A 54870-nucleotide genomic window follows, 5' to 3' on the forward strand; every position below is an offset into this window, starting at 1 on the left:
GTGCTGGTCAGCCAGTTCGGCGTCCCGTCGGCGACGGGACCCATGTCCCGGGCGACGAGGCCGAGGGCGACGCCCAGCACGAGGGCGAGGAGGACCTGCGCCGCGAACGGGACGCGGCGGAGACGAGCGAGCACGGGGGTGCCTTTCCGGGAACGGCGCGGAGGGACGACGGAGCGCGGGCGCTCAGGAGTCGGCCGTCATCCGCCCGAAGTCGAGCGCACGCCGCCGGGTCAGGCCCCAGAGGTTCTCCACATGGGAGGCAAGGCGGCGCGCGGCGTGTTGCATCCCGCTGTGCGGAGGATCACCGCGCCGACGGGCGGCGGTGGGGTCAGCGGCGGGCGTCCCGAGCGGGGACGGCGTAGTCGCCGAAGGCCGGGTCTGCCGTGAGCACGGTGAGCGCCTCCGCCTGGGCCTGGGCGATCAGCAGCCGGTCGAACGGGTCCCGGTGGTGCCAGGGCAGCGACTCCAGCCGCCGGAGGTGCTCGTCCTCGATGCCGAGACGGCGGACCCCGGACTCCGCCAGCACTGCGGGCAGTCCGGGCAGCGCAGCGAGCTTGCCGACCGAGACCTTGATCGCGATCTCCCACAGCGAGGCCGCGGAGACGACCAGCTCGGCAGCGGCCTCCACCTCATGGCGCGCCTGGGCCCCCAACCTGGGGTCGCCGGCCAGCAGCCAGAGCAGCGCGTTCGTGTCCAGCAGCAGGCGCACGGGTCAGCCGTCGAGGTGCCGGTCGAAGGCCGCGGTGATCTCGGCGTCGGCCGTGTCGTAGTCCGGCGAGAACACGACCTGCCCGGCGAGGCGACCGAAGAGTGCCCGCCTCGCCGACGGCGCCACGGGGACCAACCGGAACTCCGTGACGCCGCCCCCGCGCCGCGTGATGATGACCTCCTCGCCGCGCTCGGCGGCGTCCAGCAGCTTCGACAGGTTCGTCTTGGCCTGGTGGACGTTGGCGACGGTCATCTAGCTAGATTAGCCCCGCAGCTGTCAGTCGGCCCAGACCGGGCGCCGCTTCTCCAGGAACGCCGACATGCCCTCGACCGCCCCGGGGAGCTGGCTGGCGGCGGCCATCACCTCGACCGCGGTCGTGTAGGCGTCCCGCTCGGGCCGGCCCAGCTGGGCGTGCATCGTCTGCTTGCCCCACGCCTTGCTCGCCCGGGAACCGCGGGTCGCCCGGGCCATGAGGTCGGCGACGGCGGCGTCCAGCTCGGCGTCGGGCACCACCCGGTTGACCAGGCCCCAGTCCAGCGCGGTCGCCGCGTCGATGACGTCCCCGGTCAGCGCGAGCTCCATGGCGCGCTTGCGGCCGACGTCGCGGGCGATGGCCACCATCGGCGTGTGGCAGAACCAGCCGCCCTTGCCGCCGGGGGCGGCGAAGCCGGCCGACTCGGCGGCGACGGCCAGGTCGCAGGATGCCACCAGCTGGCAGCCGGCCGCGGTGGCCAGGGCGTGCACGCGGGCCAGCACCACCTGCGGGACGTCGTGCAGGGCCTGCATCAGCTCGGTGCACAGCTGCAGCAGGCTGCGCACCTCGGGAACCGGCCGGCCGGCGACGTCGGCGAAGTCGTGGCCGGCGCTGAACACCGGCCCCTCCGCGGCGATCACCAGGCCGGCCGCGTCGCTCTCCCCCACCTCCGTCACGGCGGCCAGCAGCTGGGTCAGGTGGTCGCGGGAGAGCGCGTTGCGCTTCGCCGGCCGGCACATCGTGAGGGTGACGACGTCGCCGTCGCGTTCGACCCGGGGTGCGCCCTCTGCAGTCATGCAGCGACCACACCACGGGGAGGCCGGTGCGGGCAACGGGCTGGCAGGCTCGGGGCGTGGAACCCGAGCCGGTCACCGGCACCGCGCCCCGGCCGGCCGGGCGCACCGTGTTCACGCAGGGCTGGCGCGACGTCGCCTTCCTGCACTGGGCGGTGGACCCGGCCCTGGTCGCCCCACTGCTCCCGGCGGACACCCGGCCCGACGTGCTGGACGGCGCCACGTACGTCGGGTTGATCCCCTTCCGGATGCGCCGGATCGGTCTGCTCGGCGCGCCCGGCCTGCCGTGGGCCGGGTCCTTCGCCGAGACCAACGTCCGGCTGTACTCGGTCGACGACCGGGGACGGCGCGGTGTGGTGTTCCGGTCGCTGGACGCCGACCGGGTGCTGCCCGTGCTCGCGGCCCGCTGGGTCGCCGGGCTGCCCTACTGCTGGGCGCGGATGCGCGTGCGCCGCGACGGCGACCTGGTCACCTACACCTCCCGGCGGCGCTGGCCCGGTCCACGCGGAACGGGCGGGCGGATCGTCGTCCGGGTGGGCGCCCGGCTGGCGGACCCCGGGCCCCTGGCCGGCTTCCTCACCGGCCGCTGGGGGCTGCACCAGACGGCGTCCGGCCGGCTGGCCTACTGGCCCAACGAGCACCGGGCCTGGCCGCTGCACGCCGCCGAGCTCGTCACGTGCGAGGAGGACCTGCTGGCGGCCGGCGGCCTGCCCACCGTCCGCGGCGCACCCGACAGCGTGCTGTTCTCCCCGGGCGTCGACGTCCGCTTCGGCCCCCGCCTGCGGTGATCCGGGCAGGGCATGATCGCGGCATGGACCCCGTGCGCTTCGGACTGGTCGGGTACGGCTTCGGCGGCCGGTACTTCCACGCCCCCCTGCTGGCCGCCGCACCGGAGGTCGACCTCCTCGGCGTGGTGACGACGTCGGCCGAGAGGCGGGCGCAGGTGACCGCCGAGCACCCCGGCCTGCGCACGTTCGGCTCGCTCGAGGAGCTGGCCGACGCCGGCGCCGAGGCGGTGGCGATCTCCACCCCGGCGGACACGCACACCCCGCTGACCGAGCAGGCACTCCGCCTGGACCTCGCGGTGGTCTGCGACAAGCCCTTCGCGCTGGACGCCCCGGCCGCCGAGGGGACGGTGCAGCTGGCCGCGGCCCGCCGGCTGCCGCTGGCGCCGTACCAGAACCGCCGCTGGGACTCCGACTTCCGCACCGTCCGCGCGCTGGTCGACGCCGGCCGGCTCGGCACGGTGACCCGGTTCGAGTCGCGCTTCGAGCGGTTCGAGCCCGAGCCCGGCCCGCCGGCCGCGGGCGGCGGCACCCTGCTGGACTTCGGCAGCCACCTGGTCGACCAGGCCCTCGTGCTGCTCGGCCCGGTGACGGGCGTCTACGCCGAGTGGCGGCTGCGCGAGAACGGCCTGGACGACGACGTCTTCGTCGCGCTCAGCCACGCCGGCGGCGCCTCCTCGCACCTGTGGGGCAGCTGGAGCCAGGGCGCGCCCGGCGACCGCTTCCGGGTGAGCGGCACGGAGGGCGCCTACGTCGTCGGCGGGCCGATGGACGGGCAGGAGGCCGCGCTGCTGGCCGGGCAGACGCCGGCCACGCTGGGCGAGCGCTGGGGCGCCGAGCCCGGGGAGCGCTGGGGGCGGCTGCGCCGCGGCGACGACGGCATCGTGGTGCCCACCGAGCGCGGCCGCTGGGACACCTTCCACCCGGCCTTCGCCGCCGCCGTCCGCGGGGAGGGGCCGGTGCCGGTCGACCCGCGGGACGCCGTCGCCACCGCCACGGTGCTCGACGCCGCCCGCCGCAGCGCCACCGAGGGCGTCGTCGTCGCGCTGTAGCGCCTGGCCTCCTACCGGTCGTCGAGACCGTTGGCCTCGCGGACCACGTCGACGATCTGGCCCATGATCTCGGTCAGCCCGAAGTCCTTGGGTGTGAAGACCCGCGCCACGCCCTGTTCCCGCAGCCGACGGGCGTCGCCGTCGGGGACGATCCCGCCGACGACCACGGGGACGTCGTCGAGGCCGGCCTCCCGCAGCCCGCGCAGCACCGCCGGCACCACCTGCAGGTGCGAGCCGGAGAGCACCGACAGGCCGACGACGTGCACGTCCTCCTCGACCGCGGCGCTCACGATCTGCGCCGGGGTCAGCCGGATGCCCTGGTAGACCACCTCGAAGCCGGCGTCGCGCGCGCGGACGGCGATCTGCTCGGCACCGTTGGAGTGCCCGTCGAGGCCGGGCTTGCCGACCAGGAAACGCAGCCGCCCGCCGAGCTCCGCACCGGTGGCGCGGACCCGCTCCCGGACGTCGGCCAGCGTCCGGTCGGCCTCGCCGCCCCCGGCGGCCGCGGCGACCCCGGTGGGCGCCCGGTACTCACCGAACACCTCGCGCAGCACGCCGGCCCACTCCCCCGTCGTCACGCCGGCGCGGGCGCAGTCGAGGGTGGCCTCCATGAGGTTCTCCTCGGTGGCGGCGACCGCGCGCAGCCGCTCGAGCGCCTTCCGCACCGGCTCCGGGTCGCGCTCGGCGCGCCACGTCCGCACCGACGCGCACGCCGCGGCCTCCACCGCCGGGTCGACGACCTGGATCGCCGCGTCGAGGTCGGCCAGCAGCGGGTTGGGCTCGGTGGCCTCGAACCGGTTCACGCCGACGACGACGTCGTCCCCGTTCTCCATCCGGCGGCGCCGTTCGGCGAGCGAGGCGACCAGCTGACCCTTCATGTAGCCGGACTCGACGGCGGCGACCGCGCCGCCCATCTCCTGCACCCGGGCGATCTCCCCACGGGCACCCTCGACCAGCTCGGCGACCTTCCGCTCCACCACGACCGACCCGTTGAACAGGTCGTCGTACTCCAGCAGGTCGGTCTCGTAGGCCAGCACCTGCTGCAGCCGCAGCGACCACTGCTGGTCCCACGGCCGGGGCAGGCCCAGCGCCTCGTTCCACGCCGGCAGCTGCACGGCGCGGGCGCGGGCGTCGCGGGACAGCGTCACCGCGAGCATCTCCAGCACGATCCGCTGGACGTTGTTCTCCGGCTGCGCCTCGGTGAGGCCCAGCGAGTTGACCTGCACGCCGTAGCGGAACCGGCGGTGCTCGGGGCGCTGGACACCGTAGCGCTCGCGGGTCAGCTCGTCCCACAGCTGCGTGAACGCGCGCATCTTGCACATCTCCTCGACGAAGCGGACGCCCGCGTTGACGAAGAAGGAGATGCGCGCGACCACCTCACCGAAGCGCTCCGGCGGCACCTGGCCGGAGTCGCGCACCGAGTCCAGGACGGCGATCGCGGTGCTCATCGCGTAGGCGATCTCCTGCACCGGCGTCGCCCCGGCCTCCTGCAGGTGGTAGCTGCAGATGTTGATCGGGTTCCACCTCGGCATCGCCGTCACCGTGTAGGCGACCATGTCGGTGATCAGCCGCATCGAGGGCCCGGGCGGGAAGACGTACGTCCCCCGCGACAGGTACTCCTTGATGATGTCGTTCTGCGTGGTCCCGGCGAGCTCGCGCAGGACTTCGTCCGGAGCGGAGCCCTGCGCCTCTGCTTGCTCGATGGCGACCGCCTGGTAGAGCGCCAGCAGCCACATCGCGGTGGCGTTGATCGTCATCGACGTGTTCATCTCGTCGAGCGGGATGCCGTCGAACAACGCCCGGACGTCGCCGATGTGGGTCACCGGCACGCCGACCTTGCCGACCTCACCGACCGACAGCTCGTCGTCGGGGTCGTAGCCGGTCTGCGTCGGCAGGTCGAACGCCACGGACAGCCCGGTCTGCCCCTTGGCGAGGTTGCGCCGGTACAGCGCGTTGGACTCGGCCGGCGACGAGTGGCCGGCGTAGGTGCGCATGACCCAGGGGCGGTCGCGCTCCCTCGACGTGTGCGGGGACGGCATGACCGCGGAGTGTAGGGGTGTTACCGGCCAGTAGCGAGGACACCTCCAGGTGTCCCCCGGTGGCACACTCGCAGGCGCGGAGAGGAGGGCCGGGATGGCACCCGTGGCCGGTACGCACTACTTGGCGGGCCCGGTGATCGCGTTCGCCGTGATCGCCGGGCTGGCGCTGTTCCTGCGGTGGGCGTTCCGCGGTGAGCCGCGCCGTCGCCCCCCGGTGGACGACGGTCTGCTCACCCGCGTCGCCACGCTGTCCGGCCGGGAGTCGGCCCTGGCGCTGCGCGCGGTGCTCTCCGACGCGGGGATCCGTTCCACGGTGCGCGCCACCGGCGCCCACCGCGCGGAGGTGCTGGTCTTCCCCGAGGACGTCGACCGCGCCCGGGTCCTGGCCGCGTCGTTCCCCGCCGGCTGAGGGAGGACCCTCGTGTCCCCCGCCGCTCGGAGGAGGACCCCGTCCCCCTCCACCCCTCGCGAGCTCGGGCCGAGTCTCCGGACGCGGCCTGCGAACCCCCGTACGAGGGCCGTCAGCCGGACCGCTCGGGTGGGTCCGGGACGTCGTCCGCGCCGCACCGGCTGACCAGCCACGGCTGCAGGTCGTCGAAGCCGCGGACCGAGCGGCGCTGGAGCGGCTCGATGCGGTAACCGGGGTGCTGCCGCAGTCGGGCGGCCAGCTCCCGGTCGACGAGCACACTCCCGGCGCGGGCCACCGTGGTCAGCCGGCTGGCCAGGTTCACCACCGACGAGTACACGTCCCCGAGCCGGGTGAGCACCCGGCCGTGCGCCAGGCCGACCCGCAGCGGCGGCCGGTCCACGGCCCCCCACCGCTCGGGCAGCGACAGCCCGATCTCGGCCGCGGCGGCCGGGTCCGCGGCGGTGAAGAGCACCCCGTCGCCGACGGTCTTCACCACCCGACCGCCGCCGCGCGCGACCACCTCGGCAGCGGTCGCCTCGAAGTCCTCCACCATGACGGCCAGTTCCGCGCCGCTCATGCCGCGGGTGCGGGTGGTGTAGCCGACGAGGTCGGCGAAGCCGACGGCCAGCTCGCGTTCCTCGCCACCGGCCGGTGCGGCCGGCGCCCGCTCGACCGCGGCGGCCAGGTGGCGGCGCCACACGTGGTCCTGCACCTCGCGCAGCAGCGACAGCAGCGCGGCGGCCGCAGGCGGCACGTCCGCGGGCGGACTGCCCGGCCCCTCGGGTCCCCCGTGCTGATCGCGGGCGACGGCGGCGGTGAGCAGGGCGGTCTGCCAGTCGGCCAGCCGCGCCAACGGCTGCGCCAGCGCACGGGCGAACGACGCCTCGGTGCCCGGGGCGACGAACCCGGCGTCGACCAGGTCGGCCAGGGCGTGCAGTGCGGCGACGTCGCCGTCGGTGAACACCGCGTCGGCCTCGGCGGCCTCGGCGAAACCCAGGGCGTGCCACAGCCGCCGGAAGCCGTCCGGCGGCATGCCGGACAGCTGAGTCACCTGCGCCCGGGTGTACTGCTGACGGCCACCGAGCAGCAGCCGGTCGAGCTCGGCGGCGGTCAGGGTACGACGCGTCCTGTCCTCGTCGTGCACCTCCACGAGTGTGCGGCACACCCCTGGGGTCGTGCTGGACTCAGCCGGGCCGCTCGACCCGCTCGATGTGCGCGCCCAGGCCGCGCAGCTGGTCGACGAAATCGGGGTAGCCGCGGTCGACGTGGTGCACGTCCTGCACCTCGGTGACGCCGTCGGAGACCAAACCGGCCAGGACCAGGCCCGCGCCGGCCCGGATGTCGGTGGCCAGCACCGGCGCGCTGGAGAGCCGCTCCCGGCCCCGGACGACGGCGTGGTGCCCGTCGATGCGCACCGAGGCACCGAGCCGGACCAGCTCGTTGACGAACATGAAACGGCCCTCGAACACGTTCTCGGTGATCAGCGCCGTCCCCGTGGAGACCGCCGCCAGCGCCACCGCCATCGGCTGCAGGTCGGTCGGGAACCCCGGGTAGGGCAGCGTGACGACGTCCACGCAGCGGGGGCGGCCGTCCATCGCCACCCGCAACCCGTCGGGCAGCGGCTCCACGTGCGCCCCGGCGTCGCTGAGCTTGGCGAGTGCGACGGTGAGGTGGTCGGCGACGGCGCGCTCGATGACGACGTCCCCGCGGGTCATCACCGCGCCGATCGCCCAGGTGCCGGCGACGATCCGGTCGGGCACCGTCGTGCAGGTGACCGGCTTGAGGACCGGCACCCCCTCGACGGTGATCGTCGACGTGCCGGCGCCCTCGATCTGGGCCCCCATCGCGGCGAGCATCGCGCAGAGGTCGACGATCTCCGGCTCCCGCGCGGCGTTGTCGATGACCGTCGTACCCTCGGCCAGCACCGCGGCCATGACCAGGTTCTCGGTGGCACCGACCGAGGGGAAGTCCAACCAGATGCTGGTGCCCCGGAGGCGCGGGGCGGCGGCGACCAGGAAGCCGTGCTCGCTGTGGATGGTGGCGCCGAGCCGCTCCAGGCCGGAGATGTGCATGTCCAGCCCGCGCGAGCCGATCGCGTCGCCGCCGGGCAGCGCCACCCTGGCCGAGCCGCACCGGGCGACGAGCGGGCCGAGCACGCTGATCGAGGCCCGCATCCGGCGGACCAGGTCGTAGTCGGTCTCCGTGGCGGGCTCGTCGGGGACGTCGACGACCAGCCGGCCGCCACCGCCGTGCGGGTGCCGCTCGTAGCTCACCTCGCACCCGAGCCGGCGCAGCACCTCGCTCATGATGGCCACGTCGAGGATGTCCGGGACCTCGTCGATGGTGGTCCGCCCGGCCGCCAGCAGCGCGGCCGCCATGAGCTTCAGCGCGCTGTTCTTGGCGCCGGTGACCCGCACTCGCCCGGTCAGGGCCGTGCCGCCGGTGACCTCGAAGCACTCCACCGGTCCACCCTACGGTGGCCCCGCTGCAGGGTCCCGCCGCCGGCCCCGTCCCGAGGCTCGCCCCGAGCCTGCGAGGGGGGAGGAGGACGGGGTCCTCGTCCGGTGGGGGGCAGCGGGGTCCTTCTTCTAGGCTCGCGGTCATGACCGTCCGGCTGACCCGCATCTACACGAAGACCGGTGACGCCGGTCAGACGCACCTCGGGGACATGAGCCGGGTGGCCAAGACCGATCCGCGCCTGGTGGCCTACGCCGACGTCGACGAGGCCAACAGCGTGCTCGGCGTCGCCCTGGCCCTCGGGTCGCCGCCGCCCGAGCTCACCGAGCTGCTGCGCACCGTGCAGAACGACCTCTTCGACGTCGGGGCCGACCTCTCGACGCCGATCGCCCCGGATCCGCAGTACCCGCCACTGCGGGTGACCACCGCCTACACCGAGCGGCTGGAGGCGGCCTGCGACCGCTACAACGAGGCGCTGCCCACGCTGGCCAGCTTCATCCTCCCCGGCGGCACCGCGCTGGCCGCGCTGCTGCACCAGGCCCGGGTCGTCACCCGACGGGCCGAGCGCAGCGTGTGGGCACTGCTGGAGGCCGACGGCGAGCGCAGCAACGCCGAGACCGCTCGCTACCTCAACCGGCTCTCGGACCTGCTGTTCATCCTCGCCCGCACCGCGAACCCGGACGGCGACGTGCTGTGGGAGCCCGGCGCACACAGCGGCGCGCACGCCCAGCGCGCGGCCCGCGAGTAGCAGGACCCCCTCCTCCCCACTCCTCGCAGGCCCGGAGCGGTGCCAGGGAGGGGGCCGCTCAGCGCACCGGCGGCGCGGACTCCACCCAGGACAGGAAGCCGGTCACCGTCGAGGTGTCCATGGCCAGCTCCCGGGGGCCGGCCGCGGTGCTGCACGAGAGGACGACGACGTCCTCGGGCAGGGCGAGGTCCCCGGCATCTGCGCGGCGCCGTGCCTGCACCCGGAACTCCGCCCGGCAGAGCCGCTGCTGCGGGCGCACCGACAGCGACAGCGCCCGGTACCAGAGCAGCGAGTCACCGCCGTACCAGGCGACACCCACCGACCAGCGGGACGAACCCGTCGGGCGCAGCCACATGGTGACCGCGCCGAGCCCGGAGAGCAGGAAGCGGCGGCGCAGCAGGAAGGCGACGACCAGCCCGACGAGGACCACCGCGACGGCCAGGACGAGCAGTTCGGTCGTCATCCGGGGCGCCGGGGGTCAGGCGGGACGCCAGCAGGGGCTCAGGCGTCCTGGCCCGCGGCGCGCAGTCGCGACTGGGCGCGCCGGGCGGCGGCCAGGGCGTCGGGCTCGTCGCCGGTCTCCTCGGCGCGGCGCAGGGCCTCGCGAGCCCGCTCCACGTCGATCTCGGAAGAGATCTCGGCGGTCTCGGCGAGGATCGAGACACCGCGGTCGGTGACCGAGAGGAAGCCCCCGTGGGCCGCCACCACCATGTCCTCGCCCTCGGCGGTGCGGACGGTCACGATGCCGCCCTCGGCGAGCTGGCCCAGCAGCGGAGCGTGCCCCGGCAGCACACCGAGCTCGCCCTCCGTGGTGCGCGCGATGACCATGCTGGCCTCTCCGGACCAGATCATCCGCTCGACGGCCACCAACTCGACATGCAGGGTCGCCACGACACTCCTCGGGGTCCACCGACCGGCGGTTCGGCTCGCCGGGTCCAGGCTGGACACGACGACGGGTCGCGCCCACTCTATCGGCCGCATCCGCGCCGCTCGGCGGCCCGTCCGCGAGGCCCCCCTCGGGCATCGCCCCGAGCGTGCGAGGGATGCAGAGAGCGGCCGCCTCGTCCGGGTCGCGCCCCGAGCCGGTCAGGGTCGGGAGGACGGGGTCCTCGCTCAGGCGCAGCGGCGGTACAGCAGGGTCCAGCGTCCGACGCGCACCCAGGGACGGCGGACGGTCGAGGCCGGCGCCCAGCTCTCGGTGTGGAACTGCCGGCCGCCGACGTAGGGCACCGCAGCAGACGGAGGCCAGCTCCAGTCGGCGTCGTCCGCCCTGATCCCGGTGATGCCGTCCACGTCGTCTCTCCCGCTCGTCGCCCAGCCGGTCCGGGCGTCCCCGCACGAGATCGGCATGGCATGGCTCGCCCTTGAGGCGACCCGCACCACACCACCCGGCCGGTGTCGCCCGGCCGGGGTTACCCATACCGGGCCCGAACACACGGAACGGCCGGGTCCCGTTCGGGACCCGGCCGTTCCGCGGCGGTGCTGGTCTCGCTGAGCCAGGTGACGTCCTGGAACGGCCACCCTCAGGGCCCCGCGCCGAGAGTGCGCGGCGTGGGAGGAGGATGGTCCTCTCTCAGGCGCGCTTCAGCTTGTCGGCGTTGCGCTCGAGGTCCTCGAGGCCACCGCACATGAAGAAGGCCTGCTCCGGCACGTTGTCGTAGTCGCCGTCGGTGATCGCCTTGAACGCCTGGAGCGTCTCGGACACCGGGACGAACGAGCCCGGCTGCCCGGTGAAGGCCTCGGCCACGAACATGTTCTGCGAGAGGAAGCGCTCGACGCGCCGGGCCCGGTTGACCGTGACCTTGTCCTCCTCGGAGAGCTCGTCGATGCCGAGGATGGCGATGATGTCCTGCAGCTCCTGGTAGCGCTGCAGCACCTGCTTCACCGTCTGGGCGGTGGCGTAGTGCTCCTGCCCGACGTACTGCGGGTCGAGGATCCGGCTGGTGGAGTCCAGCGGGTCCACGGCCGGGTAGATGCCCTTCTCCGAGATGGGCCGGGAGAGCACCGTCGTCGCGTCGAGGTGGGCGAAGGTGGTGTGGGGTGCGGGGTCGGTGATGTCGTCGGCGGGCACGTAGATCGCCTGCAGCGAGGTGATGGAGTGACCCCGCGTCGAGGTGATGCGCTCCTGCAGCTCGCCCATCTCGTCGGCGAGGGTCGGCTGGTAGCCCACGGCGGAGGGCATGCGGCCCAGCAGCGTGGAGACCTCGGACCCGGCCTGGGTGAACCGGAAGATGTTGTCGATGAAGAGCAGCACGTCCTGGTTCTGCTCGTCGCGGAAGTACTCCGCCATGGTCAGCGCCGACAGCGCGACGCGCAGGCGGGTGCCCGGCGGCTCGTCCATCTGGCCGAAGACCAGCGCGGTGGACTCGATGACGCCGGACTCGGTCATCTCGGTGATGAGGTCGTTGCCCTCACGGGTGCGCTCGCCGACACCGGCGAACACCGAGACGCCACCGAACTCCTGGGCGACGCGGCGGATCATCTCCTGGATGAGCACCGTCTTGCCCACCCCGGCGCCACCGAACAGGCCGATCTTCCCACCGGCCACGTAGGGGGTCAGCAGGTCGATGACCTTGATGCCGGTCTCCAGCATCTCGGTGCGGCCCTCGAGCTGGTCGAACCGCGGCGCGTGCCGGTGGATCCCCCAGCGCAGCGCGTCGGCGCCGTGGCCGGGGGTGTCCAGGCACTGGCCGAGGGCGTTCCAGACGTGGCCCTTGGTGACGTCGCCGACAGGTACGGAGATCGCGGAGCCGGTGTCGCGGACCTCGGCGCCCCGGACGAGACCGTCGGTCGGCTGCATCGAGATGGTGCGGACCACGTTGTCGCCCAGGTGCTGGGCGACCTCGAGGGTCAGCGTCTTGCCCAGGTCGGCGAGGGTGACCTCCACCTCCAGGGCGTTGAACAGGTCGGGCATCGCGTCGCGCGGGAACTCGACGTCGACGACCGGCCCGGTGACCCGGACGACGCGGCCGGTCGTCTGGGTGGTCGGACGGTCCTCGGTGACGGTCATCTGTACTGCTCTCCTGCCCTCGGGCTTGCCTTGGTCCGCGTCTTCGGTGTCCCTGCCGCTGGAGCGACCGGGGTGGGGTCAGTCGTCGGCGCCCGCGGACACCAGCGCGTCCGCACCGCCGACGATCTCACTGATCTCCTGGGTGATCTCGGCCTGGCGGGCCTGGTTCGCCTGCCGCGAGAGGTTCTTGGCCAGCTCCTCGGCGTTGTCCGAGGCCGACTTCATCGCCCGCCGCCGGGACGCCGACTCCGACGCCGCCGACTCCAGCATCGCCGCGAAGATCCGCGTCGTGACGTACTTCGGCAGCAGGGCGTCGAGGAGGGCGTCGGGCGAGGGCTCGAACTCGTAGGACGTCGGGACGCCGGAGTCGCCGGTGGTGACGCCGCTCTCCCGGTCCTCCCGCTCGTAGTCGAACTCCTCGACCTCCTCGACCTCCAGCGGGGCCATCCGCTTGGCGACCGGGATCTGCGCGAGCAGCGACCGGAACTCGGTGTACACGATGTGCAGCTCGTCCACACCGAGGACGCCGTCGGCACCGGCACCGGTCTCGTCGTCGTCCATGCCGGCGGTGAAGGTCGCGATGAGCGCCTCGCCGACGCGCTGGGCGTCGGCGTACCCCGGCTGCTCGGAGAAGCCCGTGAAAGTCTCGGCCACCGGGCGGTCGCGGAAGGAGTAGTAGGTCTCCCCCTTCCGGCCCACCACGTACAGGACCGGCTCCTTGCCCTCCTGGCGGAGCAGCGAGAGCAGCTCCTCGGTGCGGCGCAGCACATTGACGTTGTACGAGCCGGCGAACCCGCGGTCGGAAGTGATCACGAGGACCGCCGCCCGGCGCGCGTCCTGCCGCTCGGTCAGCAGCGGGTGGTCCAGCGAGGCCGAGGAGGCCAGCGCCGACAGCACCCGGGTGATCTCCCGGGCGTAGGGCTTGGAGGCCTCCACCCGGGCCTGGGCCCGCACGATGCGGGCACCGGCGATCAGCTCCTGCGCCGAGAAGATCTTCTTCGTCGACTTCGTGGAGCGGATGCGGCGCCGCAGCGCGCGGAGGTTGCTGGCCACGGTCAGGCGCTCCGCTTGACCTGGACGCGCTCCTGGCCGCGCTCGGACGCGTCCATCGCCTCGGCCTCGTCCTCGTTGATCCGCAGCGTGCCGCCCTCGGCGGTCTGGAACTGGCCGTAGAAGTCCTCGACCGCCCGCTCCAGGCCGGAGACGGCGTCGTCGCCGAGTGCGCGGCTCTGCCGGATCCCGTCGAAGACGCCGCCGTGGTTGCGGGCGACGTGGTCGAGGAACTCGGACTCGAAGCGGCGGACCTCGGGCACCGGGACCTTGTCCAGCTTGCCGGTGGTGCCCAGCCAGATGGAGACGACCTCGCGCTCCACCGGGTAGGGCTGGTACTGGCCCTGCTTGAGCAGCTCCACCAGCCGCTGGCCGCGCTCGAGCGTCGCGCGGCTGGAGGCGTCGAGGTCGGAGGAGAACGAGGCGAAGGCCTCGAGCTCGCGGTACTGCGCGAGGTCCAGCCGCAGCCGTCCGGCGACGGACTTCATCGCCTTGATTTGGGCCGAGCCGCCGACGCGGGACACCGAGATGCCGACGTTGATCGCCGGGCGGACACCGGAGTTGAACAGACCCGTCTCGAGGAAGATCTGCCCGTCGGTGATCGAGATGACGTTGGTCGGGATGTAGGCCGACACGTCGTTGCCCTTGGTCTCGACCAGCGGCAGGCCGGTCATCGAGCCGGCGCCCAGCTCGTCGGAGAGCTTCGCGCAGCGCTCCAGCAGGCGGGAGTGGAGGTAGAAGACATCGCCGGGGTAGGCCTCGCGGCCCGGCGGACGGCGCAGCAGCAGGGAGACCGCGCGGTAGGCCTCGGCCTGCTTGGACAGGTCGTCGAAGACGATCAGGACGTGCTTGCCCTCGTACATCCAGTGCTGGCCGATGGCCGAGCCGGTGTAGGGGGCGATGTACTTGAAGCCCGCGGCCTCCGAGGCGGGGGCGGCGACGATCGTCGTGTACTCCATCGCGCCGGCCTCCTCGAGGGAGGCGCGGATCGCGGCGATCGTCGAGCCCTTCTGGCCGACGGCGACGTAGATGCAGCGCACCTGCTGGCTCGGGTCACCAGTGGCCCAGGCCTGCTTCTGGTTGATGATCGTGTCGGTGACGATCGCGGTCTTGCCGGTCTGCCGGTCACCGATGACCAGCTGGCGCTGGCCGCGGCCGATCGGCGTCATGGCGTCGATGGCCTTGATCCCGGTCTGCATCGGCTCGTGCACCGACTGCCGCTGCACCACGGTCGGGGCCTGCAGCTCCAGCGCCCGGCGGCCGGTGGTGGTGATCGGGCCGGCACCGTCGATCGGGTTGCCCAGCGGGTCGACCACGCGGCCGAGGTAGCCGTCACCGACCGGCACGGACAGGACCTCGCCGGTCCGGCGGACCTGCTGGCCCTCCTCGATGCCGGAGTAGTCGCCGAGGACGACGACGCCGACCTCGCGGACGTCGAGGTTCAGCGCCAGGCCGCGGACGCCGCTCTCGAACTCGAGCAGCTCGTTGGTCATGACCGAGGGCAGGCCCTCGACGCGGGCGATGCCGTCGCCGGCCTCGGTGACGACCCCGACCTCTTCCCGCGACACGTCGGGCGAGTACTCGGTGACGTAGTTCTGGATGGCACTGCGGATCTCGTCAGCGGAGATCGTCAGCTCGGCCATGGCGTGGTGTCCTCTTCCCTGCTGGGTGGTGTCTGGGTGGGGGGGCCGGGTCGCGGTCAGCCGACGAGCCGTCGGCCGGCGGCCTCGAGGCGGTGCGCGACGCTGCCGTCGATGACCTCGTCACCGACGCGGATGACCAGGCCACCGAGCACGCTGGGGTCGACGACCACCTGCAGGCCGATCGGCCGGTTGTAGAGCCGCCCCAGGAGCTCGGCGAGCCGGCGCTCCTGCGCATCGGTCAGCGGCACGGCGGTCGTCACGCGCGCCACCGACTGCCCGCGGCGGCTCGAGGCCGCCTCGGAGAGTCGCTCGACGGCGTTCTGCGCGTTGCCGACTGATCGCCCGGTGAGGTGGTTGCGCAGCAGCATCGCCGTGATCGGGCTGACCCGGCCGGAGAGCAGCCGGTCGAGCAGCTCCGCCTTGCCGGCGGCCGGAGCGGTGCGGTCGCTGAGGATCCGGGACAGTCCCGCATCTCCCGCGACGATACGCCCGAACCGGAACAGCTCGTCCTCGACGCCGTCGAGCTCACCGCGGGCCTCCGCGGCGTCCAGCGCGGCGTCGGTGGCCAGGGTCTCGGTCGCCTCCACGAGGTCCAGCGGACGCGACCAGCGCTGCCGGGCCGCGGTCTCGACCAGGTCGAGCGTGGCCCCCGAGACCCGGCCGGACAGCAGTTGCCGTGCGACGCCGGCCCGGTCGGCCGGGGTGGCCGACGGGTCCGACAGCGCCCGGCGCAGCGTGACCTGCCCGTCGAAGAGGTGCGCGACGGCGAACAGCTCGTCGGCCAGGGCCACGAGCTCCTCGTCGGTCGCTGCCCGTTCCTGGCCGGTCAGCCGGTCCCGCGCCCGCTCGAGCAGGCCGGAGGCCGGCCGGGTGAGCTCGGTCAGGCGCTCCCGCACCTCGCGGAGCGCCGCGCGGCTGGAGGCATCCATCAGCGGTCGCCCTGCACGTACACCGAGCTGCCGGTGGCGCCCCGGCCGTCCGGCGAGGCGCCGGCGGCCATGCCGTCGAGCTGGTCGAGGAAGCGGTCGACCGTGCCGGTGCGGCGCGCCTGGTCCTCGAGGGACTCGCCGACCACGCGGCCGGCGAGGTCGACGGCGAGCCGGCCGATCTGGCCGCGCAGTTCGTTGACGACCTGCTGGCGCGAGCTGGCCAGCTGCTCCTCACCGCGGGCGACGATCCGCGCGGACTCCTCCTGGGCCTGGGCGCGCAGCTCCTCGAGGATCTGCTGGCCCTCGGCGCGGGCCTGGTCGCGGATCTGAGCGGCCTCGGTGCGGGCCTCGGCCAGCTGCGCCTGGTAGCGCTCCAGCGCGGCCTTGGCCTCGGCCTGCATCGCTTCAGCCCGCTCGATCCCGCCCTCGATCGCCTCGCGGCGGGCCCGGAAGACCTGCTCGAAGCGCGGCGCGACGAACTTGGCCACCACGAAGAAGAGGATCCCGAAGGCGATCAACCCGATGATGATCTCGCCGATCGGCGGGATCAGCGGGTTCGGGCTCTCCGCCGCGAGGTTTGTCATGGTCTCACTGTCCCTGTCTGGAGTGGGTGACCGTGCCCGCTGGGCCGATCAGGTGCCGAAGACGAAGGGGACGACGAAGCCGATGAGGGCGAGCGCCTCGGAGAGGGCGAAGCCGAGGAACGCGTAGGTGCGGGTCAGCCCGGCCGACTCGGGCTGCCGGGCGGTCGCCTGGATGTAGGCGGCCCAGACGATGCCCACACCGATGCCCGGGCCGATTGCGGCGAGGCCGTAACCGACCGACCCGATGCTGCCGGTCAGCTCTGCCAGAACGTCGATAGCGTCCGATGCCATTGCTACGGATTCCTCCTGTGTCGGTCGCCCGGGGTGTTCCCGGGCGGCTGGCTTGGGGTCGTACGGATGGTGCGGTCAGTGGGCGGGCTCGACGGAACCGTTGAGGTACGTGCCCATCAGCACGGTGAAGACGTAGGCCTGCAGGAAGATGACCAGCAGCTCGAAGAAGGTCATCACGATGGCCATCAGGGCGGAGACCGGGGCGAAGATGACCGAGTAGTTCCCGACGTTGAAGAGGTAGACCGCGCCGAGCGCGAACACCACCAGGAGCATGTGGCCGGCGAACATGTTGGCGAAGAGCCGTACGGCCAGCGTGAACGGCCGGACCACGAAGGTCTGCAGGATCTCGATCGGCGTCACCAGGATGTACATGAACTTGGGGACGCCCGGGAGGAAGAGGATGTCCTTGAAGTAGCGGCCGGCGCCCTGCTCCCTGATCCCGACCCAGATGTAGATGACCCAGCAGATGGCGGCCAGGACCAGGGGGAAGGCGAACCTGGACATCGGCGAGATCTGGGCGAACGGGATGATCGCCATGAGGTTGTTCGCCAGGATGAAGAAGAACAGCGACACCAGGAACGGGGCGAACGGCAGGCCCTTGGGGCCGATGACGTCGCGGGCGATGCCGTCACGGACGAGGGAGTAGCCCGCCTCCCCCACGTACTGGAGCTTGCCCGGGACGATCTGCGGCTTGCGGACCGCGGCCACGAGGAAGGCGATCATCGCGATGGTCGCCACCCACAGGATCACGGTGATGCGGGTGATCTCGAAGTCGACGCCGAGGAGGGAGAACTGCGCGAGCGGCTCCGGGTAGAACTCCTCGATACCAGGCGCCACGAAGCCGCCGCCGGGGTCGCTCTCGACAGCGAGCACGCCGCCGAGTGCATGGGCGCTGGAGGTCACCGTTGTCCCTTCTGCGTCCTGGGCTGACTCCGTCGGCCGCCCGAGGTCGTGCCGGTGCGCGGCCCTCCCGCTGGCGGGGGGACCACGCCGTACCTGACGACCACCACGTAGATGGCGGCCGCCACGCCGAGGATGATGCCGACCGGTGCGAACAGCCGTGTGTCCAGCCACTGGTCGAGCAGCCACCCGGCCCCGCCCCACACGGCCATCCCGGAGATCATGGTCCCGATCACCGCCCATCCGGTGTCGGCACCACCGCCCTGTCGGGCTGGGCTGGCAGCTCGGGGCCGAGAGTCCTCACGCTGGGGTTCGTCCTCGGCCATCGGCCGGGAACACTATCAGCCGCGTGTCGCCGGTCCTCCCCGCGGCCGGGCACTTCCCCCGGTCGGGGGCGGTGGGGGTGGGGTCACGTAGTACAGCGGGCGGGTCCAGACCCACCGCAGCTGTACCCCGCTCCACAGCAGCGCTCCGACGACGACGGCCCAAGCCAGCGTGCGACGGTCGAGCCACCCGTTCTCCGGGAGCGCGTTGAGTACTGCGAAGAGCAGGAGCGCCTTCACGAAGAATGCACCCAGCGCCGCGGGGAGGGTGAAGCTGTCGTCGATCCGGCCGGCCCAGGCCACGACCACACCGGACACGACGAAGAACGCGGTCACGACGACCGCGCCGACGAGTACACCGATGGCGTCGTCCCACCCGGCCAGCAGACCGGTGACCGAGGCGGCCACCGCGGCGACACCAGCGGTGACCACGGCACCGACCCGGAGGAACGACAGGTCCCAAGGGGCCTCGGGACGACTCGGGCCGGTGCTCACGGGACTCCCTGGGGTGACGGCGACGGCTTGCCGGCCGGGTCGGCCGGCCGGCCCTGGACGGAGGGCGCGGTGGCGCGCAGCGTCCGCGCGGTGGGGTGGTCGGCCCGGCTGCGCTGACGCTGGGCCTCGAGCTCCGCGGCACGGGCCTCGCGGGCGGCCCGCCGGGCGCGCGGGCTGAGGACGACGACGACGCCGAGGACGAGCAGCACCGCGATGCCGACGAGCAGCTCCACCCGACCCCCGGTGATGGACAGCCCCACCGCCCCGAAGGAGAGCAGCGCGGCCCAGAAGTACATGACCAGCACCGCGCGCCGGTGCGAGTGCCCGATGGCCAGCAGCCGGTGGTGCAGGTGCATCTTGTCCGGAGAGAACGGCGAGCGGCCGCGCAGGCTGCGGCGGACGACGGCCATGACCAGGTCGATGAACGGGATGGAGAGCACCGCGATCGGCACCAGCAGCGGCAGGGCCAGCGGCAGCAGGGTGGCCGCGGAGTCGAACGTCTGCGGGTCGGCCTGCCCGGTCGCCGAGACCGCGGCCGCGGAGAGCATCAGGCCGACGAGCATCGAGCCGGAGTCGCCCATGAAGATGCGGGCCGGGCTGAAGTTGTGCGGCAGGAAGCCCAGGCAGGCGCCGGCCAGGACCGCGGTGATCAGCGTCGGGGCGCTCGCGATGTCGTCGTAGCCCTCGACCCCGAGGTGGTAGCTGTAGGCGAAGAAGGCCAGCGCGGCGATCGCGGAGACACCCGCGGCCAGGCCGTCGAGGCCGTCGATGAAGTTCAGCGCGTTGACCGTGAGCACGGTCAGCAGCAGGGTCAGCGGAACGCCGATGTCGGGTCCGAGCGAGAGCGTCCCGATGTCGGCGACCGGCAGGAAGACGAAGGCCAGCTGGACGCCGAGCAGGACCATGACACCGGCCGCGGCGATCTGGCCGGTGAGCTTGGTGAGCGCGTCCAGGCCCCACTTGTCGTCGAGCACCCCGAGTGCGCAGATGAGCCCACCGGCGGCCAGGACGGCGGCGGTCTGGGAGTCGTCGAAGGTGCGCTGCAGCGCGGGCAGCCGGGTGGCGACCAGCACCGCCGCGGCGACCCCCAGGTACATCGCGACGCCGCCCCCGCGGGGGGTGGGGATGACGTGCACGTCCCGTTCGCGCGGCGCCGCCATCATCCGCAGCCGGACCGCCGCCAGCCGCACCACCGGGGTGGCCAGGTAGGTGACCAGCCCCGCGGTGAGCAGGACGACGGCGTACTCGCGCATGGGTCAGGCGGCGCCGGGGCCGGTCACGGGCGAGTGCGTCCGGCCGGAGGCGGTGCCCCAGGAGCGGGTGCTCATCGCGGCGGATCTCCCGGGGATCGACGACGGACTGGAGTCCCACGGTATCGCTCCGGCGCCCCACCCATCGTCAGCCGCTGAGCGCCGGCCGCCTAGTCGACGATCTCGGGGACGACCTCTCGCAACCGGTCGACCGGGACGGCACCGACCCGCAGCACCCGCGGCGCCGGCACGGTGCAGTCGACGATCGTGCTCGCGGCGGACCCGGTGCGCGGTCCGCCGTCCAGGACGACGGCCGCGTGCACCCCGAGCTGGGCGACGGCCTCGTCGGCGGTGGTGGCGGCCGGGCGGCCGGAACGGTTGGCGCTGGAGACCGCGAGCGGGCCGGTGCGCCGCAGCAGGTCGCGGGCGACCTCGTCGTCGGGCAGCCGGACGGCGACGGTGCCCTCGGCGTCCCCGAGGTCCCAGGCCAGGGACGACGCGTGCTCGAGCACCAGGGTCAGCCCGCCGGGCCAGAACGCCTCGGCCAGCCGCGTCGCGACCGGCGGGACCACGTCGACCAGCCCGACCAGCGTGGAGGCCTCACCGATGAGCACCGGGACCGGCATCGTGCGGCCGCGGTTCTTCGCGGCCAGCAGCGCGGCGACCGCCGGCGGGGTGAAGGCGTCGGCAGCGACGCCGTACACGGTGTCGGTGGGCATCAGCACCAGCTCGCCCCTGCCGATCGCCGCCGCCGCGGCGTCCAGCCCGGCGGCGCGGGCGTCGGGGTCGGAGCAGTCGTAGGTCGCCGGGGTCGAAGACGGAGCCACGGAGGGCGAGTCTGTCATCCCCCGCTCCGGTGCGCGGTCGTGTACCGAGGACGGCCGGCCAGGTCGGGGTGGTCCTCGACGTCGGTCCAGCCGCCGGAGGCCCGCACCAGCGCGGGCAGCGCGCTCCCCTGCTGGTCGGCGTGCTCGATGCCCAGCCCGCCACCGGGCCGGAGCAGCCTGGCGGCGGTGCGCAGCAGCCCGCGGACGACGTCGAGTCCGTCGGGGCCGCCCCACAGCGCGAGCGGCGGGTCGTGGTCGGCCACCTCACGCGGCACCATGGCGTCGTCGGGCACGTAGGGCGGGTTGGAGACGACGAGGTCGACCGCGCCGTCGAGCTCCCGCAGGAGGCCCGGGTCGGTCATGTCGCCCGACAGCACCTCGACGGGGGTGTCCCCCGCCGCGGCGCGGGTGGCGGCGTTGTGCCGGGTCCACTCGATCGCGCCGGGATCGCGCTCGACGGCGGTGATCCGCGCGCCGGGGTGCTCGTGCGCGATCGACAGCGCGATGGCGCCCGAACCGCTGCCGAGGTCGACGACGACCGGCTCGGCGACCCCGGCCAGCCGCGCCAGCGCCCACTCGACGAGCTGCTCGGTCTCCGGCCGCGGCACGAAGACGCCCGGACCGACGGCGAGCTCGAGGGAACGGAACGGGGCGCGGCCGGTGAGGTGCTGCAGCGGCACCCGGTCGGCGCGCTGCCCGGCGAGGGTCGCGAACCGGGCGACCGCGTCGTCCGGCACCTCGGCGAGGGTGAGCAGGCCGGCGCGCGAGACGCCGAGGACGTGGGCGAGCAGCAGCTCGGCGTCCACCCGTGGCGACTCGACCCCGGCGGCGGCGAGCCGCCGCGCGGCGTCGGTGAGCAGCAACCGGGTGTTCAGGAGCCGGCCGCCAGCAGCTCGGCGGCGTGCGCGCGGGTGAGCGCGTCGATGACCGGGTCGAGCTCGCCGTCGAGCACCTGGTCGAGGTTGTGCGCCTTGAAGCCGACCCGGTGGTCGGAGATCCGGCTCTCCGGGAAGTTGTAGGTGCGCACCCGCTCGCTGCGGTCGACGGTGCGGACCTGGCTGCGACGCTGGTCGCTGGCGGCCGCGGCGGCCTCCTCGCGGGCGGCGGCCAGCAGCCGGGAGCGCAGCACGCGCAGTGCCGACTCCCGGTTCTGCAGCTGGCTCTTCTCGTTCTGCGAGCTGACGACGATGCCGGTCGGCAGGTGGGTGATCCGGACGGCGGAGTCGGTGGTGTTCACGCTCTGCCCGCCGGGGCCCGAGGAGCGGAAGACGTCGATGCGCAGGTCGTTCGGGTCGACGGTGACGTCGACCTCCTCCGCCTCGGGCAGCACCAGGACGCCGACGGCGGAGGTGTGGATGCGGCCCTGTGACTCGGTGACCGGCACCCGCTGGACCCGGTGCACGCCGCCCTCGAACTTCAGCCGCGACCAGATGCCCTCGTCGGTGCGGGACTTGATCGCGATCGAGACGTCCTTGTAGCCGCCCAGGTCGGCGGGGACGGCGTCGAGCACCTCGGTGGCCCAGCCGCGGCGCTCGGCGTAGCGCAGGTACATGCGCAGCAGGTCGCCGGCGAACAGCGCCGACTCCGCGCCGCCCTCCCCCGCCTTGATCTCGAGGATGACGTCCTTGTCGTCGTCGGGGTCCTTGGGCAGCAACAGCTCGCGCAGCCGCTCCTCCAGTTCGGGCACCCGCTGCTCGAGCGCCGCGGCCTCGGCGGCGAAGGAGGCGTCCTCGTCGGCGAGCTCGCGGGCGGCGGTGAGGTCGTCGCGGACGGCGTCCAGCGCGCGCTTGGTCTGCACCAGGGGGGCCAGCTGCGCGTAGCGGCGGCCCAGCCGGCGGGCACGGGCGGCGTCGGCGTGGACGGCCGGGTCGGCGAGCTCGGTCTCCAGCGCGGCGTGCTCGGCCAGCAGCCCGCTCAGCCGCTCAGGCGTGGCGTCGGTGCTGCTCATGCGGGCGGCCTCTCGAACAGCGGCGCTCTCCGCGGAGAACGCCGGGATGGGCTGGACACGACGACGGCGCCCGCCCCACACGAGGTGGGACGGGCGCCGTCGGGGGGGCTACTGGCCGGCGCCGGCGTTGCGCTTGCCGAACCGCTTCTCGAAGCGGGCCACGCGGCCGCCGGTGTCCAGGATCCGCTGCTTGCCCGTGTAGAAGGGGTGGCAGGCGGAGCAGGTCTCGACGGTCAGCGTGCCGCCGGGCGCCGTGCTGCGGGTGGTGAAGGTGTTCCCGCAACCACAGGTCACCGTGGTGGTGTGGTAGTCGGGGTGGATGCCGGGCTTCATGTCGCCTCTTCCGGGAGTCTGTGCCGTTCGGGTGGTCGAACGCCGGCGGCCGGTCGGTCATTCCGGCCGGGCAGCGGGGCTCGGTCGCTCAGTATCCCTGCCAGGTGCGGGGCTGGAACGGCCTGGTGGGTTGCTGGAACGGCCCCGGTGCAGGGTCCCGCGCCGAGCCTGCGAGGCGTGGGGGGCACCGGGGTCCTTCAGTCGTTACCGGGACCGAGCGTCGTCTTCTGGATCTGCATGAGGAACTCGATGTTGTTGCGCGTCTTGCGCAGCTTGTCGAGCAGCAGCTCCAGCGCCTGCTGCGGCTCGAGCGCGGCGAGCACCCGGCGCAGCTTGATGACGATGGCCAGCTCGTCGGGCGACATGAGGATCTCCTCCTTGCGCGTGCCCGACGCGTTGACGTCGACGGCCGGGAAGACCCGCTTGTCCGCCAGGCGGCGGTCCAGCTTGATCTCCGCGTTACCGGTGCCCTTGAACTCCTCGAAGATGACCGTGTCCATCGTCGAGCCGGTCTCGACCAGCGCCGAGGCGATGATGGTCAGCGAGCCGCCGTTCTCGATGTTGCGGGCGGCACCGAGGAAGCGCTTGGGCGGGTAGAGCGCGGTGGAGTCGACACCGCCGGAGAGGATGCGGCCGCTGGCGGGGGCCGCCAGGTTGTAGGCGCGGCCCAGGCGGGTGATCGAGTCCAGCAGGACGACGACGTCGTGGCCCATCTCGACCAGTCGCTTGGCCCGCTCGATGGACAGCTCGGCGACCGTGGTGTGGTCCGACGGCGGCCGGTCGAAGGTCGAGGCGATGACCTCGCCCTTCACCGAACGCTGCATGTCGGTGACCTCCTCGGGCCGCTCGTCGACGAGGACGACCATGAGGTGGCACTCGGGGTTGTTCGTCGTGATCGCGTTGGCGATCGACTGCAGCACCATCGTCTTGCCGGCCTTGGGAGGCGACACGATGAGGGCGCGCTGCCCCTTGCCGATCGGCATGACCAGGTCGATGACCCGGGTCGTCAGCTGGTGCGACTCGGTCTCCAGCCGCAGCCGCTCCTGCGGGTAGAGCGGGGTCAGCTTGGTGAACTCCGGACGCTGCCGGGCCTGCTCGGGTTCCAGGCCGTTGACGGTGTCCAGCCGGACGAGCGCGTTGTACTTGTCCTTGCGCTCGCCCTCGCGGGGCTGGCGGACGGCGCCGGTGATCGCGTCACCGCGGCGCAGGCCGTAACGGCGCACCTGGGACAAGGAGACGTAGACGTCGTTCGGGCCGGTCAGGTAGCCCGAGGTGCGGACGAACGCGTAGTTGTCGAGCACGTCGAGGATGCCGGCGACCGGCAGCAGGACGTCGTCCTCGCTGACGGTCGGCTCGTTCTGGTCGAACCGCTCGCGGTTGTTGTTGCCGCGGCGGTTGCGGTCCCGGTAGCGGCGACCCCGGCGGCCACGACCGCCCTCGAAGTCGTCGTCGTCCTCGTCGGTGCGGTTGTCGTTCCCGCGGTCGGTGCGTTCGGTGCGGTTGTCGTTCCGGTTGTCCGGCCGGCCGCCGCGCTCGCCCCGGTCGGGACCGCGGTTGCCGTCCCGCTCGCTCCGGTTGCCATCGCGCTCGCTCCGGTTGCCGCGCTCGGCGCGGTCGCCGCCGTCCCGGTTGCCCTCACGCTCACGGGCGTCGCCACGGTTGGCGCCGTCGCGCTCGCCGCGGTTGCGCCCACGGTCGCGGTTGCGCTGCGGACGGTCGCCCTCGGTGCGCTCGCCGTCGGTCTGCTCGGGAGCCGTACCGGCTGCGGAGGCGGGGGCCTCGGCGCGCGGCTCGGCTGCCGCAGCGGAGCTCTCGACCGCCGGAGCGGAGCCCTCGACCGCCGGAGCGGAGCCCTCGACCGCCGGAGCGGAACCCTCGGCTGTCGGGGCGCCGGCAGGCCGGCTGGCCGCCCGACGGCGGCGCGGTGCGGCCTCGGTGCCCGCGGCCGTCGACGAGGTCAGCGGGCCGCCGTTGGCGCCTCCGCTGATCGGGGCCTCGACGGGTGCGGCCGTGGCGGCACCCCCGCGGGCGGTGTCGGTGCTGCGAGCGGCCGGGATGTCGGCGGGGGCGCCGTCGGTGGAGGCGCCACCAGTGCTCTCCCCGCCCACCTGGCGGGCGGAGATGGCGGCGACCAGGTCGCCCTTGCGCATCCGGCCGGTGCCGGAGATGCCGAGCTCGGCGGCCAGGCGCTGCAACTCGGGCAGCAGCATGCCGGAGAGCCCGCTGCCGCGGCGACGGGTGCGGCCCGTCGTCCCAGAGGCGGCAGGTGCCTCGTCGGTGCCTGCGCCCTGCGGCGCGGTGACGAGGTCGGTGGTCTCGCTCACGTACAGGTCCTTCCCTGCGGAGACCTGCGCCTACCAGCGCAGGGGGTGGTCCGGCCCCTCCCGCCCGTTCGTCGAGCGGACAGCAGGAGAAGCGGGATCCAGTGGGTGCGGAGCGGTTCTGCGGCGACGGACATCGAATCGTCTGCAACGCCCCGCGCGAGGCTCGCCCGACTGGGCGGCTACGCCGTGAGCCTAGTGCTGGCCCACGGACACGACAACACCGATCGGAACCGGCGTGTTCCTCGTTATCAAGACGATACCCCAGGGGTCCCGACCTGCACGTCTGCACCGCGGGGATCGACGTCCAGGACGCGCACGGACCAACCCGGAGGAGTGAGATCCCTCACCCCGCGCAGCCCGTCGACGCCGGCGGAGCGCCGGGTGAGGACGAGCAGGCTCGGTCCCGCCCCGGAGACGACGGCGGCGTGACCGGCCGCGCGCAGCCGCTCGAGCAGCCGGGCGGAGTCCGGCATGACGGCCGCGCGCTGCTGCTGGTGCAGCCGGTCCTCGGTCGCGTCGAGCAGCAGGCCGGGTGCGGCGGTCAGCGCGTGCACCAGCAGCGCGGCCCGCCCGGCGTTGAAGGAGGCGTCGGCGTGCGGAACGGCGTCGGGCAGCAGCCCGCGGGCGAGGTGCGTGGACAGCGTTCCGTCGGGGACGAGCACCACCGGCACCAGGTCGGGCGAGACCTCGAGCTGCTCGGCGCGGGCACCGCCATCGGTCACCCACGACAGCGTCGCGCCGCCGAGCAGGCACGGGGCGACGTTGTCCGGGTGCCCCTCCAGCTCGGTGGCGAGCCGCAGCACGGCGTCCCGGTCGACGCCCGGGACGTCGGGGCACAGCGCCCAGGCGCCGACCAGACCGGCGACCACCGCGGCGGCCGACGAGCCCATCCCCCGCCCCTGCGGGATGCCGTTCCGCGCGACGACGGCCAGCCCCGGCGGCGTCCAGCCGAGCGCATCGCACCCGGCGCGGAACGCCCGGACGACGAGGTGCGACTCGTCGGTGGGCAGCGTGTGCGCTCCCTCGCCGGTCAGCGCGACCTCGAGCCCGCTGTGCCGGACGGTGAACTCGACGACGTCGTGGCAGGACAGCGCCAGCCCGGCGCTGTCGAACGCCGGGCCGAGGTTGGCGCTGGTCGCGGGCACGCGGACGCGCACCACCTCGGCCGCGTCCGGGGTCGGCCCGCTGCAGGGTCCCGCCGCGGCCCCGTCCCGAGGCTCCCCGGGAGCCTGCGAGCGGTGCGGAGGACGGGGTCCGTCCACGGTGGGGGGCAGGGGGTCCTCCTCCGAGCAGAGGGCAGGACGTGGTCCGTCCGTCTGGATCACAGGCCGAGCTGCGCGGCGGCGGTTGCGGCGTCGACCGGCACGGTCACCGGGGCCGGTGCGCCGGAGATCGCCCACTCCGGGTCCTTGAGGCCGTTGCCGGTGACGGTGCAGACGACCCGCTGTCCCGGCTCGAGCTCGCCGGCCTCGGCGACCTGCAGCAGACCGGCGACCGACGCGGCGGACGCCGGCTCGACGAAGACCGCCTCGGTGCGGGCCAGCAGCCGGTAGGCCGCGAGGATGGCCCGGTCGGTGACGGCGTCGATCCGGCCGCCGGACTCGTCCCGGGCGGCCAGCGCCTTGGTCCAGGACGCCGGGTTGCCGATGCGGATGGCGGTGGCGATGGTCTGCGGCTGCTCGACGACCTGCCCGGTGACGATCGGGGCGGCGCCGGCGGCCTGGAAGCCCCACATGCGCGGCGTCCTCGCGGCGGTGCCGTCGGCGGCGTACTCGCGGTAGCCCTGCCAGTACGCCGTGATGTTGCCGGCGTTGCCGACCGGCAGGCAGTGGATGTCCGGGGCCTCGCCGAGCACGTCGACGATCTCGAACGAGGCGGTCTTCTGCCCCTCGATCCGGTACTGGTTGACGCTGTTGACCAAGCTGACCGGGTAGTCGATCGCCAGCTTGCTGGCCAGCGCGAGGCAGTCGTCGAAGTTGCCGTCGACCTGCAGCAGCTTGGCGCCGTGCACCAGCGCCTGCGCCAGCTTGCCCAGCGCGATCTTGCCCTGCGGGACGAGGACGGCGCAGGCCATCCCGGCGCGGGCCGCGTAGGCGGCGGCGCTGGCGCTGGTGTTGCCGGTGGACGCGCAGATGACCGCCTGGGCGCCCTCCTCCTTGGCCTTGGTGATGGCCATGGTCATCCCGCGGTCCTTGAACGACCCGGTCGGGTTGGCGCCCTCGACCTTGAGGTAGACGTCGCAGCCGGTGCGGCGGGACAGCTCCTGCGCCGGCACCAGCGGGGTCGCCCCCTCCTGCAGGGTGACCACCGGGGTGCTGTCGCTCACCGGCAGCCGCGGGCGGTAGGCCTCGATGAGCCCCGGCCACAGCGGGGAGACGGTGCCCCGCACGGGCAGCTGCGTCGTCATGACAGTCCCTCCACACGCAGGATGCTGGTGACGCCGCGCACGGCGGGCATCTCCCGGAGCGCGCCCACCGTCGCAGAGAGGGCCGCGTCCGGGGCGCTGTGCGTCACGATGACCAGCGTCGCGGCGTCCCCGTGCCCGTCCTGGCGCACGGTGGCGATGCTGACCCCGTGGCGGGCGAACTCCTGCGCCACCGTCGCCAGCACGCCCGGCTTGTCGGCCACGTCGAGGCTGACGTGGTACCGGGTCGGGGTCTCGGCGATCGGCCGCGCGGGCAGGCCCGCGTAGGCGGTGACGCCGGGGCCGGCGACCCCCGCGACCCGGTTGCGCGCGACGGCGACGAGGTCGCCCAGGACGGCGCTGGCGGTCGCGTCCCCGCCGGCGCCCTGGCCGTAGAACATCAGCTGCCCGGCGGCCTCGGCCTCGACGAACACGGCGTTGAACGCCCCGCCGACCGAGGCCAGCGGGTGCGTCGTCGGGATCATCGCCGGGTGCACGCGGACGGCGACGGAGTCCCCGCCCTCGCCCGGCACGCGTTCGCAGATCGCCAGCAGCTTCACCGTGCAGCCGATCTCCGCGGCGCGGGCCACGTCGGTCGAGGTGACCGCGGAGATGCCCTCGCGGTACACGTCGGCGGCCGACACCGGGGTGTGGAAGGCCAGCGAGGCGAGGATGGCGGCCTTGGCCGCGGCGTCGAAGCCGTCGACGTCGGCGGTCGGGTCGGCCTCGGCGTAGCCGAGATCGGTGGCCTCGGCCAGCGCCTCGGTGAAGCCGTGCCCGGTCTCGGCCATGCGGGACAGGATGAAGTTGGTCGTGCCGTTGACGATGCCGACCACCCGGCGCAGCTGGTCACCGGCCAGCGACTCGCGCAGCGGGCGCAGCAGCGGGATCGCGCCGGCCACGGCGGCCTCGTAGTACAGGTCGACCCCGGCCTCGGCCGCGGCCGCGTGCAGCTCGACGCCGTCGTCGGCCAGCAGCGCCTTGTTGGCGCTGACCACCGACTTGCCCGCCTCGAAGGCGGCCAGCAGCAGCGAGCGCACCGGCTCGATGCCGCCGATGACCTCCACGACGAGGTCCACGTCGGGCCGCGTCACCAGCCCGTGCGCGTCGGTGGTGAGCAGGTGCGCGGGGACGTCGGGGTGCCGGTCGGGACGGCGGACCGCGACGCCGGCGACCTCGACCGGCCGGCCGATGCGGGCGGCGAGCTCACCCGCCTGCTCCTCCAGCAGCCGCAGCACCGCGCTCCCGACGGTGCCGCAGCCCAGCAGCGCGACCTTCAGCGGATCACTCACGAGCGGGCTCCTGCCGGGTGCTCGGGCGCGGGCTGGTCGATCGCCGGCGAGGGCGCGGGCACGTCGGCGAGGACGGCGTCGAGGGCGAACACGTCCGCCAGTGTCTGACGCCGGACGATCTCGGTGGCGACGCCGTCCCGCACGGCGACCACCGGCGGCTTGAGCAGGTAGTTGTAGTTGCTCGCCATCGACCAGCAGTAGGCGCCGGTCGCGGCGACCGCGAGCAGGTCGCCGGGCTGCACGTCGGCGGGCAGCCACAGGTCGCGGACCAGGACGTCCCCGCTCTCGCAGTGCTTGCCGACGACCCGGCACAGCGCCGGCGGGGCCTCGGAGGTCCGGTTGGCCAGCACGCAGGTGTAGGCGGCGTCGTAGAGCGCGGTGCGGATGTTGTCGCTCATCCCGCCGTCGACCGACACGTAGTTGCGCACCGGCGGGGCGCCCTGCCCGCCGCTGCCGAGCCGCACCGGCTTGATCGTGCCGATCTCGTAGAGCGTCACCGTGCCGGGACCGGCGATGGCGCGGCCGGGTTCGACGGCCAGCCGGGGCACCGGCAGCCCGAGCGCCTCGCACTCGGCGGCGACGACGGCGCGCAGCCGCCGGGCGACGTCGCCGGGGCCGACCGGGTCGTCGTCGGGCAGGTAGGCGATGCCGAAGCCGCCGCCGAGGTTGAGCTCCCCCAGCACCTCGCCGGTGGCCTGCCGCAGCTGGCCGAGCAGGCCCACCACCCGGTGCGCGGCCGCCTCGAACCCGGCGGAGTCGAAGATCTGCGAGCCGATGTGGCTGTGCAGGCCGGTCAGCCGCAGGGCCGGCTCGCGGATCACCCGGACCGCGGCGGTCAGCGCGTCGCCGGTGGCCAGCGAGAACCCGAACTTCTGGTCCTCGTGGGCGGTGGCGATGAACTCGTGGGTGTGCGCCTCGATGCCGACCGTCGTCCGGACGAGCACCGGCACCGGCGCTCCGCCGGCGGCGACGCGGTCGGCGGCCAGCGGCACCAGCCGGTCGATCTCGTCGAAGGAGTCGAGGACGACGTGGCCGATGCCGGCGTCGACGGCCAGCTGCAGCTCGACGAGCGACTTGTTGTTGCCGTGCAGGGCGATCCGTTCCGCCGGGAAGCCGGCGGCCAGGGCGAGGGCCAGCTCGTTGCCCGAGCAGGCATCGAGGTGCAGGCCGTCGTCGGCGATCCAGCGGGCGACCTGACCGCAGAGGAACGCCTTGGAGGCGTAGTGCACGTCCGCGCCGTGGAAGGCGGCGGCGAAGTCGGCCGCGCGGCTCCGGAAGTCACCCTCGTCGAGGACGAACAACGGCGTGCCGTGGGTGCGCGCCAGCTCGGTGACCGGCCGGCCGCCTAGGTGCAGCTCGCCGTCGACCCGCCGGGCCGAGCGCGGCCACACCTGCGGGTCGAGCGCGCCGAGGTCGGCCGGCGGCAGGCCGACCGACGGCGGCGGGGTCATCCCCCCGTGCAGCGGACCGGCCGGGTGGGCCCTCACATCCGCTCCGGGGCGGAGACGCCGAGCACGCCGAGGCCGTTGCGCAGCACCACGGCGGTCGCCGCGCACAGCCAGAGGCGGGCGGTCGTCAGCGGGGTCGCCTCCTCGTCGCCGCGGGGCAGCACCCGGCAGACGTCGTAGAAGCGGTGGTAGGTGCCGGCCAGCTCCTCCAGGTAGCGGGCCACCCGGTGCGGAGCGCGCAGCTCCGCGGCCGAGGTCAGCACCCGCGGGAACTCACCGAGCGCCCTGAGCAGGTCGTTCTCCCGATCGTGCGCCAGCTGTGCGACGTCGACGTCGGCGGCGTCCCCCAGCGCGATGCCGAGGTCGCCGGCGTTGCGCAGCACCGAGGAGATGCGGGCGTGCGCGTACTGCACGTAGAAGACCGGGTTGTCGTTGGTCTGCCGGCTCCACAGGTCCAGGTCGAGGTCGATCTGCTGGTCGACCGACGCCCGGGCCAGCGCGTAGCGGGCGGCGTCCGCGCCGACGGCCTCCACGAGGTCCTCGAGCAGGACGACGGTGCCGGCCCGCTTGCTCATCCGCACCGGCTCGCCGTCGCGGACCAGGTTGACCAGCTGGCCGAGCAGGATCTCCAGGTTGCCCTCGGGGTCGTCGCCGACCGCGGCCACGAGTGCCTTGTAGCGGCCGACGTACCCGGCGTGGTCGGCGCCGAGCATGATCACGACCTTGTCGAAACCCCGGGTGCGCTTGTCCAGGTAGTAGGCGCAGTCGGCGGCGAAGTAGGTCGGCTCGCCGTCGCTCTTGACCAGCGGGCGGTCCTTGTCGTCGCCGAAGTCGGTGGTGCGCAGCCAGACGGCGCCGTCGGCCTCGTACACGTGGCCGTTCTCCCGGAGCCGGGCGATCGCCTTCTCCAGCGCGCCGGTCTCGTGCAGCGTGCGCTCGCTGAAGTAGACGTCGAACTCGACGCCGAACGCGGCGAGCGTCCGCTTGATCTCGGCGAACATCAGGTCGACGCCGCGCTCGCGGAAGCGCTCCTGCTGCTGGTCCTCGGACAGCTCGAGCACGCCCGGCTCGGCCGCCACGACCTGGGCCGCGATCTCGCCGATGTAGTCGCCGGCGTAGCCGTCCTCGGGCACCGGGCGGCCGGCTGCCGCGGCCATCAGGCTGCGGGCGAACCGGTCGATCTGCGCGCCGGCGTCGTTGAAGTAGTACTCCCGCGTCACCGTGGCGCCACTGGCCTCCAGCAGCCGCCCCAGGGCGTCACCGACGGCCGCCCAGCGGGTGCCGCCGATGTGCACCGGGCCGGTCGGGTTGGCGGAGACGAACTCCAGGTTGAGCTTCTGCCCGGCGAGGGTGCCGGTGTGCCCGTAGGTGCGGCCGGCGGTGACCGCGTCGACGGCGATCTTGCCGAGCGCGCCCTGCGCCAGGGTGATGTTGAGGAAGCCGGGGCCCGCGACGTCGACGCAGGCGATGCCCGGGTGCGCCCGCAGCTCCTCGGCCAGCAGCTCGGCCACCTCGCGCGGCGGCCGCCCGGCCGGCTTGGCCAGGCGGAGGGCCACGTTGGTGGCGTAGTCGCCGTGCTCGGGGTTCTTCGGGCGCTCGACGACGACCTCGGCGGGCACCTCGACGGGCAGCGCGCCTCGCTCGACGACCGCGCCGACGGCGGTGCGTACGACGGCCTGCAGCTGCTCGGGTGTCACCGCACGAGCGTACTGACCGGGTGTCCGCGTCCCGTGCGGGCTTCCTCACCCTCTCCCGGGCTCCCAGGGAGTGCTCAGCTCGCCCACCTAGACTCGGCCGCCGGAACGGCCGCGCGGGAGTCGCGACGCGGCCCCGCCCGGCCCGCGCACGGACGGGGCCGGGGGAACCAGCACGGACACCGAGCACCCGAGGAGAGGCCTTGGCCAAGGACCGCAAGCCCGAGACCGGTCGCGCGAGCGGCGGAGCGAGCCGGTCGGGCGCGGGAGGCGGGAAGGGCGGGCGCACCCGCCCGCCGGCGGCCAACGTCGTCACGCCGCAGCGGCCGTGGGGGCTGATCGCCGCCGCCGTCGCCGTCCTGCTGTTCGCCGCCGCCGTGCTCACCTACGCCGTCCTGCAGGTCAACGAGTCCGAGGCCAACCGGGTCGACGCCGTCGACGAGATCGACGGGGTGCAGACCTTCGACTACGCCGCCGGCCAGGAGCACGTGACCACCCCGGTCACCTACGAGCAGTCCCCGCCGGTCGGCGGGCCGCACGACGGCGAGTGGGCCGACTGCACCGGCACCGTCTACGACGTGCAGATCCGGCAGGAGAACGCCGTGCACAGCCTCGAGCACGGCGCCGTCTGGATCACCTACGACCCCGCCGTCATCGGCGGGGGGGCGCTGGACACGCTGACCGCGTTCGCCGACGAGTCCGGTCGGATGGTCTCCCCCAACGCCGGCCAGGACTCCCCGATCAGCCTGCAGTCCTGGAACCACCAGCTGAAGGTCGACTCGGCCGACGACCCGCGGATCGAGCAGTTCGCCGACTTCCTGACCTACAACCAGGAGTTCTTCCCCGAGCCAGGCGCCAGCTGCGAGAACCCCCAGTTCATCAGCGACCCGCTGACCGTGGGCGAGGGCAGCCGCGGCGCCGCGTCCATGACGACCGACGCCCCGACCTCGACCGGGGCTGAGACCGGCGCCCCGTGACCGCCGCGCGCAGCCCGCTCCGGGTGCTGCTGCTGGCGGTCATCGCCGTCGGGCTGGTCCTGATCGGCGGGGGCGCCGCGGTGGCCCTCGGCCTGGGCCGGGGCGAGCCGGCCCCGACGGCGGACTCCGCGGCGGCCGGGTTCGCCCGGGACATGTCCCGGCACCACCTGCAGGGCGTGGAGATGGCCAACCTGGCACTGGAGCGGAGCACCGACCCGGAGGTCCGCCAGCTGGCGTTCGACATCGCCGAGACCCAGCAGAACCAGGTGGGGCGCATGCAGGGCTGGCTGGCGCTCTGGGGCCTGCCGCCGACCGGCGGTGACACCATGGCCTGGATGGCCTCCGCCGAGGGGCACGGCGGCCACGACACGGCCGCGGTGGCCGGCGGGCCGATGCCGGGGATGGCCACCGAGGCGGAGCTGGCTCAGCTGCGCGCCCTGTCGGGCACCGAGTTCGACGTCGAGTTCCTGCGGCTGATGATCCGGCACCACCAGGGCGGCTTCGAGATGGCGCAGTACGCCGCCGAGCACGCCGCTGTGCCCGCCGTCGCAGGGCTGGCCGGCACCATCGCGGAGACCCAGACGGCGGAGGTGACGACGATGGAGCGGATGCTCACCTCCCGCGGCGGCACCCCGCTGCCCGCGCCCTGACGCACCGCCGTCGGAACGCCGCGGAGCGGCTGGTAGGTTCTTCTGCGCCCCACCGCAGAGCCCCCGTAGCTCAGGGGATAGAGCACCGCCCTCCGGAGGCGGGTGCGCAGGTTCGAATCCTGCCGGGGGCACCCAGCACCGAGAGGCCCCGCCGTCCGCGGCGGGGCCTCCCGTGCGTCCGGGGCCGGTCGGCGGCCGCCAGGCCCCTGGCCAGGTCCGGGAGGCGACCGACGCAGCACAGCTCGGAACGCTGCTGGTGCTCCTCACCGTCGCTGTGGCACCGGCGCTCCGGCGTGCCACCGGCTACGGTCGCGACAGCTCGAACGGCCGGGAAGCGCCCGAACGGGGTGAGGGCGCCGCAGGGCACGACAGGCGGGAGTGGGCGTGAGCGTGGACAGCGGCGGTTCGACGGGGCTGATGCCCGCGGCGTTCTTCGGCCACGGCAATCCCATGAACGCTCTCGAGGTGAACCGCTACACGGCGGCGTGGCGCGCGTTCGGCGAGGCGGTGCCGCGTCCCCGGGCGATCCTCGTGGTCAGCGCGCACTGGTACATCAACGCCACTGCCGTCACGGCGATGCCGCGGCCCCGCACGATCCACGACTTCTACGGCTTCCCGCAGGAGCTGTTCGACGTGCAGTACCCGGCGCCCGGGCTGCCGGAGCTCGCCGCGGAGGTCAGCGACGTCGTCCACCCGACGTGGGTCGGCGCGGACGTCGACAGCTGGGGCATCGACCACGGGACCTGGTCGGTGCTCGTGCACGCGTTCCCCGACGCCTCGATCCCGGTCGTGCAGCTGAGCATCAACGCCGACAAGAGCCCGGACCACCACCTCGAGCTCGGCGCGAAGCTCGCGCCGCTGCGCGAGCGCGGCGTGCTGGTCGTGGCCAGCGGCAACGTCGTGCACAACCTGCGCGGGATGGACTGGTCGCTCAGGGACGACGGCTACGACTGGGCGCAGCGCTTCGACGAGGACGCCAAGCAGCGCATGCTCACCACCCCGACCGAGTTCGCGACGCTGGACGCGCACGCCGACTACCGCCGTGCCGTGCCGACGCCGGACCACTTCATCCCCGCGCTGTACCTCGCGGGGCTCGCCGGTGCGGCCGGCGACCAGTCGGCAACCGTGCTGGTGGACGGTTACGCGTACGGCTCGCTGTCGATGACGGCGTACACGCTGGGCCTCGACTGCGGGCAGACGCCCGACGCGGGCGGCGCGCCACAGGCTCCGCCCGGGGTGCCACCCGACGGCTCCAACATCTGAGCGGCAGCGCTCGCCGACCGGGCAGCGCGATGGGCGGGGACCCCGTGCCGCACGACCCGCGCACGCACCGGTCGGACCTCGACTCGTCCGTCGGCGCGGGCGTCCGCATCAGCTGGTCAGCAGCCCGCCCTCCACCGGCAGCGTCGTCCCGGTGACGTACCCGCCGGCGTCGCTGACCAGGAAGACCAGCGCCGCGGCCAGCTCCACGGGGTCGCCCTTGCGACCGGCCAGCACCCGGGTCAGCTGGCTCTCGATGTAGCCCTCGGGGTACTGCTCGGTCATCTCCGACTCGAAGAAGCCGGGGGCCAGCGCGTTCACCCGGATGCCCTTGCGGCCGGTCCACTGCTGCGCCAGGTCGCGGGTGAGCCCGATCAGGCCGGCCTTGCTCGCCGCGTAGGCCGCCTGGGGCAGCCCGGCGGTGGTCAGCCCGAGGATGCTGGAGATGTTGACGATCGAGCTGCCCGGCTGCATGACCCGCGCGCAGGCCTGCGCCATCCAGTAGCAGCCGTTGAGGTTCACGTCGATCACCGAGCGGAACTGCTCCGGGGTCTCCCGGGTGGCCGGCACCGCCGTGCCGACGCCGGCGTTGTTCACCAGGACGTCGACCTTCCCGAACTCGGCCATGGCGGCGTCCACCAGGCCCTGGCAGTCCTCGGGCGAGGAGACGTCGGTGCGCACGGTGATCGCCCGCCGCCCGGCCGCCTCCACCGCCGCGCGGGTGTCGCCCAGCCGGTCCTCGCGGCGGGCGCCCAACGCGACGTCCGCGCCGGCCTCGGCCAGCGCGCGGGCGAACACCGCGCCGAGGCCGGAGGACGCCCCCGTCACGATCGCCACCCGGCCGTCCAGCCGGAACATGTCGAGGACCGTCCTGTCCGTCACGTGCGCTCCCGTCGTCGTCGGTGGGTCCTGAGCCTGTCGCGCCGGCGGCCGACCCGCCACCCGCGGCCCCGAGCCGCGAGCTGCCGACGTGTGGGGTAGACCACATCCCTGACGGGTAGGGGCCGGACCCGATCCGGAACGATGGGGAGGATCCGTGGCCAACCTGGCACAGCACCTGATCGACACCGCGGCGCAGCACGGCGACCGGCCGGCGCTCCGCATGGACGACGCCGTCCTGACCTACGACGGGTTCCGCGACGCCGCGGCTGCCGTGGCCGCGGGACTGCGGGCACGGGGCGTGCAGCCCGGCGACCGGGTGGGGATGGTCCTGCCGAACGTGCTGAGCTTCCCGGTCGTCTTCTACGGCGCGCTGACCGCCGGCGCCGCCGTCGTCCCGATGAACCCGCTGCTCAAGGCGCGCGAGGTCGAGTACTACCTGCGCGACTCCGGCGCCCGGCTCGTGGTCGTGCTGGACTCGATCGCCGACGCGGCCACCGAGGCCGCGGCCGCCGTGGGCGTCGACGCGGTGACCGTCGGCCCGGTCGACGCCGGCGCGACGCTGAGCGGGACCGGCAGCGGGGACCTCGAGCCGCGGGCTGACGGGGACGCGGCGGTCATCCTCTACACCTCGGGCACCACCGGCCCGCCGAAGGGCGCGGAGCTGACCCACGCCAACCTGAGCGGCAACGCCCGCACCACGCAGGAGACCCTCCTCGAGGGCACGCCGGACGACGTGATCATGGGCTGCCTGCCGCTGTTCCACGTCTTCGGGCTGACCTGCGCGCTCAACGCCGGCGTCCTGGCCGGGGCCTGCCTGACGCTGCTCCCGCGGTTCGACGGCGCCAGAGCGCTGCCGATCATCGAGCGGGACCGGGTGACCGTCTTCGAGGGCGTGCCGACGATGTTCTCCGCGATGCTGCACCAGGCCGACCGGGACCGCCACGACGTCTCCAGCCTGCGCCTGTGCGTCTCCGGCGGGTCGGCCATGCCGGTCGAGGTGATGCGCGGTTTCGAGGAGGCCTTCGGCTGCATCGTGCTGGAGGGCTACGGCCTGTCGGAGACCTCGCCGGTCGCCTCCTTCAACCACCCGCACGCGGAGCGCAAGCCCGGGACGATCGGCACGCCGATCCGCGGGGTGGGGATGCGGCTGGTGGACGACGAGGGCCGCGACGTGGCCGCCGGCGACGTCGGGGAGATCGCGATCCGCGGCGAGAACGTGATGAAGGGTTACTGGGGCAAGCCCGAGGAGACGGCGAAGGCCATCCCGGACGGCTGGTTCCGCACCGGTGACCTGGCCCGGCAGGACGAGGACGGCTACTACGCGATCGTCGACCGCAAGAAGGAGATGATCATCCGCGGGGGTTACAACGTCTACCCGCGGGAGATCGAGGAGGCGCTCTACGAGCACCCGGCGGTCGCCGAGGCGGCGTGCGTCGGCGTCCCCCACCCCGACCTCGGCGAGGAGGTCGCCGCCGCCGTCGCACTGAAGCCCGGCAGCCAGGCCGACGCCGACGAGCTGCGGGCCTGGGTCAAGGAGCGGGTGGCCGCCTACAAGTACCCGCGGCACGTCTGGCTGGTCGAGTCCCTGCCGAAGGGCCCCACCGGCAAGATCCTGCGCCGCGCCGTCGAGGTCCCCGCCGAGGTGGCGGGGTGAGGCAGCCGGGGGCGCCGGCGTGAGCGCGCCCACCTGACCCCGTCCGGCCCGAGCCCAGGGAGCACCCGTGGCAGACCCCCGCCCGCCGCTGTGGCGGCAGGCCTTCGACGCCGTCGAGCGGCGTGTCACCCCACGCGCCGAGGAGTTCGTCCGCACCGAGACCTTCGCGGTCGGTGCGGCCCTGACCCGCCGGGCGGTGACCCTGGCCCGCGACACCGCGCGCGGGGCCACGACCCGCTTGTGGCACGCGATCGACCTGCCGGCCGGCACCGACGTGAGCCGGCTGCGCGCCCAGGTCGGCGCACTGGACCGCGAGATCCGCCGGCTGACCCTGCAGCTCGAGGCGGAACGCCGCCGCACCTCCGAGGAGACCGATGCCGACAGTCCCCAGCCCGCAGACGGTCCTCGACCGCGTCCGGCGCGACGTCGAACGCAACGCCCTGCGCGCCCGTAACGGGCTGCGGCTGGTCAGCGGGGTCGCCCGGCCGAACGTCGGGCAGACCCCCAAGGACGTCGTCTGGCAGCGGGGACGGACGCAGCTGTGGCACTACCGCAACGAACCGGAGACGTCCGGCGGGGTCCGGTACTCGCCGCCGCTGCTCATCGTGTTCAGCATGGTCAGCCGCAGCTACATCCTCGACCTGGCGCCGGGCAACAGCTTCGTCGAGCAGCTGCTGGCAGCCGGCTTCGACGTGTACCTGCTCGACTGGGGAGAGCCGGACGAGCGGGACGCGGCCAACACTCTCGAGGACTACGTCGACGACTACATCCCGGCCGGCGTGCAGCGGGTCCTGGAGATCTCCGGGGCCGACGAGGTCACCCTGTTCGGCTACTGCTTCGGCGGGGACCTCGCGCTGCTCTACGCCGCGCACCACCCCGACGCGCCGGTCCGCAGCCTCACCGTGCTGGCCACCCCGGTGGACTTCCGGCACATGGGCCCGCTGGCCGACCTGTTCCGCGTCGGCGGCCTGGAGGTGTCCGCCGTGCTCGACGCCGACGGCAACGTGCCCCCGCGGGTCGTCGTCCAGGGCTTCCGCGCGCTGACCCCCACGTCGGAGGTGACCCGCTACGTGACGCTGTGGGAACGGCTCTGGAACGACGAGTACGTGGCCGGCTACCAGGCCATGACCGGCTGGGCGGACGACCACGTGCCCTTCCCCGGGGCCGCCGCGGACCAGACGGTGCGGATGCTGGTGCGCGACAACGGGATGGTCACCGACCGGCTCACGGTGGGCGGCGACCGCGTGCACCTGTCCGACGTCCGGGTGCCGTTCCTGACCGTGCGGGCCGACCGGGACCACATCGTCCCGCCGGACGCGAGCGCGCCGCTGATCGACCTGGTCGGCTCCCCGGACAAGCACGAGCTGCGGCTCCCGGCCGGGCACATGGGCCTGGTGGTCGGCCGGACGGCGGCCCGGACCACCGTGCCCACGATCATCGACTTCCTCCGGCGGCGCAGCGAGCCGCTGCCGGCCGAGGATGGCGCCCGGTGACCACCGTCGTCCCGCTGACCGACGCGCACTGCGACGCCCTGGTGCGGTTCTTCGCCGAGCTGCCCGAGGGCGACCGGACCTTCATCCGCGAGGACGTCACCGACCCCGACGTCGTGCGCGGCTGGGCGTCCGGCTCGCCCGGGGTCGACCGCTGGGTCGCGGTGGACGACGGCGACCGGGTGCTCGGGTACGTCGCCGTCCTCCGGCTCCCCGGCTGGTCCGACCACGTCGGCGAGGTGCGGCTGGTGGTCGCGCCCGCCGGCCGCGGCTCCGGGCTGGGCGGGGAGCTGGCCAGGCACGCCACGGTGCACGCCCTCGAGGCCGGGTTGACCAAGCTCGTCGTCGAGGTCGTCGCCGACCAGGCCGCGGCGCTGGCCCTGTTCACCGGGCTGGGGTTCACCGGCGAGGCGCTGCTGGTCGACCACATCCGCGACCGGGACGGGCAGCTGCGCGACCTCATGGTGCTGGCCCACCACGTCGGCGACACCTGGGCCGGCATGAGCGCGGTCGGGCTGACCGAGGCGCTCGGGGACCCCTCCTGACGCGGTCGTCCGACGACCGTCCCGCCGCGGACGCCTGACGGTCACCGGCCGGACACCTCCGGCCGCCACGCTCGGCGTGCGCGGGCCCGTCCCGGGGCCCCGAGCGTGCCGGAGGTCCGCCGTGACCCACCCGTCCAGCCCGCCCACCGACCGCTCCCGCCTGCTGCGTGCCGGCGCCGTCCTGGCCGGCGAGCGGCTGCGCCCGCCGGTGGGCGACGCCCGGCGCCGCACCGTCTGCGGAGCGGCCCGCCTGCTGACCGGCCTCGGCGTGCGGGTCGCCGTCCACGCGCCGGCCGAGGCCTGGCCGCGCACCCGCAGCGGGCCGGGCCTGCTGCTGGTCGCGAACTCCGCCTCGCCGCTGGACCCGCTGGTGCTGCTCACCGTGCTGCGCGGCGTGGTGGTCGCCGCGCCCGCCCACCAGCGCGTCGCCGGCGTTCCCTGCCCGAGCGTCCCGGCGACCGTGGCCGACGTCGCGGCGGCACTGGCCCGGGGGACGTCGGTCGTCGTCCGCCCCGAGCTGCCCACCGACGGCGGGGCGGCGCTGGGCCGGTTCTCCCCGGACCTGCTCGCCGCCGCCGTCGGCACCGGGGCGCCCGTGTGCCCGGTCGCCGTCCGCTGCTCGGGCGGCGCGCCGGGACCGGTGTCGGGCGCGCGGTCGCTGCGGGCGGCGCTGCGCTGGACCGGCGGCGTCGACGTCCTCGCCGACGTCCAGCTGCTGCCGGCGCTGTCCTCGGCCGGCGCGACGCCGCAGGAGCTTGCGACGACGGCCGAGTACGCGGTCGCCGCCGTCCTGGAGACCGTCACCCGACAGGGCGGCCTCGCTGCAGGGGCCCGCCCCGAGCCTGCGAGGGGTGGGGGGCAGCGAGGTCCTTCCACTACTCGGTGACCCGGCCGTGGGCGACGGTGAGCCGGCGGGTGGTGTCCACCGCGGCCAGCATCCGCCGGTCGTGGGTGACCAGCAGCAGCGTGCCGCGGTAGCCGGACATCGCCTGCTCGAGCTGCTCGATGGCGGGCAGGTCGAGGTGGTTGGTCGGCTCGTCGAGGACGAGCACGTTGACCCCGCGGGCCTGCAGGAGGGCGAGCCCGGCCCGGGTCCGCTCCCCCGGCGAGAGGGTGTCGGCCGGGCGCAGCACGTGCTCCGCGGTCAGCCCGAACTTGGCCAGCAGGGTGCGCACCCCGGCGGCGGACCAGTCGGGCACCGCCGCGGCGAAGGCCTCCAGCAGCGGCTCCGAGCCCAGGAAAGCACCGCGCGCCTGGTCGATCTCACCGATCCGTACCGAGGGACCCAGGCCGCCGCGGCCCTCGTCCAGTGGCACCCGGCCCAGCAGCGCGGCCAGCAGCGTGGACTTGCCGCTGCCGTTGGGGCCGGTGATCACGACGCGGTCGCCCCAGTCCACCTGGAGGTCGACCGGGCCGAGGGTGAACCCGCCGCGGCGCACGACCGCGCCGGCGAGGGTGGCGACCACCGCCCCGGCCCGGGGTGCGGCGGCGATCTCCATCCGCAGCTCCCACTCCTTGCGGGGCTCCTCCACCACCTCCAGCCGTTCGATCCGCCGCTCGGTCTGCTTGGCCTTGGCCCCCTGCTTCTCCGCCGTCGCCCGGTTGTGGGCCTTGATGAACTTGTCCGGGTCCTTCTGCTTCTTGACCGCGTCCCGCACGCCCTTCGCCAGCCAGTTGCGCTGCATGCGGGCCCTGGCCTCGAGCTCGGCCCGGGTCCCGGCGTACTCCTCGTACTCCTCGCGCGCGTGCCGGCGGGCCACCTCGCGCTCGACCAGGTACGCCTCGTAGCCGCCGTCGTGCACCCGCACCAGCTGCTGGGCGAGGTCCAGCTCCACCACGCGGGTCACCGTGCGCGCGAGGAACTCGCGGTCGTGGCTGACGACGACGATGCCGCTGCGGGCACTGCTGACGAAGCGCTCCAGCTGCTCCAGGCCGGCCAGGTCCAGGTCGTTGGTGGGCTCGTCGAGCAGCAGCACGTCGTAGCGCGACAGCAGCAGGCCGGCCAGCCCGACCCGTGCGGCCTGCCCGCCAGACAGGCCGGCCGTCGGGGCGTCGAGGGGGACCCCGGGGGCCACCTCGCCGACGACCTGTTCCGCCCGCTCGTCGAGGTCGGCTCCGCCCAGGGCCAGCCAGCGCTCCAGGGCCTCCCCGTAGGCCTCGTCGGCGCCGTCCGCGCCCGCGGTGAGCGCCTCGGTCGCGGTGTCGAGCTCGACCTGCGCGGCCGCGACGCCCGTCCGGCGGGCCAGGGCCTGGCGCACCGTCTCCCCCGGCCGGCGCTCGTGCTCCTGCGGCAGGTACCCGAGGGTCGCCGTCGGCGGGCTGACGGTCACGCTGCCGGACTCGGCCGGCAGCTCGCCGGCCAGCGTGCGCAGCAGGGTGGACTTGCCGGCGCCGTTCGCCCCGACCAGCCCGACGACGTCGCCGGGGGCGACGACGAGGTCGAGGTCGGAGAACAGGACGCGGGCACCGTGGCCGGCGGCCAGGCCGCGGGCGACGAGCGTGGCACTCACAGATGACCAGGGTGCCAAGCCGACCGGGGACGGCGCCAACGGTAGAGAGCCCGTCCTCCTCACCGTTCGTGGCAGGACCCCGTCCTCCCCGCTCTCCGCCAGCTCAGGGCGGTGCCCTGGACGGGGCCGGGGTCCTCCTACTCGTCCTCGGCCTCGTCCCCGAGGACGTCGTCGGCCATCTCGTCCTCGAGGACGTCGTCGGCCATCTCGTCGAGCATGGTCTCCAGCGCCACGTCGGCCTCCTCCGGCGGACGGCGCTGCACCAGCCAGGGCTGCAGCTGGTCGTAGCCGCGCACCGACACCCGGCGCAGCGGCCGCACCCGGTAGCGGGGCAGCCCGCGCAGGTGCCGGGCGAGGTCGCGGTCGACCAGCAGCGTGCCCGGCAGGGCGATCGAGGTCAGCCGGCTGGCCAGGTTCACCACCGGCGAGTAGATGTCGCCCAGGTGGGTCAGCACGGTGCCGTGGGCGGCGCCCACCCGCAGCGGCGGGCGGTCCTCGGCCTGCCAGGTCCCGGGCAGCTCGAGCCCGATCTCCACGGCGTCGATCGCCGAGACGGCGGTGTACAGGACGCCGTCCCCCACCATCTTGACCACCCGGCCGTGGTGGCGGGCGACGACCTCGCTGGCGGTGCTCTCGAAGTCCTCCACCATCGCGCCGAGCTCGTGCCCGCCCATGCCGCGGCTGCGGCTGGTGTAGCCGACCAGGTCGGCGAAACCCACGGCGAGCTCGCGCCGGTCGGCGGCGGCCGCGGGCGTGAGCAGCCGGTCGGCGTTGGCGGCCAGGTGCCGGCGCCACACGTAGTCCTGCACGTCACGCAGCAGGGGGAACAGGCTGCGGGCGGCGGCCACCGCCTCCTCCGCCGGCACGGCCCGCCGGTCGGTGTCGGCGCCGCCGCGGAAGAGGGCGTCGGCCAGCAGGTCGGTCTGCCAGTCGGCCAGCCGGGACAGCGACTGCCCCATGGCGCGGGCGATCGACGCCTCGGTCCCCGGCTCGACGAAGCCGGAGCCGATGAGGGCCGAGAGCAGCTCCAGCGCCCGGACGTCGGCGTCGGTGAAGACCTCGTCGTCGTCGGACACGTCGGGGAAGCCGAGCGCCCGCCACAGCCGACGGGTCCGTTCGGGGGGCATGCCCGCCATCGCGGCGACCTGCAGGCGGGTGTAACGGCGCGGGCCGTCCAGCAACAGGCGCAGCAGCGCCTCGCGGGCGTCGCCGGTGTCCGCCACGGTGGTCGGGTCCCCAGGGGTGTCCGGCAGGGCCGTCAGCCCGTGGTGTGGACGACCAGGACGTCGACCGACGACCGGCGCGTCACGTCCGCGGGGACCGACCCCATCAGCCGGCCCTTGAGGCTGCTGAGCCCCCGGTTGCCGACGATCAGCAGGTCGGCCTGCGCCCGGGTGACGACGTCGAGCAGCGTCTCGACCGGCGAGCCGACGACGGCGACCTGCTCGACCTCCCCCGCGCCGGCGGCGACGGCCTCCTCGGCGGCGCCGCGCACGGTGTCCTCCGCGGGCGCGGACCCGACGACCTGGTGGGTGTCCTCGCCGGACTCCCCCTGCGCGGGGCGGAGCTGCCGGTCGTCGGCCCGCGGCGGCAGGTAGGCGCAGACGATGAACAGCCGGGCGCCGCAGGCGCCGGCGAGAGCCCCGGCACGGCGGACCGCCCGCAGGGAGGACTCCGACCCGTCGGTCCCGACGACCACGGTGCGGTAGGCGCTCACGGCCCCTCCTCGCTGGCGCTCCGGTGCCGCCTCGGGCGGCGCTGCTCTGGCTGCCGTGGCCGGCTCCCCGACCCGACCGGCCAACCTACCGAAGGCGCCGGTCAGGATGTGCCAGGGGTCACGCCGGGACACGCCCGGAACGGACCACGGGGTGCCGGAACGGTCGCCCGGTGCGCTTGGATGGGCACGTCGCCCGGCCCACGCGAGGAGAGCCCCATCGACTCCGGCAGCAGCCCCCACCGCCACCCCGTGCGGGTCGAGGTCCACGGCCTCAGCAAGAGCTTCGGCGCCGTCCGCGCCGTCGACGACCTGAGCTTCACCGTCGAGCCGGGGTCGATCACCGGCTTCCTCGGCCCCAACGGAGCCGGCAAGACCACCACGCTGCGCATGGCCCTCGGCCTGGAGCGGCCCGACGCGGGGACGGCGACCTTCGACGGCGTCACCTACCCCGACCTCCCGGCGCCGGTGCGCACGGTCGGTGCGGTGCTCGAGACGGCCTTCCACCCGGCGCGGTCCGGGCGCAACCACCTGCGGGTGTACTGCCGGGCCGCGGGCCTGCCGGTTCCGCGCGCCGACGAGGTGCTCGCCCAGGTCGGCCTCGCCGACGCCGGCCGGCGGCGGGCGGGCGGCTACTCGCTCGGCATGCGCCAGCGGCTGGCGCTGGCCACCGCGCTGCTCGGCGACCCGGCGGTGCTGGTGCTCGACGAGCCGGCCAACGGACTGGACCCCGAGGGCATCCAGTGGCTGCGCGGTTTCCTACGCCACCTGGCGCACGCCGAGGGGCGCACCGTGCTTGTCTCCAGCCACCTGCTCGCCGAGATGGAGCAGACCGCCGACCGCGTGGTCATCGTGGGCGCCGGGCGGCTGGTCCGCGAGGGCTCGGTCGCCGAGTTGCGCTCCGGCGCGCAGGGCAGCGGGGCGGTGGTGGTGCGCAGCCCGGAGGCCGGGCGGCTGGCCGAGGTCCTCGGGGCCGCCGGGTTCACGGTCGCGCCCAGCGAGGACGGCCGGGTCACGGTGACCGGGACGACGCCGGACGCCGTCGGCGCGCAGGCCTTCCGGGCGGGCGTGGAGCTGCACGAGCTGCGCGCGGAGACCAGCGGCCTCGAGGAGCTGTACTTCCGGCTCACCGCCGGCCAGGAGCAGTACGCCGCACCCGAGGGGAGCCGACGGTGATCGCGCTCGTCCGCGCCGAGTGGACCAAGTTGTTCACCACCCGCGTCTGGATCGGGCTCCTGCTGGGTGCCTGTGCGCTGGTGTCCGGGTTCGTGGTGCTCTTCACCTCGTTCGCCGGCAGCACCCCCGGTGGCGGCCAGGGCGGCCCTCCGGGCGGGCTCCCGGCCGTCGGCACGGAGCAGTTCGAGCAGCTCGTGCTGGCCGTCGGCGCCAACGTCACCGTGCTGTTCCTGATCCTCGGCATCATCGGGATGACCCAGGAGTACCGGCACCGCACGGCCACGCCGACCTTCCTCACCACGCCGCGGCGCGGCCGGGTGGTGATCGCCAAGCTGGCGGCCTACGCGCTGGTCGCGGTGCCCTTCGCGCTCGTCGTGCTGGCCGTCAACTACGGCGTGGCGGCCGTGGCCGCCGGAGCCCGGGGTGCGGTGCCGGCACTGAGCGGCGAGAACCTGCAGGTCCTCGCCAGCAGCGGTCTGGCGCTGGTCATCTACACCGTCATCGGTGTCGGCCTCGGCGCGCTGGTGCGCAACCAGGTGGGCGCGATCGTCGGTGGGCTCGTGTACCTGTTCGTGGTCGAGGCGATCGTCCGGCAGATCAGCGCGATCGCCGACGCCTACAAGTGGCTGCCCGGCGGTGCCCTCGAGGCACTGACGGCGACCCTCCAGGGTCCGGACCTCCTCGAACGCTGGCAGGGCGCCCTGCTGCTGCTCGGCTACGGTCTGGTGGCGGCACTGCTGGGCACCCTGCTCGCCGTCCGCCGCGACGTCGTCTGAAGAAGGACCCCCTGCCCCCCACCGCTCGCAGGCTCGCGGCGGGGCCCTGCAGGGGCCGAGCAGAACCTGACCGCACGGAGCACCGCCTTCCCGACCGGAACGGGGATCCCCCATGACCACGAGCACCAGCACGAGCACGCGCATGACCGCCCCGCGGCTGGGCCGGCTGATCGCCGACGGCGACGTCGAGGCCGTCCGCGCCGCCGTCCAGGACTCCCCTCGGTTGCTGACCGCCACGGTGGAGCGCGGTGGCCAGGGCGGCTGGACGCCGCTGCACGTGGCGGTCGCCGAGGGGCGGGCCGAGGTCGTGCGGCTGCTGGTCGAGTCCGGCACCGATCTCTCCGCCCGGACCGAGCACGGCCGGGACCCGCTGCACACCGCGCTGGAGTCGGCGCCCGATCTCGTCCCGCTGCTGCGTGAGCTGGGCGCACCGGTGGACGCGGCCAGCGCGGCCTACCTCGACGACGTCGAGCGACTGCGCACCGAACTGGACGGCGGTGCCCCGCTGGCCGACCCGGTGACCGGGGTGGACCTGCTGACCCTCGCCGCGGCCGGCGGCGCGGCGGGCACCGCCCGGGAGCTGCTGGACCGGGGCGCCGACGTCGACGGCGGGGCGCTGCACGCCGCCGCGAGCGGCACCCGGCTCGAGCTGGTCCGGCTGCTGGTGGCCGCCGGCGCCGAGGTCAACCGGCGGGACCCCGACACCGGTCGCTCCCCGCTGCACGCCGCGGTGGCCGCCGGCGGCAGCCGCGACGCGCCGGGAGTCGTCCGCGAACTGCTCGACGCGGGAGCCGACGTCAACGCCACCACTGCCGACGGCGCCAGCGCCCTGGACATCAGCCGGGTCGCCGCGGCCCGCAGCCGCCGGGACGACGCAGGTCAGGCGACCGCGCACGACGCGCTGGCCGACCTCCTCGTGTCCCGTGGCGCCACGGATTGAGACAGGTCCCACTGCCCCCACCACTCGCCCGCTCGCGGTGAGCCCCGGACGGGGCCTGCCTGGACGGGGCGTTTCCACCCGGTCCGCCAGCAGGTGCGGGCGTAGACTCCATCCCCGGTCCAGAGACGTGCACCGACGACGAAGAAGGCACTCGACCCCGTGTCAAGCGTGAGCTCATCCCGGCCGTCCTCCACCCCCAACTCCTCAGCGGTGGCGGGATTCGGCACCAACGAGTGGCTGGTCGAGGAGATGTACCAGCAGTACCTCGCCGATCCCGCCAGCGTGGACCAGGCGTGGCACGAGTTCTTCACCGACTACCGGCCGGGCAGCCCGGTGTCCGCGAGCGACGACCGGGGCGCACCCGCCGCCGGCTCGCAGGCCGAGTCCGGTCCGGAGGCGCCGTCGGCCCCGGCCCCGGCCGCCCGGGAGCAGGCGTCCGACCAGGAGCCCACCGCCGGCGCCGGCGACCCCTCGCGGGCCACCCGTGTCCAGGAGCGCACCGAGGACACCGTCGTGGCCCGGGCCGCCGACCGGACCGCCCAGCAGCAGCCGGCCGTCAAGGCCGCACCCGCACCGGCTGCCAAGCCCGCACCCGCCGCCAAGCCCGCGCCCGTCGCGAAGCCCGCCGCCAAGCCCGCCGCCAAGGCGGGCCAGCCCGCCGGTGAGGGCCCCAAGCGCGTCCCGATCCGGGGCGCCGCGGCCAGCGTCGTCAAGAACATGAACGCCTCGCTGACCGTGCCGACGGCCACCAGCGTGCGCGCGGTGCCGGCCAAGCTGCTGGCCGACAACCGCATCGTGATCAACAACCACCTGAAGCGCTCGCGCGGCGGGAAGGTCTCGTTCACGCACCTGATCGGCTACGCGCTGGTCCGGGCGCTCGACGACTTCCCGAACATGAACGCGGCCTTCGCCGAGGTCGACGGCAAGCCGACCCTGCTGCAGCCCGAGCACGTCAACTTCGGCCTGGCGATCGACCTGCCCAAGGCCGACGGCTCGCGCTCCCTCGTCGTCGCCTCGATCAAGGTCGCCGAGCAGATGGACTTCGCCCAGTTCTGGGGCGCCTACGAGGACGTCATCCGCCGCGCCCGCGCCGGCAAGCTGACCCTCGAGGACTTCTCCGGCACCACGATCAGCCTGACCAACCCGGGCACGATCGGCACCAACCACTCGGTGCCGCGGCTGACCGCCGGCCAGGGCGCGATCATCGGCGTGGGTGCCATGGAGTACCCGGCCGAGTTCCAGGGGATGAGCCCCGAGGGGCTGACCGAGCTCGGCGTCTCGAAGATCATCACGCTGACCTCGACCTACGACCACCGGATCATCCAGGGCGCCGAGTCCGGCGACTTCCTGCGCCGCCTGCACCAGCTGCTGCTCGGTGAGGACGGCTTCTACGACGAGGTCTTCCGGTCGCTGCGCATCCCCTACGAGCCGGTGCGCTGGATGCCCGACGTGCGGGTCAGCCGCGAGGGGCAGATCGACAAGGAAGCCCGGGTCATCGAGGTCATCGAGTCCTACCGGCGCAACGGCCACCTCATGGCCGACACCGACCCGCTCGAGTTCAAGGTCCGCAGCCACCCCGACCTGGACATCCTCCAGCACGGCCTGACGCTGTGGGACCTCGAACGCAAGTTCCCCGTCGGCGGGTTCGCCGGCGAGAAGCTGATGGCGCTGCGCGACGTCCTCGGGGTGCTGCGCAACTCCTACTGCCGCACGGTCGGCGTGGAGTACATGCACATCACCGACCCCGAAGAGCGGGAGTGGATCCAGCAGCGGGTCGAGCTCAAGGCCGAGCAGCCCGACCGGCAGAAGCAGAAGCACGTGCTGGGCCGGCTCAACGCCGCCGAGGCGTTCGAGACCTTCCTGCAGACCAAGTACGTCGGCCAGAAGCGGTTCAGCCTCGAGGGCGGCGAGTCGGTCATCCCGCTTCTGGACGAGGTGCTCATCGCGGGCACCGAGCACGGTCTGGACGAGGTCGCCATCGGCATGGCGCACCGCGGCCGGCTCAACGTGCTGGCCAACGTCCTCGGCAAGAGCTACGCCAAGATCTTCGGCGAGTTCGAGGGCAACATCGACCCCGGCACCGTCCAGGGCTCCGGTGACGTGAAGTACCACCTGGGCGCCGAGGGCACCTTCGAGAACCCGTTCAAGCCGGGTGCGGAGATCGCCGTCTCGCTGGCCAGCAACCCCTCGCACCTGGAGACGGTCAACCCCGTCCTCGAGGGCGTCGTCCGCGCCAAGCAGGACATGATCGACAAGGGCGAGCAGGGCTTCACCGTCATGCCGGTCCTGCTGCACGGCGACTCCGCGTTCGCCGGTCAGGGCGTGGTGCAGGAGACGCTGAACCTGTCCCAGCTGCGCGGCTACCGCACCGGCGGCACCGTGCACGTCGTCATCAACAACCAGGTCGGCTTCACCACCAGCCCGATGGCGGCTCGGTCGAGCCTCTACTCGACCGACGTCGCCCGGATGGTCAACGCGCCGATCTTCCACGTGAACGGCGACGACCCCGAGGCGGTCGTGCGGGTGGCCCGGCTGGCGGTCGAGTACCGGCAGGCGTTCAAGAAGGACGTCGTCATCGACCTGGTCTGCTACCGCCGGCGCGGGCACAACGAGGGCGACGACCCCTCGATGACCCAGCCGCTGATGTACGACATCATCGACCGCAAGCGCTCGGTCCGGAAGCTCTACACCGAGTCGCTCATCGGCCGCGGCGACATCACGCTGCAGGAGGCCGAGGAGGCGCTCAAGGACTACCGCGACCAGCTGGAGCGGGCCTTCGCCGAGACCCACGACGTGACGGACACCTCGAAGCCGCAGCCGGTCATGGACCAGCCCGGGCAGGAGCAGCCGGTCGCCACGGCGATCCCCCTCGAGGTGCTCAAGGCGATCGGGGACGCGCACGTCTCCCTCCCGGAGGACTTCACCGTCCACCCGAAGCTCCAGCGGATGCTGGAGCGGCGCGCGGCGATGGTCAGCGAGGGCGGCATCGACTGGTCGATGGGCGAGCTGCTGGCCTTCGGGTCGCTGCTCATGCAGGGCGTCCCGGTGCGGCTGGCCGGTCAGGACTCCCGCCGCGGCACCTTCGTGCAGCGGCACTCGGTGCTCATCGACCGGGAGTCCGCGGCGGAGTACACGCCGCTGGCGAACCTGTCCGACGACCAGGCGAAGTTCTTCGTCTACGACTCGCTGCTCTCGGAGTACGCGGCGCTGGGCTTCGAGTACGGCTACTCGGTGGCCAACCCGAAGGCACTGGTGCTGTGGGAGGCGCAGTTCGGCGACTTCGTCGACGGCGCGCAGATGGTCATCGACGAGTTCATCAGCTCCGGCGAGGCCAAGTGGGGTCAGCGCTCTGGCGTCGTCATGCTGCTGCCGCACGGTCTCGAGGGCCAGGGCCCGGACCACTCCAGCGGCCGGATCGAGCGGTTCCTGCAGCTGTCGGCGGAGAACAACATGACCGTCGCCAACTGCTCCACTCCGGGCAACTACTTCCACCTGCTCCGCCGGCAGGCGCTCTCCGACGTGCACCGGCCGCTGGTCGTGTTCACGCCGAAGTCGCTGCTGCGGGCCAAGGCCGCCGTCAGCCCGGTTGCGGACTTCACCGACGAGACCTTCCGGCCGGTGCTGCCCGACCCGGGCGTGGGCGGCGAGCCGCTCGACGACGGCGCGGTGCGCAAGGTGCTGCTGTGCAGCGGCAAGGTCGCCTACGACCTGCTGGCCCAGCGCGAGGCCACCGGCACCGCGGACACCGCGGTCATGCGGGTCGAGCAGCTCTACCCGCTGCCGGCCGCGGAGATCGTGCAGCAGCTCGAGCGCTACCCGAACGCGGACGACGTCGTCTGGGTGCAGGAGGAGCCGGCCAACATGGGCGCCTGGCAGTTCATGGCCGTCAACCTGCCCGAGCACCTGCCGTCCGGTCGCCGCCTGCGCCGGGTCAGCCGCCGCGCCTCGGCCAGCCCGGCCGTCGGCTCGGCGAAGGTGCACGAGGCCGAGCAGAAGCAGCTCGTCGCGCGGGCCTTCGCCGACTGACGGGTACGCCGCGACCGTGTACTTCACCGACAGGGGCCTGGAGGAGCTGGCCGACCGGCGGGGCGAGGAGCAGGTGACCCTCGCCTGGCTGGCCGACCAGTTGCAGGCCTTCGTCGACCAGCACCCCGACTTCGAGGTGCCCGTCGAGCGGCTGGCCACCTGGCTGGCCCGCGGCGGTACGGAGGACGACGAGTAGAAGGACCCCCTGCCCCGGCCAGGGAAGGACCCCGTCCTCCTCATCCCTCGCAAGCTCGGGACGAGCCTCGGGACGGGGCCAGCGGCGGGATGCTGCAGGGGGCCACGCGATCGGCGACCTCGCACGTTCTGGCGGGTCCAGGCGTGCCAGATCGCCGATCTCGTCGCCACGGGGGCGCGCCTGCCTGGGAACGTCGGCCCGCGACGGCACGCTGGGTCCGTGCTCGGTCACTCCCATGCGCTCTCCGGGCTCGCCGCCGGCGCCGCCACGCTGCCCTGGGCCCCGGTCGGGGGCACCGTCGGCCAGGTCGCCTGGATCGCCGCCGTCGGCGGCATGGCGATGCTGCCGGATCTCGACCACAACGGCTCGACGGTGTCGGACATGTGGGGCCCGCTCACCGACGTCCCCTCCGGCGCCGTGGGACGGCTGGCCCAGGGCCACCGCTGGGGCACTCACGACGCCGTCCTGGCCCCGCTGGCCTTCGGTGCCCTGGCGCTGGCCGCGGCCGATGCCTTCTGGTCCAGCCTGCTGCTCCTGAGCCTGGCGATCGGGCTGGCGCTGCGGGCGCTGCACTTCGTCATCCCGGGGCGGGCGGAGAACACCGTCGTCGGCAACCTGGTGCTCTCCTGGGCCGGCGCCTGGCTGCTGCTCGCGCACTCCCCCAGCCCGGCGTGGCTGCCCTGGGCGGTCGCGCTCGGGGTGCTCACCCACATCGCCGGCGACGCCCTCACCACCCAGGGCGTGCCGGTGCCGGTGCTGTGGCTGCTGCGCCGCTCCCGGCTGGCGCTGACCCCGCTGCGCACCGGGACGACGCTGGAGAAGGCCGTGCTGGTGCCGGCGTTCGTGCTGGTGACGCTGTACTGCGTCTACCTGAACACCGACGTCCGGGCGACGGTCGACCCGCTGCTGCAGGACCTCCGCACCCTCGGCTGAGGGCGGCCCCTCGCAGGGAGGACCCCGTCCTCCTCTCGGAGGACGCCCTTGCCCCACCAGAGAAGGACCCCGTCCTCATCCCTCGCAAGCTCGGGACGGGGCCGGCGGCGGGACCCTGCACGGGGGCCGTGGAGCCGCGGCGAGCTCCTGGGCGGGCCGGGCGCGAGCGTGCGGGTCACGAGGGGCGGGGAGCCCGTCCTCAGCGGGTGACGCCCTCCTCGCGGGCGCAGGCGGCCACCGCGGTGGCCACCGCCTCGGCGACCCGGCGGTCCAGCGGGCTGGGCACCACGTAGTCGGCGCGCACCTCGTCCCCCACGACGTCGGCGATCGCGGTCGCCGCCGCCAGCTTCATCGCCTCGGTGATGCCGGTGGCCCGGGCGTCGATCGCGCCGCGGAACACACCGGGGAAGGCGAGCACGTTGTTGATCTGGTTGGGCTCCCCGCTGCGACCGGTGGCGACGACGGCCGCGTACCGGGCCGCCATCTCCGGGTCCACCTCCGGGATCGGGTTGGCCAGCGAGAAGACGATGCAGTCGCGCGCCATCGAGGCGATCACCGACTCGGGCACCGAGCCCCCGGACAGCCCCAGGTAGACGTCGGCGCCCTCCAGCGCGCCGGCCATCGTGCCCGCGTAGCCGGACCGGTTGGTGTTCTCGGCGAGCCAGCGCTTGATCGGCGTGAGGTCGTCGCGGCCGGCGTGCAGCACGCCTCGTGAGTCGGCCACGGCGATGTCGCCGACGCCGGCCCCCAGCAGGATCTTGGTGCAGGCGACCCCGGCCGCACCGGCGCCGGAGACGACCACCCGCAGCGACCCGAGCTCCCGGCCGACCACCCGCGCGGCGTTGCGCAGGGCGGCCAGGACGACGATCGCCGTCCCGTGCTGGTCGTCGTGCATGACCGGGATGTCCAGCCGCTCGCGCAGCCGATCCTCGATCTCGAAGCAGCGCGGCGCGCTGATGTCCTCGAGGTTGATGCCGCCGAAGGACGGCGCGATCGCCGCCACCGTCTCCACGATCGCGTCCACGTCGGTCGTCGAGAGCACCACCGGCACCGACGAGAGCCCGGCGAACTCGCTGAACAGGCAGGCCTTGCCCTCCATGACCGGCAGGGCCGCGATCGGCCCGATGTCCCCCAGGCCGAGGACGGCGGTGCCGTCGGAGACCACGGCGACCACCCGCGGAGCCCAGGTGAACCGGTCCCCCAGGTCGGGCTCGGCGGCGATGGCACTGGACACCCGCGCGACGCCCGGGGTGTAGGTGAGCGCCAGGTCGGCGACCGTGCTGATCGAGCGGGTCGGGCGGACCACGAGCTTGCCGCCCTCGTGGACCGCGAACGCCGGGTCGTCGGCGAAGCGGTCGGCAGTACCGTCGTGCTGCTGCGCGCCCATGGACCCGGGAGCGTAATCCAGTACCAACCGGTACTCCCCCGCCCGTCCCGCCCTTCCGGGACGCGGTCTCCGAGCGGACGCCGCTGCGTGGTCGCTCCGGCGGAGCTGACTACCGTCCTGGCGTGCAGATGCGTCAGCTCGCCGTCGGCGACGCCTACGTCCTCGACCTCGTGCCGCACGGCGATGCCCGCGGCCGCTTCACCGAGTGGTACCGCGCCGACGTGCTCGCCGACGTCGTCGGCCACGGCCTGCCGCTGGCCCAGGCCAACCACAGCGTCTCCGCCCGGGGTGTGCTGCGCGGCGTCCACTTCGCGCTGGTCCCGCCCGGTCAGGCCAAGTACGTCTACTGCCCCGCCGGCCGGGTGCTCGACGTCGTCGTCGACGTCCGGGTCGGCTCACCCACCTTCGGCGGGCACGACGCGGTCGTCCTCGACAGCGAGCAGCCGCGGGCGGTGTACCTGTCCGAGGGCCTCGGCCACGCCTTCCTGTCGCTGGCCGACAGCAGCTCGGTCACCTACCTGGTCTCCAGCGGCTACGACCCGACCCGGGAGTTCGGCATCTCGCCGCTGGACCCGGCGCTGGACCTGCCGTGGCCCGACGAGGTGGCGTTCGAGCTGTCGGCCAAGGACCAGCAGGCGCCCACCCTGGCCGAGGCCGGCGAGCAGGGCCTGCTCCCGACGATCGAGGAGTGCCGGGCCCGCTACGCGGAGCTGCGCGACGGCTAGCCGGGACGACCGGGCAGCCGGCCCGGTCGCGGCCACACCCGGCCGACCACCCGGCCGACGACGACGGCCGGACCGAACGCGCGGCTGTCGTCGGTGACGAAGGGGTTGTCGCCCTCGACCCAGTGCCCGCCCGGCACCGCCCGGTGCACCCGCTTGACGACCAGCAGCTCCGGCCGGGCGGGGAAGCGGGCGAGGACGACGGCGCCCGCGCGCACCGGATCGCCGGGAGGAACCCGGCGCACCAGCAGCCGGTCCCCGGAGCGGACGGTGGGGGTCATCGACGGACCGCTCACCCGGGCCACCACCCAGGGCGTGACCAGCGGCTCGACGTCCGTCATCCGCTTGCTCCGGACGTGTCCCCGCTGCTCACCGGGAGTAGGGTCGCAGAGGAACCCCCACCACAGAACCGGAGGCTCAGCCCATGCGTTTCCGCATGTTCTCCGCCGTGGAGGCCACCGCTCACTGCGACCTCCCCTGCGGCGTGTACGACCCGGCCCAGGCCCGTATCGAGGCGGAATCCGTCAAGGCCATCCAGGAGAAGTACCAGGCCAACGAGGACCCGGCGTTCCGCACCCGCGCCATCCTCATCAAGGAGCAGCGGTCGGACCTGGTCAAGCACCACCTGTGGGTGCTGTGGACCGACTACTTCAAGCCGCCGCACTTCGAGAAGTACCCGCAATTGCACGAGTTGTTCAACAAGGCGACCAAGCAGGCCGGCGCCGCCGGCGGCAAGGGCAGCATGGACCCGGCCGAGGGTCAGAAGCTGCTCGACTACATCGCCGAGATCGACAAGATCTTCTGGGAGACGAAGGCTGCCGCCTGAGCCCGGATCCACCGTTGATCTTGTGTAGTGGGGGCGCCTGAGGCTCGGGACGCGCCGCCGACCTGCGACAACGCTCGCGAGAGGCGCACACCGGACCTGCATCCCGCAGATGCAACCCCGAAAGGGCGCCGGAAAGAGCATCCGCGCAGGTCACCGGCGCGCCAAAGGCCGCTCCCGGAATGCGCTCCTATCGTCAGCGGTGGATCCAGGCTGAG

At 73.9% G+C, this 54870-nt stretch carries 56 protein-coding genes and 1 tRNA gene (1 of these 57 cut by a window edge); 21 read left to right on the forward strand and 36 right to left on the reverse strand.

What is annotated here, in order from left to right:
• The 4 genes from BUB17_RS13730 to BUB17_RS13745 all read right to left on the reverse strand — a co-directional run.
• Positions 1-134, reverse strand: partial view of a dicarboxylate/amino acid:cation symporter gene (locus BUB17_RS13730; RefSeq protein ID WP_072918823.1) — the 5' end (the start) only. It extends 1201 nt beyond the left edge of the window; the window shows 134 of its 1335 coding nt (coding positions 1-134); the start codon lies at positions 132-134; the stop codon falls past the left edge of the window.
• Between the two features lie 194 nt (positions 135-328).
• The gene (locus BUB17_RS13735; RefSeq protein WP_072918825.1) at positions 329-709 is read right to left on the reverse strand and encodes a type II toxin-antitoxin system VapC family toxin; all 381 of its coding nucleotides are present in this window, start codon (positions 707-709) and stop codon (positions 329-331) included.
• 3 nt (positions 710-712) lie between these two features.
• Entirely contained in the window at positions 713-961 is a 249-nt protein-coding gene (locus BUB17_RS13740) for a type II toxin-antitoxin system Phd/YefM family antitoxin (RefSeq protein WP_072918827.1), read from the reverse strand.
• Positions 962-985: 24 nt separating this feature from the next.
• Positions 986-1759: an enoyl-CoA hydratase-related protein gene (locus BUB17_RS13745; RefSeq protein WP_072918829.1), complete on the reverse strand. Its 774-nt coding sequence runs from the start codon at positions 1757-1759 to the stop codon at positions 986-988.
• 56 nt (positions 1760-1815) lie between these two features.
• Here BUB17_RS13745 and BUB17_RS13750 point away from each other — a divergent pair, with 56 nt between their 5' ends.
• Positions 1816-2544, forward strand: a complete 729-nt coding sequence (locus BUB17_RS13750) for a YqjF family protein (RefSeq protein WP_072918831.1) — start codon at positions 1816-1818, stop codon at positions 2542-2544.
• Between the two features lie 23 nt (positions 2545-2567).
• Positions 2568-3593, forward strand: a complete 1026-nt coding sequence (locus BUB17_RS13755; RefSeq protein WP_072918833.1) for a Gfo/Idh/MocA family protein — start codon at positions 2568-2570, stop codon at positions 3591-3593.
• Positions 3594-3604: 11 nt separating this feature from the next.
• Here BUB17_RS13755 and BUB17_RS13760 read toward each other — a convergent pair whose 3' ends face one another.
• Complete coding sequence (locus BUB17_RS13760; RefSeq protein ID WP_072918835.1) at positions 3605-5632, reverse strand: protein meaA; 2028 nt, start codon at positions 5630-5632, stop codon at positions 3605-3607.
• A 94-nt stretch (positions 5633-5726) separates the two neighbouring features.
• Between BUB17_RS13760 and BUB17_RS13765 the strand changes: the two genes are divergently transcribed.
• A complete protein-coding gene (locus BUB17_RS13765; protein ID WP_072918837.1) occupies positions 5727-6041 on the forward strand; it encodes a hypothetical protein in 315 nt (104 codons plus the stop codon).
• A gap of 112 nt (positions 6042-6153) precedes the next feature.
• Here BUB17_RS13765 and BUB17_RS13770 read toward each other — a convergent pair whose 3' ends face one another.
• Together BUB17_RS13770 and murA are read right to left on the reverse strand one after the other, a co-directional pair.
• Complete coding sequence (locus BUB17_RS13770; protein WP_244277208.1) at positions 6154-7185, reverse strand: adenylate/guanylate cyclase domain-containing protein; 1032 nt, start codon at positions 7183-7185, stop codon at positions 6154-6156.
• 40 nt (positions 7186-7225) lie between these two features.
• Positions 7226-8503 (reverse strand): UDP-N-acetylglucosamine 1-carboxyvinyltransferase, encoded by a 1278-nt coding sequence (gene murA, locus BUB17_RS13775; RefSeq protein ID WP_072918842.1) that lies wholly within the window; start codon positions 8501-8503, stop codon positions 7226-7228.
• 140 nt (positions 8504-8643) lie between these two features.
• Between murA and BUB17_RS13780 the strand changes: the two genes are divergently transcribed.
• Positions 8644-9246, forward strand: a complete 603-nt coding sequence (locus BUB17_RS13780) for a cob(I)yrinic acid a,c-diamide adenosyltransferase (RefSeq protein ID WP_072918844.1) — start codon at positions 8644-8646, stop codon at positions 9244-9246.
• A 58-nt stretch (positions 9247-9304) separates the two neighbouring features.
• Here the strand turns inward: BUB17_RS13780 and BUB17_RS13785 are convergent, their stop codons facing one another.
• From BUB17_RS13785 to argS, 23 genes are all read right to left on the reverse strand, one after another.
• A complete protein-coding gene (locus BUB17_RS13785; RefSeq protein WP_072918846.1) occupies positions 9305-9709 on the reverse strand; it encodes a DUF2550 domain-containing protein in 405 nt (134 codons plus the stop codon).
• Positions 9710-9747: 38 nt separating this feature from the next.
• On the reverse strand, positions 9748-10137 hold the full coding sequence (locus BUB17_RS13790; RefSeq protein ID WP_072918848.1) for a F0F1 ATP synthase subunit epsilon: 390 nt from the start codon (positions 10135-10137) through the stop codon (positions 9748-9750).
• Between the two features lie 222 nt (positions 10138-10359).
• The gene (locus tag BUB17_RS13795) at positions 10360-10539 is read right to left on the reverse strand and encodes a hypothetical protein (RefSeq protein WP_072918850.1); all 180 of its coding nucleotides are present in this window, start codon (positions 10537-10539) and stop codon (positions 10360-10362) included.
• A gap of 280 nt (positions 10540-10819) precedes the next feature.
• Positions 10820-12256, reverse strand: coding sequence for a F0F1 ATP synthase subunit beta (atpD, locus tag BUB17_RS13800; protein WP_072918852.1), 1437 nt, complete (start codon positions 12254-12256; stop codon positions 10820-10822).
• Positions 12257-12334: 78 nt separating this feature from the next.
• The gene (locus BUB17_RS13805) at positions 12335-13309 is read right to left on the reverse strand and encodes a F0F1 ATP synthase subunit gamma (RefSeq protein WP_072918854.1); all 975 of its coding nucleotides are present in this window, start codon (positions 13307-13309) and stop codon (positions 12335-12337) included.
• Between the two features lie 2 nt (positions 13310-13311).
• Positions 13312-14949: a F0F1 ATP synthase subunit alpha gene (gene atpA / locus BUB17_RS13810; RefSeq protein ID WP_072918856.1), complete on the reverse strand. Its 1638-nt coding sequence runs from the start codon at positions 14947-14949 to the stop codon at positions 13312-13314.
• 56 nt (positions 14950-15005) lie between these two features.
• On the reverse strand, positions 15006-15878 hold the full coding sequence (locus BUB17_RS13815; protein ID WP_072918858.1) for a F0F1 ATP synthase subunit delta: 873 nt from the start codon (positions 15876-15878) through the stop codon (positions 15006-15008).
• On the reverse strand, positions 15878-16462 hold the full coding sequence (locus BUB17_RS13820; RefSeq protein ID WP_072918860.1) for a F0F1 ATP synthase subunit B: 585 nt from the start codon (positions 16460-16462) through the stop codon (positions 15878-15880). The genes BUB17_RS13815 and BUB17_RS13820 overlap by 1 nt, the downstream gene beginning before the upstream one ends.
• A 48-nt stretch (positions 16463-16510) precedes the next feature.
• Complete coding sequence (gene atpE / locus BUB17_RS13825; protein WP_072918862.1) at positions 16511-16753, reverse strand: ATP synthase F0 subunit C; 243 nt, start codon at positions 16751-16753, stop codon at positions 16511-16513.
• A 75-nt stretch (positions 16754-16828) separates the two neighbouring features.
• Positions 16829-17626, reverse strand: a complete 798-nt coding sequence (gene atpB / locus BUB17_RS13830; RefSeq protein WP_244277209.1) for a F0F1 ATP synthase subunit A — start codon at positions 17624-17626, stop codon at positions 16829-16831.
• Positions 17627-17652: 26 nt separating this feature from the next.
• Positions 17653-17889, reverse strand: coding sequence for an AtpZ/AtpI family protein (locus BUB17_RS13835; RefSeq protein ID WP_244277210.1), 237 nt, complete (start codon positions 17887-17889; stop codon positions 17653-17655).
• Between the two features lie 105 nt (positions 17890-17994).
• Positions 17995-18471 (reverse strand): Cg1360 family ATP-synthase-associated protein, encoded by a 477-nt coding sequence (locus BUB17_RS13840; RefSeq protein ID WP_072918868.1) that lies wholly within the window; start codon positions 18469-18471, stop codon positions 17995-17997.
• The gene (locus tag BUB17_RS13845; RefSeq protein ID WP_072918869.1) at positions 18468-19724 is read right to left on the reverse strand and encodes a glycosyltransferase family 4 protein; all 1257 of its coding nucleotides are present in this window, start codon (positions 19722-19724) and stop codon (positions 18468-18470) included. Before BUB17_RS13845 ends, BUB17_RS13840 begins: the two co-directional genes overlap by 4 nt.
• A gap of 167 nt (positions 19725-19891) precedes the next feature.
• Positions 19892-20548 carry an L-threonylcarbamoyladenylate synthase gene (locus BUB17_RS13850; protein WP_208983398.1) on the reverse strand — a complete coding sequence of 219 codons (657 nt, stop codon included), beginning with the start codon at positions 20546-20548 and terminating at the stop codon, positions 19892-19894.
• Positions 20549-20562: 14 nt separating this feature from the next.
• Entirely contained in the window at positions 20563-21411 is an 849-nt protein-coding gene (gene prmC / locus BUB17_RS13855; RefSeq protein ID WP_244277211.1) for a peptide chain release factor N(5)-glutamine methyltransferase, read from the reverse strand.
• Between the two features lie 8 nt (positions 21412-21419).
• Positions 21420-22496 carry a peptide chain release factor 1 gene (gene prfA, locus BUB17_RS13860; protein WP_072918875.1) on the reverse strand — a complete coding sequence of 359 codons (1077 nt, stop codon included), beginning with the start codon at positions 22494-22496 and terminating at the stop codon, positions 21420-21422.
• Positions 22497-22604: 108 nt separating this feature from the next.
• Positions 22605-22829, reverse strand: a complete 225-nt coding sequence (gene rpmE / locus BUB17_RS13865; protein WP_072918877.1) for a 50S ribosomal protein L31 — start codon at positions 22827-22829, stop codon at positions 22605-22607.
• 197 nt (positions 22830-23026) lie between these two features.
• The gene (rho, locus tag BUB17_RS13870) at positions 23027-25153 is read right to left on the reverse strand and encodes a transcription termination factor Rho (protein ID WP_072918879.1); all 2127 of its coding nucleotides are present in this window, start codon (positions 25151-25153) and stop codon (positions 23027-23029) included.
• A gap of 248 nt (positions 25154-25401) precedes the next feature.
• Positions 25402-26298: a homoserine kinase gene (gene thrB, locus BUB17_RS13875; RefSeq protein ID WP_244277212.1), complete on the reverse strand. Its 897-nt coding sequence runs from the start codon at positions 26296-26298 to the stop codon at positions 25402-25404.
• Positions 26299-26474: 176 nt separating this feature from the next.
• Positions 26475-27560 carry a threonine synthase gene (thrC, locus tag BUB17_RS13880; protein ID WP_072918881.1) on the reverse strand — a complete coding sequence of 362 codons (1086 nt, stop codon included), beginning with the start codon at positions 27558-27560 and terminating at the stop codon, positions 26475-26477.
• On the reverse strand, positions 27557-28849 hold the full coding sequence (locus BUB17_RS13885) for a homoserine dehydrogenase (protein ID WP_072918884.1): 1293 nt from the start codon (positions 28847-28849) through the stop codon (positions 27557-27559). Before BUB17_RS13885 ends, thrC begins: the two co-directional genes overlap by 4 nt.
• Positions 28846-30300, reverse strand: coding sequence for a diaminopimelate decarboxylase (gene lysA, locus BUB17_RS13890; RefSeq protein WP_175561365.1), 1455 nt, complete (start codon positions 30298-30300; stop codon positions 28846-28848). The genes BUB17_RS13885 and lysA overlap by 4 nt, the downstream gene beginning before the upstream one ends.
• A gap of 32 nt (positions 30301-30332) precedes the next feature.
• Positions 30333-31994 carry an arginine--tRNA ligase gene (gene argS / locus BUB17_RS13895; RefSeq protein WP_072918888.1) on the reverse strand — a complete coding sequence of 554 codons (1662 nt, stop codon included), beginning with the start codon at positions 31992-31994 and terminating at the stop codon, positions 30333-30335.
• Positions 31995-32194: 200 nt separating this feature from the next.
• Here argS and BUB17_RS13900 point away from each other — a divergent pair, with 200 nt between their 5' ends.
• The 4 genes from BUB17_RS13900 to ygiD all read left to right on the forward strand — a co-directional run bounded on the left by BUB17_RS13900 (position 32195) and on the right by ygiD (position 34881).
• Positions 32195-32968, forward strand: a complete 774-nt coding sequence (locus tag BUB17_RS13900) for a DUF3105 domain-containing protein (RefSeq protein ID WP_072918890.1) — start codon at positions 32195-32197, stop codon at positions 32966-32968.
• Positions 32965-33618: a DUF305 domain-containing protein gene (locus tag BUB17_RS13905; protein WP_072918893.1), complete on the forward strand. Its 654-nt coding sequence runs from the start codon at positions 32965-32967 to the stop codon at positions 33616-33618. The genes BUB17_RS13900 and BUB17_RS13905 overlap by 4 nt, the downstream gene beginning before the upstream one ends.
• A gap of 59 nt (positions 33619-33677) precedes the next feature.
• Positions 33678-33749 (forward strand) — tRNA-Arg (locus BUB17_RS13910).
• A 253-nt stretch (positions 33750-34002) separates the two neighbouring features.
• A complete protein-coding gene (gene ygiD / locus BUB17_RS13920) occupies positions 34003-34881 on the forward strand; it encodes a 4,5-DOPA-extradiol-dioxygenase (RefSeq protein WP_244277213.1) in 879 nt (292 codons plus the stop codon).
• 108 nt (positions 34882-34989) lie between these two features.
• Here ygiD and BUB17_RS13925 read toward each other — a convergent pair whose 3' ends face one another.
• Complete coding sequence (locus tag BUB17_RS13925; RefSeq protein ID WP_208983399.1) at positions 34990-35760, reverse strand: SDR family NAD(P)-dependent oxidoreductase; 771 nt, start codon at positions 35758-35760, stop codon at positions 34990-34992.
• 154 nt (positions 35761-35914) lie between these two features.
• Between BUB17_RS13925 and BUB17_RS13930 the strand changes: the two genes are divergently transcribed.
• The 5 genes from BUB17_RS13930 to BUB17_RS13950 all read left to right on the forward strand — a co-directional run bounded on the left by BUB17_RS13930 (position 35915) and on the right by BUB17_RS13950 (position 40335).
• Positions 35915-37414 (forward strand): long-chain-fatty-acid--CoA ligase, encoded by a 1500-nt coding sequence (locus BUB17_RS13930; protein ID WP_072918897.1) that lies wholly within the window; start codon positions 35915-35917, stop codon positions 37412-37414.
• A gap of 67 nt (positions 37415-37481) precedes the next feature.
• Complete coding sequence (locus tag BUB17_RS13935) at positions 37482-37868, forward strand: hypothetical protein (protein ID WP_072918900.1); 387 nt, start codon at positions 37482-37484, stop codon at positions 37866-37868.
• Positions 37789-38907, forward strand: coding sequence for an alpha/beta fold hydrolase (locus BUB17_RS13940; protein ID WP_072918902.1), 1119 nt, complete (start codon positions 37789-37791; stop codon positions 38905-38907). The genes BUB17_RS13935 and BUB17_RS13940 overlap by 80 nt, the downstream gene beginning before the upstream one ends.
• Positions 38904-39449, forward strand: coding sequence for a GNAT family N-acetyltransferase (locus BUB17_RS13945; RefSeq protein ID WP_072918904.1), 546 nt, complete (start codon positions 38904-38906; stop codon positions 39447-39449). The genes BUB17_RS13940 and BUB17_RS13945 overlap by 4 nt, the downstream gene beginning before the upstream one ends.
• A gap of 121 nt (positions 39450-39570) precedes the next feature.
• The gene (locus BUB17_RS13950; protein WP_072918906.1) at positions 39571-40335 is read left to right on the forward strand and encodes a hypothetical protein; all 765 of its coding nucleotides are present in this window, start codon (positions 39571-39573) and stop codon (positions 40333-40335) included.
• Here BUB17_RS13950 and BUB17_RS13955 read toward each other — a convergent pair.
• From BUB17_RS13955 to BUB17_RS13965, 3 genes are all read right to left on the reverse strand, one after another.
• A complete protein-coding gene (locus BUB17_RS13955) occupies positions 40325-41959 on the reverse strand; it encodes an ABC-F family ATP-binding cassette domain-containing protein (RefSeq protein WP_072918908.1) in 1635 nt (544 codons plus the stop codon). The genes BUB17_RS13950 and BUB17_RS13955 overlap by 11 nt on opposite strands.
• Positions 41960-42096: 137 nt before the next feature.
• Complete coding sequence (locus tag BUB17_RS13960) at positions 42097-43182, reverse strand: adenylate/guanylate cyclase domain-containing protein (RefSeq protein WP_072918910.1); 1086 nt, start codon at positions 43180-43182, stop codon at positions 42097-42099.
• Positions 43183-43217: 35 nt separating this feature from the next.
• Positions 43218-43676 (reverse strand): universal stress protein, encoded by a 459-nt coding sequence (locus tag BUB17_RS13965; protein WP_072918912.1) that lies wholly within the window; start codon positions 43674-43676, stop codon positions 43218-43220.
• A 180-nt stretch (positions 43677-43856) separates the two neighbouring features.
• Between BUB17_RS13965 and BUB17_RS13970 the strand changes: the two genes are divergently transcribed.
• The 6 genes from BUB17_RS13970 to BUB17_RS13995 all read left to right on the forward strand — a co-directional run bounded on the left by BUB17_RS13970 (position 43857) and on the right by BUB17_RS13995 (position 51720).
• The gene (locus BUB17_RS13970) at positions 43857-44849 is read left to right on the forward strand and encodes an ABC transporter ATP-binding protein (protein WP_208983400.1); all 993 of its coding nucleotides are present in this window, start codon (positions 43857-43859) and stop codon (positions 44847-44849) included.
• Complete coding sequence (locus BUB17_RS13975) at positions 44846-45625, forward strand: ABC transporter permease (protein ID WP_072918914.1); 780 nt, start codon at positions 44846-44848, stop codon at positions 45623-45625. The genes BUB17_RS13970 and BUB17_RS13975 overlap by 4 nt, the downstream gene beginning before the upstream one ends.
• Positions 45626-45737: 112 nt before the next feature.
• Positions 45738-46565, forward strand: coding sequence for an ankyrin repeat domain-containing protein (locus tag BUB17_RS13980; RefSeq protein ID WP_072918916.1), 828 nt, complete (start codon positions 45738-45740; stop codon positions 46563-46565).
• Between the two features lie 168 nt (positions 46566-46733).
• Entirely contained in the window at positions 46734-50591 is a 3858-nt protein-coding gene (locus BUB17_RS13985; RefSeq protein ID WP_072918918.1) for a multifunctional oxoglutarate decarboxylase/oxoglutarate dehydrogenase thiamine pyrophosphate-binding subunit/dihydrolipoyllysine-residue succinyltransferase subunit, read from the forward strand.
• Positions 50592-50607: 16 nt separating this feature from the next.
• The gene (locus BUB17_RS13990) at positions 50608-50787 is read left to right on the forward strand and encodes a DUF6104 family protein (RefSeq protein WP_072918920.1); all 180 of its coding nucleotides are present in this window, start codon (positions 50608-50610) and stop codon (positions 50785-50787) included.
• A 219-nt stretch (positions 50788-51006) separates the two neighbouring features.
• On the forward strand, positions 51007-51720 hold the full coding sequence (locus tag BUB17_RS13995) for a metal-dependent hydrolase (protein WP_072918922.1): 714 nt from the start codon (positions 51007-51009) through the stop codon (positions 51718-51720).
• A gap of 199 nt (positions 51721-51919) precedes the next feature.
• Here BUB17_RS13995 and BUB17_RS14000 read toward each other — a convergent pair whose 3' ends face one another.
• Entirely contained in the window at positions 51920-53107 is a 1188-nt protein-coding gene (locus tag BUB17_RS14000) for an NAD(P)-dependent malic enzyme (RefSeq protein WP_072918924.1), read from the reverse strand.
• Between the two features lie 128 nt (positions 53108-53235).
• Here BUB17_RS14000 and BUB17_RS14005 point away from each other — a divergent pair, with 128 nt between their 5' ends.
• On the forward strand, positions 53236-53832 hold the full coding sequence (locus BUB17_RS14005) for a dTDP-4-dehydrorhamnose 3,5-epimerase family protein (RefSeq protein WP_141243027.1): 597 nt from the start codon (positions 53236-53238) through the stop codon (positions 53830-53832).
• Here the strand turns inward: BUB17_RS14005 and BUB17_RS14010 are convergent.
• The gene (locus BUB17_RS14010) at positions 53829-54170 is read right to left on the reverse strand and encodes a S26 family signal peptidase (protein WP_072918929.1); all 342 of its coding nucleotides are present in this window, start codon (positions 54168-54170) and stop codon (positions 53829-53831) included. The two genes, BUB17_RS14005 and BUB17_RS14010, sit on opposite strands and share 4 nt — an antisense overlap.
• Positions 54171-54253: 83 nt before the next feature.
• Here BUB17_RS14010 and sodN point away from each other — a divergent pair, with 83 nt between their 5' ends.
• Positions 54254-54655 (forward strand): superoxide dismutase, Ni, encoded by a 402-nt coding sequence (gene sodN / locus BUB17_RS14015; protein WP_072918931.1) that lies wholly within the window; start codon positions 54254-54256, stop codon positions 54653-54655.
• The last annotated feature ends 215 nt before the right edge of the window (positions 54656-54870 follow it).

The organism is Geodermatophilus obscurus (genome assembly GCF_900143215.1).
GTDB lineage: Bacteria > Actinomycetota > Actinomycetes > Mycobacteriales > Geodermatophilaceae > Geodermatophilus > Geodermatophilus obscurus_A.

What these genes read in the sequence shown, in the direction of transcription:
- BUB17_RS13970 (WP_208983400.1), top strand. Translation starts at nt 43,857, where the DNA reads ATGGGCACGTCGCCCGGCCCACGCGAGGAGAGCCCCATCGACTCCGGC.
- atpD (WP_072918852.1), bottom strand. Translation starts at nt 12,256, where the DNA reads ATGACCGTCACCGAGGACCGTCCGACCACCCAGACGACCGGCCGCGTC.
- lysA (WP_175561365.1), bottom strand. Translation starts at nt 30,300, where the DNA reads ATGACCCCGCCGCCGTCGGTCGGCCTGCCGCCGGCCGACCTCGGCGCG.
- BUB17_RS13740 (WP_072918827.1), bottom strand. Translation starts at nt 961, where the DNA reads ATGACCGTCGCCAACGTCCACCAGGCCAAGACGAACCTGTCGAAGCTG.
- BUB17_RS13765 (WP_072918837.1), top strand. Translation starts at nt 5,727, where the DNA reads ATGGCACCCGTGGCCGGTACGCACTACTTGGCGGGCCCGGTGATCGCG.
- atpA (WP_072918856.1), bottom strand. Translation starts at nt 14,949, where the DNA reads ATGGCCGAGCTGACGATCTCCGCTGACGAGATCCGCAGTGCCATCCAG.
- BUB17_RS13785 (WP_072918846.1), bottom strand. Translation starts at nt 9,709, where the DNA reads ATGACGACCGAACTGCTCGTCCTGGCCGTCGCGGTGGTCCTCGTCGGG.
- rpmE (WP_072918877.1), bottom strand. Translation starts at nt 22,829, where the DNA reads ATGAAGCCCGGCATCCACCCCGACTACCACACCACCACGGTGACCTGT.
- BUB17_RS14010 (WP_072918929.1), bottom strand. Translation starts at nt 54,170, where the DNA reads ATGACGGACGTCGAGCCGCTGGTCACGCCCTGGGTGGTGGCCCGGGTG.
- BUB17_RS13760 (WP_072918835.1), bottom strand. Translation starts at nt 5,632, where the DNA reads ATGCCGTCCCCGCACACGTCGAGGGAGCGCGACCGCCCCTGGGTCATG.
- atpE (WP_072918862.1), bottom strand. Translation starts at nt 16,753, where the DNA reads ATGGCATCGGACGCTATCGACGTTCTGGCAGAGCTGACCGGCAGCATC.
- BUB17_RS13815 (WP_072918858.1), bottom strand. Translation starts at nt 15,878, where the DNA reads ATGGATGCCTCCAGCCGCGCGGCGCTCCGCGAGGTGCGGGAGCGCCTG.
- thrC (WP_072918881.1), bottom strand. Translation starts at nt 27,560, where the DNA reads ATGACGACGCAGCTGCCCGTGCGGGGCACCGTCTCCCCGCTGTGGCCG.
- BUB17_RS14000 (WP_072918924.1), bottom strand. Translation starts at nt 53,107, where the DNA reads ATGGGCGCGCAGCAGCACGACGGTACTGCCGACCGCTTCGCCGACGAC.
- BUB17_RS13845 (WP_072918869.1), bottom strand. Translation starts at nt 19,724, where the DNA reads ATGCGCGAGTACGCCGTCGTCCTGCTCACCGCGGGGCTGGTCACCTAC.
- BUB17_RS13940 (WP_072918902.1), top strand. Translation starts at nt 37,789, where the DNA reads ATGCCGACAGTCCCCAGCCCGCAGACGGTCCTCGACCGCGTCCGGCGC.
- prfA (WP_072918875.1), bottom strand. Translation starts at nt 22,496, where the DNA reads ATGAGCAGCACCGACGCCACGCCTGAGCGGCTGAGCGGGCTGCTGGCC.
- BUB17_RS13820 (WP_072918860.1), bottom strand. Translation starts at nt 16,462, where the DNA reads ATGACAAACCTCGCGGCGGAGAGCCCGAACCCGCTGATCCCGCCGATC.
- BUB17_RS13745 (WP_072918829.1), bottom strand. Translation starts at nt 1,759, where the DNA reads ATGACTGCAGAGGGCGCACCCCGGGTCGAACGCGACGGCGACGTCGTC.
- sodN (WP_072918931.1), top strand. Translation starts at nt 54,254, where the DNA reads ATGCGTTTCCGCATGTTCTCCGCCGTGGAGGCCACCGCTCACTGCGAC.
- BUB17_RS13780 (WP_072918844.1), top strand. Translation starts at nt 8,644, where the DNA reads ATGACCGTCCGGCTGACCCGCATCTACACGAAGACCGGTGACGCCGGT.
- BUB17_RS13980 (WP_072918916.1), top strand. Translation starts at nt 45,738, where the DNA reads ATGACCACGAGCACCAGCACGAGCACGCGCATGACCGCCCCGCGGCTG.
- BUB17_RS13755 (WP_072918833.1), top strand. Translation starts at nt 2,568, where the DNA reads ATGGACCCCGTGCGCTTCGGACTGGTCGGGTACGGCTTCGGCGGCCGG.
- BUB17_RS14005 (WP_141243027.1), top strand. Translation starts at nt 53,236, where the DNA reads ATGCGTCAGCTCGCCGTCGGCGACGCCTACGTCCTCGACCTCGTGCCG.